Below are 57,671 nucleotides of genomic sequence, written 5' to 3'. Positions count from 1 at the left end.
GACCTGCACCAGGACGCCTACTCGAAGGAAATTGGCGAGGACGGCGCGCCACTCTGGGCCATCGACCCCGCCCCCGAAATGCTCCTTCAAGGCCCACTCGAAGACCTGGCGGATCGCCGCGTGAGCGGCCAAGTCGTCGCGGCGTTCGAGACCTTTTTCGGGGACTCGGCGAGTGGCGCGAACCTGCGTGAGCGCTTCAGCTTGATGGCGGCTCATGTCGCCAAGCGCTTCGCCGCGAGCCCGAACGTGATGGGGCTCGAAATCTTCAATGAGCCTCAGGCTTCAGACGAAGGCATCGCCAGGCTGAACCAGATCGCCCACCTGCGTATCCGCGAGGCAGCGCCCAACAAGCTCTATGTGTACGAGCCTCCAGTCTTCCGCAACTTGACTGATCAAGCGACCCTAGCCGAGGGGCCTTTGGGAGAAATGGTGGGCTACGCGCCCCACGTCTACACCTACTCCTTCACTGCAACCGACGAGCAGAAAGCCAGCCTGGACAAGGAGAAGCTGCGCCGTTCGAACGCGAACGCGCGCAAGGAAGCCGACGCACTCAAGGCGCCGCTGATCATCACCGAGTGGGGCATCGACCCCCTTGGGGTGAAAGGTGACGAGTACCTGACCTGGCAGAGCGAGCTGCAGGAAGAGTACATGGCGACGTCGTTCTTCTGGCTGTGGAAGGAACAGAGCCAAGGGCGTTGGGGATGCTTCGATCACGACGACGCAACTGGCACCTTTAGTCCTCGCGCCAACGTAAAGAAGTCCCTTGCTCGAGTCCGACCGAGCCGGGTCGCCGGTTGGCCAAAGCGCTTCGCCTTTGATCGCACGACGGGCACTTTCGAGCTGGATTTCCAGGGAGATCCAAGCATCAAGGGACCTCACTTAATCGCGATTGCGCCGCTCCTTGGCGCCCCGCTGAGCGTGACTTGCGATGCGAAATCGGTCACCGCGGAAGAAGTCGAAACCGGCGAGTTCTCCGTGGCGTGCGGTAACGACTCCGAGCAACATCAAATCCGCGTGGAAGTGACCCCTCTGCCCTGAGTTCTTTTTTTGGGGGAGAGGGTCAAGGCTCCCTAAGCGGCTCGATGGCGCGCCAAAAGCCGCCGATAGAAAGCAAGTACGACGGGGAGCCCAGCGTCACGTTGCTGTCGAGCAACGCGATTTCCCGGGCGCGCACCAGTCCGTCAAAGCCAATCCAGAGCGCGAGCTTGCCGACGTACAGCGAGCTTCTGAGTCCCAGCTCGAACGCGGCGGAGGACACCAGGTTCGATGAAGAGTAGAGCCACTCGTTGCCGCCAGCGATCTGAACGCCAAACAGGGAACCATCGAACGGCGCCCCGTAGGCCAGACCAAGCTTGACGTCGATCAGGTGAACAGCGTCCGCGTGGTCCCCGGCATCGAAGTTCGAGCGGATCCCCTCCATCACGCTCAGGGTGAAGTGCTTTGCGAGGCCGACCCCGATGTCCAAGCGCGGGCCAATCAGCTGCGAGATGCTACCCTCCGCCGGTTCCCGGAGGAGACGCAGGCCAGCTCCGCCGGGGCCGAATAGGCGCGCTGGCTTGGCTTTGCCGAGCCTTGGCGGACCGCCGGTGTCCGGAGGCAACTGCCGGCGCTTGTCGGCGCGAGTCTTCTCCGCGCGAACTTGTCGCTCGAGGGCGTCTAGGAAATCTTCGAGAAGTCCCCTCAGGTTGGTGTTCGTGGACACAGCAAGGGGCACCGCTGGGTCACCCCACTCGATCCACGCCTTGTCGTCATCACACAGGAAGCGCAGCCGACTTGGCGCGGCCTTGTACAGGCCAGCGACGGTCAGCCTCGCCCGCGCATCCAGTTCGACTTGGTCGTCCACCGAGATGCGCTCACACTTCACCTCCAGCTTGAGCGGAGGAGTGTCAGGGTCAGGTTCTTCGGCCAAGGCCTGAGGTGCCCACACCACGGCACTCAGGCTGCAGAGCCAGGTCACCGTGCAAAAGATGCGAGCCCGCATTCGAAGCGGAACCATGGCAAAATCCACACTCACTTCCGAAACAAATCGCTTTTCTCCCGTCCGGGGTGCATCGAAGCGCTCAGAACCTCAACCTACGGCGACATACTTCAGACGGAGCCTTGCTCCAGCACCGTCGGGCTAGCGCCCCTCCAAAACCGGTGCCTGGACAGGGCCCCGAGCGGATACGCGCAGCGACTCGGATTCTGCCTTGAACGTGAAAACAGCAGAGCTCAGCCTGGATGAAGCCTCGGCGCTCAACGTCGACGCGAGCATCCGCCCGGTAGCGGCGTCGGTAGGCGCCACGTGCCTGGATGAGCTATTGCCCCTGCTCTACAAGCAGGTGCGCTCGTTGGCAGGGCCGCGGAACAACCTGGACGACTTGGTCCAAGCTGCCGCGGAGCGAGCGCTCAAGGCGCTGCCCAACTTCGAGGGGCGCTCCGCCTTTTCGACGTGGACCTACTCCATCGCGTACCGCACGGTGCAGGACCACGATCGCTGGTACCGACGCTGGACGCGGCGCTTTGCCTATGAAGATCCAGAGTCCGGCGTCGAGCCAGAGTGCCCCAAAGAGGGCACTGAAACGCGAGTCCTCCAGGCGCGGCGTGCCAAGCGCCTCTACCACCACTTGGAAGCGTTGCCTGCACACAAGCGTGCGGTCATCGTGCTCCACGACTTAGAAGAGCTCAGCGTGCGCGAAATCGCAGAGATCACCGACTCGGGCGAGGCAACCGTGCGCTCCCGCCTGCGAGATGGGCGGAAGAAGCTCGGAGAGCTCCTGGCGGGCGATCCGCTCTTCAACCCGGACACGGAGGAGCAGCCATGAGCGACTATCAAGCGCGTATCGCTCTGGCGCGGGACGCCTACCAGGCCACCCAACCCACGGCTCAGCAACTCGCGGCTGGCACAGTTCGCGTCCAAGCACAGCTCGCGAACCCCGCAAACCACATGCGGCGCTTACTCCAGTTTCTGGGCGGCGGCGCGTTGCTCGGCGCGGGACTCTTTGCTGCCGTGAGCAGTACGCCGAACGAAGGCGTTCAGGCGGCAGCGCTAGGCTCCGTGGGGCAGACGGAAGCCGCTCCCTCGCAGCCTTCCGCTGGCTCGGCCAAGCTCGGGCTGCCTCAAGGTTGGCTGCAGCCGATGCAGGTCGACTCGGATGCGCCCAGCGCTGACGTTGGCACCGCTGGTCCTGCTGCTGCGGTTCCACCTGAAGTTCGTGGGGCGCGTCCCCTGCCCAAGGACCCGGCGCGCGAAGCGAAGGCAAAGACAGGCAGCGCGGCGTCCGACGTCAGCACGCCCCCAGACTGGAGTCAGGTCTCCGCTGCCCTGGCGGCAGGCGACTCGGACAAGGCCGACCGCGTGCTCCAAGGACTCGCGACGAACGGAGATGCTGACACCCGGGCCAAAGCGTTGCTCGGCCAGGCTCAGCTCGCGCTATCCCGAGGTGATCGCGCGGAGGCCAAGCGCCTGACCCGCGCCGCGGCCAGCGTCCCCGGCGCGAGCCAGGCCGTGAAGGACAAGGCCCTGCGCTGGGCCGCTCGGGCGTCGCTGTAGTTCGGCGCCGCGCCGGACTGGTCGTCACGGCCGTGCTTCCGGGTGTTCTCTCGCTAGCGCAGTGCCAGAGAGCGCGCTGCTGCGCCCGTCGCGTCGAAGCGCGAGCCCATGTTTTATTCCGTGTGGATTCAACAGACTGCCAACCTCGTTGCGCATGCTCCGAGCGCAAAAGCGAACACCCAGCAGTTGAGCGAGCGGCGACTCAGCTCTCATGGTCATATCCTCCAGGAAATTGGTCGGCGCCTCACTGTTGGTCACCGGTGGACTTCTCACGGCGGCGTGCCTCGACAGGCCGGTCAGCCCGTTGAAGCCCCAGACGACGAACTCCGTCGTCTTCTCGCTACGTCAGGAGACCATCGACAAGATCGATCTGCTGTTCATGATCGATAACTCGTCGTCGATGGGGGACAAGCAGGACATGCTGAAGCGCGCCATACCCAAGCTGGTAGGGCGCCTGGTGAACCCTGCCTGCGTGAGCGATAGCGGGGACCGTCAAACCATGGCCACTCCGGATGCCGCGTGCCCGGATGGCTACCGGCGCGAGTTCAAGCCGCTCGAAGACATCCACGTCGGCGTGATCACCTCGAGCGTCGAACTCGGGCTGGTGCAAGGCGTCTGCAAGGACGAGGGCTCCAACGACAACGCCAAGCTGATCGGGAAACTTCCCCGCGGTAGTCACATCGCGACCTACCAAAACAAGGGTTTTCTGGCTTGGGACCCCAAGGGCAAGCTCGATCCTCCGGGGGAAGCCGATGCAAGCCGACTGATCGAGAACGTTCAAGAAATGGTGACCGCAGTTGGCGAAAGCGGTTGCGGCTTCGAAGCATCCCTGGAGGCCTGGTACCGATTCCTTGTGGATCCAGAGCCGGCACATGCCTTCAGGGACGTGGGCGGGGAGCCGCGCCCAGACTTCGTGGATGAGGACCTGCTCCAACAACGCCGAGACTTTCTGCGGCCCGATTCATTACTGGCGTTGGTGATGCTCACCGACGAGAACGATTGCTCGGTGGTGCCGAAGTCAGGGGTCAAGGACCTCGCCTCCGACGACCGCATGCCGCGCGCCTCGAGTGCGTGCAGCACATCACCGGATGACCCCTGCTGCTACAGTTGCACCGACGCCGTCCCCGAAGGCTGCCCGGCAACAGACGTCGAGTGCAGCAAGGGAGAGCGCCTCAGCGAGAGCGACGATCGGCTCAACCTGCGCTGTTTCCAGCAGAAGAGCAGGTTTGGCGTCGACTACCTGCACCCCATCCAGCGCTACGTCGACGGCTTGACTCAAGAGCAAATCAAGGACTCTTCGGGACGCATGGTCAGAAATCCACTCTTCCCCGAAGCCGTTCAGGGCGGCTTCGTGCGCACTCCGAAGACGGTGTTGGTGGCAGGCATCCTGGGCGTCCCCTGGCAAGACGTCGTGACCACTGACGACACCTGTGCAGGCGAGGCCGGCTGTGAGTCCTCGTTGCCCTTGGGTGCACCGGTCAGCTACCTCACCGCCGCTGAGCTCGCCGCACAGAAGCGTTGGGGTATGATCCTCGGGGATCCGGAGACGGGCGCACCAGCGACCGACCCGCTGATGTGGGAGAGCGTCGAGGAACGCACGGGGTCCAATCCGGTGCTCGGCGCGCCGCTGGTCCCCGCCAACTCTGGCGGCACGCCAAGCTCGAACCCAATCAACGGACACGAGTGGAACATCGCCGAGAAGAACGACTTGCAGTTCTCCTGCATCTTCCCCCTCGCGCAGCCGCCAGCAAAGGCCTCCGAGTGCAAGACGGAGCAGTTCGATGGCCAGGACTTGGACAAGCCAATATGCGAGCAGCCCGATGGCTCCTACACCACCCAGCAGACCTATGGTCGGGCGTTTCCCACACGCCGAGAGCTAGAGGTGCTCGCACAAATCGAGGATGCCGCGGTGCTCGCTTCCATCTGCCCGAAGGAAGTAACTGACGAAGATAGCCCAAGCTTCGGCTACTCTCCGGCGGCGGAAGCCATTGGCGATCGAGTCAGCGGCTTGCTCAACGGCAAGTGCTTACGACGGGAGCTCGAGGTGACCCCAGACGGGGTGTCTTGCAAGGTCGTGGAAGCAACGCGTGAAGACTCGTGCAGCTGCGACGCGGGCCGAGGAAGGCGAGCGGTGGCGAGCGACCTGGATAAGGTCGTGCGCGGACAGCTGAAGGACAACCAGACCTGCGGCGCGGATACGGGCATCGAATGCGATAGCTATTGCCTGTGCGAGATCGAGCAAGCGCGTGATGAAACACTCTCCGCCTGCTTGAGCGAGGACAACGTGGAGGGCTTCGGTTGGTGCTACATCAACGAGGAGGCGACGCCCGAAGGCGAGCGCTTCGTGCGCGATTGCCCCGCTGATCGCAAGCAGCTCCTGCGCTTCGTTGGCGACGACACACCAAAGAACGGGGCAGACGTGTATGTCGCCTGTCGGGGTGTGCCAACCAACGAGTGACTTGCGCAGACCTCCGACCCGGTGGACGCTTCATTGAATGAAGTGGCTTGGCTTGGTCGGAGGCGTCCTCGCGGGGGCGCTAGTCGTTGGGTGCGGTGGTTCAGAGTTCAGCAGCGCAGGTGACAGCGGCGGCACGGCGGGTAAATCAGCCGGTGGCAGCTCGGCTGGTGGCAGCTCGGCTGGTGGCAGCTCGGCTGGTGGCAGCTCCGCAGGGGGCAGCTCAGCTGGCGGCAGCTCAGCCGGAGGTGTCGGTGGGAGCGCGGGGAGTGCTCCCGGCGGCGCTGGTGGGAGCGCCGGTTCGTTTCCTGGAGGCAACGGTGGCGGACCTGCCACCGGTGGCACCGCCGGGATGGCAGGCAGCGGAGGCACGATGGGCTGCGCCATGGAGTGCGGCGCCGGGCAGTACTGTGACGAAGACACCAGCATGTGCGTGAGCTGTTCGACGATTGGTGGGCGACTGCGTTTTGGCGCACCGACGCGCTTGCCGCTCAATAACTCCACGGGCGTTGACGAGCGCTTCCCCCGCATCGCGGACGACGGAACGCTGTGGTTCGCTCGGGGCAACGGTGACGGTGACTACTCGATCGTGAACATCTCGCCGCCATACAGCGGGGCGCCCAACGTGCAGTACACGAGTGGCAGCGGCTACATTCCGCGCGGCATCGATGGCGAGGGCTTGCAGTTCAGCGCGGCGTTCGATAAAAAGGTCATGAACGGCACCCGCAAGCTGGTTGGCGTGGATGACAACGGGCAGCTGAGCGATTTGGGAAGCCTCAATCAGGTCGCTGGCGGCGGCGTGTCGACGCTGGACCACAGCATCGCGGTTGGTGGGGGGCGCGTCTGGTGGATGAGCGATCGCCTGGTGACGGGACAAGCGGGTGGTCCGCACCTTCACACCGCGCAGCCTGGCATCGTGTTCAACATCGCGTTCGTGCCGCTCGTGCTCGAAGACGGCTGTCATGCACAAGGTCGCGACCTGACGCCATGGGCCGGTAAAGCGGGCAATATGCTGCTCTTCTCGGCGCAGCCGCTGTCGGAAGACGCGTCGTGTCCCTCCAGTACCGACGGCGTGCCGAAGGACCTCTATTGGACGCTGATGGGCAACGACGGAAAGCAGGTCGGACAGGCGAAGCCAATCGAAATCAGCGATGGGGTCTTGGACGACACAGAGCCAGCCCTCTCGCCGGACCTTTGCACGATCATCTACGCGCGCAGCGAAAATGGGGCGACGGAAGGGCACGACCTCTACACCGCCACCCGTCGCTAGCCTGAGCTGCACCCTCACCCCCAAAAACCCTTGAGTTGGCACCGTGGGCGCTTGAGCAGGGGGCCGCGTCGGGTCAATCTCCCGCGTCCAATGACCGACCCCCGCCTCGCGTCCGCATCGGAGCTTGCCGCACGTATCCGCTCTCGCACCCTGACTTCGAGGGAAGCTGTCGAGCTTCATATCGAGCAGATCGAACGCACCAACCCGCAGACCAACGCGGTCGTGAAGAAGCGCTACGAAGCCGCGCGCCAAGAAGCGGAGACGGCGGATCTCAAGGTGCAAAGCGGCGAGGAGTTGCCGCCGTTTCACGGCGTGCCGTGCACCATTAAAGAGTGCTTTGCTTTCACGGGCATGCCTCAGAGCTCCGGCCTGGTCGCGCGGCGCGACGTGATCGCGGAGGCTGACGCGACCGCTGTTTCACGTATCCGCGCGGCAGGGGCGATACCCCTCGGCGTGACCAACACCAGCGAGCTCTGCATGTGGATGGAGTCGGTGAACAACGTCTACGGTCGCACCAACAATCCCTACGACGTCGGCCGCATCGTCGGCGGGAGTTCAGGGGGTGAGGGAGCGGTGATCGCCTCCGGCGCTTCGCCGTTTGGTCTCGGCTCTGACGTGGGCGGCTCGATCCGCGGACCGGCATTCTTCAACGGTATCTTCGGTCACAAGCCGACCGGCGGGCTGGTGCCCAACACCGGACAGTACCCCAACGCCCACGGCGCCATGCGCCGCTACTTGTGCACGGGTCCCATGTGCCGACGAGCGGAGGATCTGATGCCGCTGTTGCGCTTGATGGCCGGCCCAGACGACGAGCACCCCGAGTGGGTATCTCGGGACAGCCTGGGAGATCCAGCGGCTGTGGAGTTCACCGGGCGCACGCTCTTCTCCATCGAAGATAGCGGGAATTTGCCTGTCTCTGACGAACTTCGCCGCGCACAGGCGCGTGCAGCGGATCACCTGAAGAGCCTCGGCATGCAGCTCCGGGAGATCAAGCTCCCTGCCCTACGGAAACAATTCGACATCTGGTCTGCGATGATGGGCGTCGCCACTGAGGTGCCGTTTGGTACCCTGCTCGGGGACGGCGAACCGATCAATCCACTCCTGGAGATGCTGAAGTGGACGCTGGGGCGCTCGAAGCACACCTGGATGGCCACAGCCTTGGCGCTAACGGACCCGCTGCCTCGCAAGCTGCCGGGGCTGGCAGAACGGATGATCGAGCTTGGGCTGCAACTCCGACAAGAGGTCGAGTCACTGCTCGGCGACGATGGACTCTTGCTGTATCCCTCGTATTCGGTGACGGCGCCGCCCCACAAGCTGCCAGCGCGATGGGCGACGCGGCTGCACATGCCGTGGTCGTACATGGCAATCATCAACGTCCTCGAACTCCCAGCGACCCAAGTCCCGCTCGGCTTGGACAGCCAAGGTCTACCGCTCGGCGTGCAGGTGATTGGCGCACCGCTGAAGGACCACCAAACCATCGCTGCAGCGTTGGAACTCGAGCAGCGCTTCGGCGGCTGGCATCCGCCGCACCTGGCACGGCTAGCGTCCTGAGTCCGCACCGCACATACTCGGCGCCGATGGCTCGCTATCAGCGCAAGGTGATCTTGAAGTGCACGCCGAGCTTCGCGTTCGCGTTCGTGAGCGACTTCCGCCACACCGCCGAATGGGATCCGCTGGTCCAACGCGCGGACCTGCTCACTCCGCCACCAATCGGACTCGGCAGTCGCTTCTTGCTGACGAATCGCTTTCCGGTTCCCGATCTGCCTTACGAAATCGTCGAGTTCCAAGCGCCGAACCGACTGACGTTACGTGGCGAGACTTCGTCCTTTCGCTACCAAGACTCGATCGGATTCGAGGAAGCGCGGGGTGGCACCCGCGTGAGCTACAGCGCTCAACTCGACTTCAAGGGCTTCTTCAGGCTGGGAAGCCCGATGTTGGCCCTGATGTTCCAGCGCATTGGAGACGACGCCCTGCGCGGTATCGAACAGGCGGTGAATCGCGCCGCCCCAGCCGAGAGCGCGACAGCGGCCTGAGGAGCAACCGTCGCGGAAAAGGCAGGTCTGCCGGGGAAGTGAGCAGTGCACCGAAATCCTCCTAGGGAAGAGCAAGTGCCACTAACATCCGCCGCAGTATGCCGCGCATCACTCCCGACGACGTCCGCGCCATCGCGGACATGGACGACCAGCCCGTCCTGCGGAACCTCCTGATCACCCAGACCTACGCAGACATCTCGAGCGAGCTCGGCAACCTCGTGGGGCGGAGGAACCTCAACTGGTGCACCTACGCCACCTGGGCCTCCAAGACGGCTGGCACGTTCATCCGTGAAGACGAGGTGCCCAAAGCACTACGCACGCTCATCGAGCGCGCCGAGCACAAGAGCGCCTATCAGCGGAACCCGCGCGAGCAGGTCATCCACGAGTGCCGCAACAACCTGATGGATCGCAAGGCGGAACTCCAGCGCGCGCTTCGCCAGGTGGACCCAGCAGCGAAGCTGGAAGAGGACCACGCCGGTTTCCTCGGGGCAGCGGACGATGTGATCCATGAGATCGCCGCGTACATCCGCACGGGCAACAAGATCGTGTTCGCGGAGCTGGGCGGTGCATTCGCCGGCTTCATCCAGACGTTTGGTGGAGACCGCACCCGAGACGACGCAAAGCTCCAGCGCTTCTTGGAGCGCTTCGACCCTGGGCCCACGCTACCAGACGACGTACGCCGCACACCCGGTGGCCTCGAGAGCGTGCAGCGTGGTGGTCAGAGCCTGCTGAGAGAGTCGATGAGTCACTACTACGAGGCGATGTTCGAATCGGACCCTAACCGTAAGGCTGAACAGTTGCTGCTCGCAAACGCTCAAGGCGGCCTTCACGAACAGACCAGACTCCAAACGTATATCCAAGGCTCCTTGGAGGTCCCGGTGAAGGAGTTCGTCTACGCCACGAACCATCGCTCGCTCGCGCAGCGCCTGGACGAACGCGTCCTCGGTCGCGCCCATGTCATCCTCGACCGCCTGCTGAGTCCGATCACCGACGACTTGCTCAATATCGCTCGCGAGCTGTCCACGGAGCTCTTGATGACCATGCCCCTGCCAAACGGCACGCTGCGTCTCGGCGAAGACATCCCCGCGGCGCCGGGTATGGGTCTATGGCCAATTGACTTGGAGCGGCTCGAGAATGACGAGCTGGTTGCTGTCATGCGCCAGTACGGCGCCTACGACGCGCGAGAGCTTGGGCTGGGGACACGAGATCGCTTCGAAGGTTGGCTGAACCGCACATTGGTCTGGTTGGCCAACGTGACGCCGGTGGCCCAAGGCACCGCGGCCAAAGACTGGGCCCAACTTTCCCAGCGCATGCGCTTCATCTTCGAGTATTTTCGCTCGAGGCAGCAGGACGCGGCGCTGTTCGCTGCGCCGTTTTCTGCTGTTCAGGAAGCTTCGATCCGTGACCGACGGTTGCCTGATTTGATGAGCGGCCTCTGAGGCGGCGCTGGAGGATTGCTCATGGAATGTGGCAAGTGCGGAACTGAGAACCCGGAAACAGCGAAGTTCTGCAACGAGTGCGGCGACGCGATGCCTCGCCCGTGTGCGAGCTGCGGCTTCGCCAACCCTCCCAAAGCGAAGTTCTGCAACGAGTGCGGGGAGAAGCTGGGAGCCAGTGCGCGCAGCGATCGAGTGAGCGAGATCGAACCTCACTCCTCCAGCGCTCCACCCAGCGTCAAAGGCAAGAGCGAAGGGTCGCCAACCTCACTTCGCGCACCCGAGGCCGAACGGCGTCAGCTCACGGTGATGTTCTGCGACTTGGTCGGCTCGACCCAGCTCTCCTCCCAGCTAGACCCTGAAGACTTGCGCGAAGTGATTCGCGGATATCAGGCGGTTTGCGAAGAGGTGATCCAGCACTACGAAGGTCACGTCGCTCAGTACTTGGGGGACGGCGTGTTGGCGTACTTTGGCTATCCGAGCGCCCACGAGGACGACCCGCAACGCGCCGTGCGCACGGCGCTCGAAATCCTACAAAAGCTGACACAGCTCAACCAAAGCAAGCTTCATCGGGACCACGGGATTTCAGTTTCAGCACGCATCGGAATTCACACCGGTCCCACGGTGGTGGGGACCGTGGGCGGTGTCCACGCCACAGAACAGCTCGCGGTCGGCGAGACACCCAACATTGCCGCGCGGATTCAGTCTCACGCCCCACCAGACAGCGTACTCGTGAGCGGCGACAGCGTACGTCTGATGCGCAACGTATTCGACCTGGAGAGCTGCGGGCGACGCAAGGTCGACGCGGGGTTGGAACTCGAGCTCCACCGCGTGATGGGCTTTACCCGCAGTCGTATCGACGAGTGGGAACCCGGCGCGGCGAACGGCGCCTTCCTGGGTCGTGATGCGGAGCTCTCGACCCTGAGCGTGCGCTTCGAGGAAGTGTCCAGAGGGGGTGGACGCACCGTCTGCGTCGTCGGCGACGCGGGGATCGGCAAGTCAGCATTGATCCGCGCCTTCCGGGCGCGCCTGGGAGACCGGCCCCATCGCTGGCTGCAGACTCGATCCTCCAGTTACCACGCGGATACTGCACTCCACCCGGTTGGAGAGCTGATACGACAGGCCGCTCCGCACATCGACTCCGAGGCACCGCAGGCCATCGTCGATGCACTGACGCAAGAGTTCCGGCTCAACACCGAACACGGTCAGGTGCTGCGGAGCCTCCTCGGCGACGAGACTGAGGGTCCGCTGAACGCTCTGCCTCCCCAAGTCCGTCGAGCGCGCATCCTCGAGGGTTTGTGCGCGTTCCTGTTTCGACTCGCCGAGGACAAGCCAACGCTCATCTGCGTCGAAGATCTGCACTGGACGGATCACTCGACCCTCGAGCTCTTGGCCCAAGTCGCAGAACGGATCCACACGCGCCCGCTCCTGCTGTTGATGACGACGCGTCCACAGTTCGCTGTGCCTTGGAACGTGGATACGTCGATCCAGCTGAACCGCCTCCCCAGCGACCAGGTGATGGAGCTCGTGAAGCGCATCGCAGATGCTCCGCTACCAGCTGAGCTCCTGGAGCAGATCGTGCGACGCGCGGACGGCAACCCGCTCTTCGTGGAAGAGCTGACGAAGATGGTGACCGAAGCCGGGAACAGCGATGCGCTGCGGGCCCAGGTCGCGATCCCGGCGACGCTGCAGGACTCCCTGATGGCTCGCCTGGATCGCTTGGCACCAGCGAAGACGATCGTTCAAGTCGGCGCGAGCGTCGGTAGAGAGTTTCCGTTTCAGCTGATGCAGGAGCTCTTGGAGCTCGACCCGCAAGAGCTCGAACACGAACTGGCTCGCCTCACCAGCGCCGAGCTGTTGTATCGGCGTGGGGAAGGCAATCAGGCGATTTACACCTTCAAACACGCGTTGATTCAGGACGCGGCGTACCAGTCGCTCACTCGCCGCACGCGGCGCGAGTATCACGGCCGCATCGCGCAGCTACTCTCGAATCGCTTCACCGAGACGCCCCCTCCCGTATTGGCGCATCACCACACGGAAGCAGGCAACACCAGTCAAGCCGCTCTGCTGTGGCACGACGCAGCTCAGCGCGCCCTGCGTGAATTCGCACTCGCCGAGTCGATCAACCACCTCGAGCGGGGGTTGGCACTGCTGGCGACCGATGTCAGCGCCGACAATGACCCGCTGCGGCTTTCTCTACGCGTGACTCTCGGCGCACCATTGATGCTCACCCGAGGGTTTGCGGCTCCGGAGGTCGAAGCCCACTACGCGGAACTGTACGAGCTCTGCCAGCGCAACGCGGGCACGGCAGCGGACCAGCTCTTCCCGGCGCTCTGGGGGCTGTGGACCTTTTACGAGGTCAGCGGCGTTTACCCGAAAGCGCAGCGCATGGGAGAGGAGCTGCTCGAGCTCGCAGAGCGCTCGGACAAGAGCGGGATCCGGCTCGCGGCGCACACCGCGCTGGGCGCTGCCCGCTTCATGCGCGGGGAGGTCGCGCCCGCGCGACGCGCCTTCGAAACGGGCCTGGAGCTATACGACCCACAACAACACGCCGAGCTGGCGCTGCTCTTCGGGCAGGACGCGGGTGCGATGTGCGCAAGCTTCCTCACCTGGGTGCACGCCCACGACGGACACACGGAAAAGGCCAAGCAGCGCGTGAACCAAGCACTCCAGCTTTCTGAGCAGCTCGGCCAACCGAGCACTCGAGGCTTCGTGGAATGCGTTTTGGCCACTCACTTCTGCTTGGTTGACGAATTCAGCAAGGCGAAGGAACACTCGGAGACAGTGATACGCCTCGGCAACGAACAAGGCATGCCGCATTGGGCGGCTCAAGGTCAGGTCAACCGAGGGTGGGCGGTGTCCGGGCTCGGGAACCCGGAGTCCGGCGTCGAAGATATCCGGATGGGAATTAGCGCGCTGATGGCCATCGGAACTCGCGCCGCAATGACCTACTTCAACGGCGGGCTGGCGGCTTCAGAGCTCGCACGCGGAGACGTGGATGCCGCGCAGAACACGCTGGGCTCGACCTTCGACTACGTGGAGGCCTCAGACGAGCGGCTCTTCGAGTCGGAGCTACATCGCCTGCACGGAGAGCTGATGAAGGCGCGGGGAGACATGAACAGCGCTCGAAGCGAGTTCGCTCGAGCCGAGCAGGTGGCGGCGGCCCAAGGCGCCGTCGCCCTGGCAAACAAAGCCAAGGCCAGCGCCGCGGCGCTCTAACCTCAGAAGCGCCCATGCTCCCGAATCGTTGGCAGATCGCCAAGCGCAAGCAAGAATTCCGCGGGGAATCTTTCGCAAATCTGGCGCGCGCGTCGGCGGTGCTGGCGTTCTACGTCATCGAGATCATCAATCACCACGGGTCGCGCGCCCTCGGCATGCCTTCTGTCGTCGGCCGGGACATGCATGCGATGGTAACCGCTCTGGTTGGCAGCTGGGTCGGCGCGGCACTGCTGACGGTCGTCGTGATGCGGTTGCGCTACTTCCCGATCTGGCTCAAGTACCTGACCACCAGCATCGATCTTGCGATGATGACCGCCGTGCTAGCGGTCCTCGACGGGCCAAAGAGCCCGATGTTGATCGGCTTCTTCTTAGTGCTCGCTCTGAGCGCGACGCGTTTCAGCCAGCGTCTGATCGCGTGTACCGGCGCGGGTACGCTGGTCTGCTACGGCGTCCTCTTGTGGCACACGGCGGTTTTGCGTCCGGCGCTTGCGGTCCCCCGCTACCACCAGCTGATCTTCGGACTCGCAGTGGTGATTCTCTCCGGTGTGTTGATCGTCCTGATCAACGCGGCAGAGCGACTGTTCGCCGCCGTAGACAGCGCGCCCAACTCGACCTTTCCGGCTGACCTCCCTATGGCTGATTCGGGGGAAGAGTCGTGAGCGCGACCTACCCGTGCCCGCACTGCCAAACCACGGTGGCCGTGGGCGCCACCCGCTGCTGGCTCTGCAAGGGTTCGCTGCCGAGGGTCGGCGTTGCGGCAACTCCGGCTGTCGCCAAGCGCGATCGCACCTGGCTCGTGATAGTGATCCTGGCGAGCCTAGTGTTGTTGCTCGTTGGCGCGCAGCTGTGGGCGATAGCACCCGGGCTTCTGGTTCCGTACGGTGTGCTGGTGCTCCCGGTCTCCGTCGTGCTGGCACGCATCGCCTGGGTAGGCAGGCTCGATTTTTGGCGCTCCGACGCGGCGTCGGCTGAAGCCGACGCAGCTGAGGCTGCTGCCCGCGCGTCCGCGCAAGCGTCAGCGTCTGCGCTGGGTGCAGCAGCCGCCCCGACATTGGCCTCCGCTCAAGCTGGAGCTGACGCCTACCCAAGGAACCTCGACGGTGCGGTTCAGGGCCGCGGTGACCGCCCAGGAGACAAGGTCATCAAGGGCCTGGCGATCGGCGTCACTGTGTTTCTGGTGGTGACTGCAGTCGTGTTGATGCTCCTGGTGGCCGCGGTGGTCATCTTCGCAATCATTTGCTTCGCGAGCCTGCCCTGATGAAACTCCGCGACTACAGCTTCTTGGGCCTCACTCAGAGCTTGTGCCCCGACTGCCATCGCGTCGTTTCCGCGAAGATCATCACGCGGGGCAAACGCGTCTACTTTCAAAAGCACTGCCCTGAGCACGGAGCGCGCGAGGACTTCATTTGCTCGGACGTCGACTACTACGACCGTCTCGAGTTTGCTGTCCCGGGGAAGATCCCCGCAGGCTTTGGCATCTCGCCGAAGCGTGGCTGCCCCTATGACTGCGGCCTCTGTACCGAGCATGAACAGCACACCTGCATCGGACTGGTGGAGCTAACGCAGGGTTGCAACCTGCGGTGCCCGATGTGTTACGCGAGTAGCGCGCCGGGCGGCGCCCATGAGTCCCTGGAAGACGTGAAGCGCGCCATCGATCGCCTCGTCGCCGCTGAAGGTCAGGCGGAAATCCTTCAGCTCTCTGGAGGCGAACCCACGCTGCATCCAGACTTCGAGCAGGTCCTGGCGTATGCGTACGAGCGCAACGTCCAGCACGTGATGGTCAACACCAACGGCCTCAGGTTCGCGCGCGACCCGAAGCTGGTGGAGCACGTGGCGCGCTACGAGCGTCGATTCGAGGTCTACTTTCAGCTCGACAGCCTGGAGGCCAAGGCTACCGAGAGCCTGCGTGGCGCCGACATCCTCGCGGAAAAACTCGAGGCGCTCGACCTCCTGGCGGCGCACGACGTGCGCGTGACGTTGGTCGCCACGCTGCAACCTGGAATCAATGACAACCAGCTCGGCGCGCTGATCGACTACGCGGTGAAGCGCCCGAATATCGGCGGCGTGAGCTTCCAGCCGGCGACCTACAGCGGACGCAGCGAACTCCCGGAGACGCTCGAGCGAAGAGTCACTTTCCCAGACGTCGTGAAAGGGATCGCCGAGCAAACCGCTGGGTTGTTCCGGGAAACCGATTTCATGCCGTTGCCGTGCGCGCATCCCAATTGCCACACGCTGAGCTACGCCTATCGGGATGGAGAACGCCTGTACCCCCTCCTGCGCTTCATCGACGCGCAGAAGCACAAGGACCTGCTCGCCAACGGCATCGCCTTCGATCGACCCCGCGCGAGGCAGCTCGTGGAAGAGTACCTGCGCGCAGAGGGCTGCAGTGCTGGGGACTGCGCCACGGTGGAGTCGTGGCTCGCCACAGCCCTCGGTCAACGACAGCTAAGTCAAGTCGGGGCGCAAGACGCGAAGGCGGTGGTCGACTTCTTCGGCGCCGCGCTGAACGAGACGCTGTCTCCCGAGCGCGTCTTCCGTATCGCCATCACGTCGTTCCTCGATGTGTACAACTTCGATTTGCGAAGAGTGATGAAGTGCTGCACGCATCACGTCTTGCCAAGCGGCCACGTGATCCCGTTCTGCGCTTACAACGTGCTGTATCGGCCGGGGCATGCAGCTCTGCCCGAGCTGGAGTCGCAACTCATCCAGCTCACTCAGCGCACCAGCTCGGACTGATGGACTGGATCTATCTCGGACTGATGGGGACGGCCCTCGTCGTGGGCGTGCTGGTCCGGCGAGCTCTTCCACGGGGGCCCCACGAGACGCGGCTACAACGCCTTGCGCTTTTCCTCGGGGCAATCATTGGGAGCACCTTCTTCGCCAAGCTGCCTTACGCGCTTTCGGACTGGCAGAGCTTGGTAGACGGCAGCGCCTGGCTGAAGGATGGGCGAACCATCACCTGGGGCCTGGCGGGGGGATACCTCGGAGTGGAGGTGGCCAAGCTGGTAGCAGGCGTGCGTCACAAGACAGGGGATGCCTTCGCCGCACCGGTGGCCGCAAGCATTGCCATCGGCCGACTTGGCTGCTTCCACGCTGGCTGCTGCTTCGGAGGCCCCACCGACCTGCCCTGGGCGGTGCGGTTTCAGGATGGGCTGCCTCGGCATCCGACGCAGCTGTATGAGTTCGCGTTTCACGCCACGGCCGCAGTGTTGCTTCTCCTCGCCGCCCGACGCGGCTTGTTCCGTATGCAGCTCATCAAGCTCTACCTGATGGCGTACATGCTGTGGCGTATCGCGACCGAGCTCTTGCGCCCAGAACCGCGCGTGCTCTGGGGGCTCACCTTCTATCAGCTGAGTTCCATGGCCTTTTTCCTGGTCTTCGCGCTGCTGTTTCTGATCGATGCCCGCAAACCGCGGGCCGTCGCGGCCGCTTGAGCTGACACTCCAGTCGCCCGATTGCACTGGGCTGGTTCCACGCGGTCGGGAACGTCGTTCTGTATGAGGGGTTCAACGCCTGCAAGGCGCAGGAAGGTCGGAAACGCCCAGCGGGTAAGACGCTAGGATCATGCTTGCACGCAGGTTGACTTGGTTGATGGTGGGCGCGCTACTCGGAACGGCTGGATGCGGCCGCACGCTACTTGGCTGTGAGGGCGACCCGGCGAGTTGCGCGAATACCGACGCGGGGGCTGACTCCGACGCCGCCCCCACGGCAGCGACACCGACCAAGGTCGACTTGCTCTTCGTCGTCGACAACTCCTATGGCATGGACCCGTTCCAGGCGACCTTCGCCGACGCCGCTCCGCTGCTGGTGCACCGGCTCGTCAACCCCGACTGCGTGAGCGCGGATCAGCGCATCACCTTGGCGGACCCGACCGCGGCCTGCCCAGATGGGCTCGAGCGGGAACTCCCGCCCGTTCGGGACTTGCACATTGGAGTGATCACCACCAGCCTGGGCGGCGCAGGTTCGGATAGCTGCTCTCCAAACTGGCCAACCTGGGAGCCAGCTCAGAACGATCACGCCCATCTCCTTGCGAGCCTCGAGCGTTATGACGGCACAGCTGGCTATCGGGGCCTTGGTCTAGTCTCCTGGGATCCCGAAGCACGACAGGCGCCGGCGGGCTCCGCGAACCTCGGCGCCGTCTTGGACGAAACCCGCAAGCAGGTGTTGGCGGTTGGCTCCCGCGGCTGCGGCTACGAGGCGAGCCTCGAAGCGCCGTATCGTTTCCTAGCGGATTCACACCCCAGCCGCAGCAGCGAGCGTGGGCCGTGCTTCGACGGTGACACCTCCAATGGCTGCGCGGTCGGAGTCGGCGTCGACGACGAGCTGCTGGAGCAGCGGCGGGTGTTTCTCAGAGAAGACTCGCTGCTGCTGGTAGTCATGCTCAGCAACGAGAACGACTGCTCTGTGCCAACGCTCAACCAGTACTGGCTCGGGCTGCAGTCGATCGATTCGCTAGGCGATCAAGTCACGCTCCCCCCGCCCTCCGCTGCGTGTGACAAGGATCCGAATGACCCATGCTGCCATTCGTGCGGGCAGTCTCCGCCTGCAGGCTGTCCTAGCCCTGCACCCGGATGCGACTCGCCCCGCCTCGACGATATCCAGGATCCACCGAACCTGCGTTGCTTCGACCAAAAACGGCGCTTTGGCGTCGACTTTCTCTACCCCATCGATCGTTACCGCGCGGCATTCCAAGAGGCCACGATCAAGGATGAATACGGGGAACGACTCCCCAATCCTATTTTCGAGTCAACCTCGGGGCCCACGCGCCGCCCAGAGGATGTCGTGTTCGCCGCCCTGGTGGGTGTGCCGTGGCAGGATCTCGCCCGGCCATCTAGCCTCACCACCAAAGGCTCCCTTGTGTTCGCCACTGCCGCCGAGATGCAGGAGCGCTGGAGCGAGCTCTTACCGACAGCAGGCGGGGCCGCTGGAGATCCATTGATGCGAGAGTCCATTACCCCGCGCACCGGTCAGGGGATCCGCAGTCAGGATGACGGATTCGCCTACCCAAACGGCTACGACTACGACACCGAAGGCCAAGCGCTGCAGTACGCTTGCCTTTCGCCGCTGCCCGAGCCTGACCCCTGCCTCACAACGAGCTGTGAGTGTTACGGCATCAGCAGCGATCCGATTTGCGTAGACCCTGATACTGGCAAGACGACCGGAGATCGTCACAGCGCGGGAGCCACGCCGGGAGTGCGCCAGCTCGAACTCTTGCGAGCTCTGGGTGACCAGGGCGTCACGACGAGCATCTGCGCCAAACAGAACGTGGATCCGTCGGTTCAAAGCTACGGTTACCGCGCCGCCGTGGAGTCCATCGTTGCTCGTGCTGCGCTTAGCCTGCGCTAGGCAGAACCAAGGCGATGCATTACTACGTCGGGCTGCTATAAGGCCGCCATGATTCGACGCTGGGCAGGTATCGGGGGAGGCGTGATCGCCGCTCTCCTGAGCGTGGGTTGTGACGCCGCGAGGGGCGATTACGAGCGCTGCCTCGAGCTCGAGAAACAGGGCAAGCTAGAAGAAGCGGCGAAATCCTGCGAAGCCGCGATGGACAAAGGCGGCGCGAGCGGCACCGCCGCAAAGGAAAAGCTCGCAGAAATCCGCGTGCGAATGGTCAGCGACTTGAGCGACCAGCTCAAGAAGAACAACCTGTGCACCGAAGCCCAGCTGAAGGTGATCGACGCCAAGCCAGAGGACAAAGCGCGCCTGACGGCAGACCGCGATCAGAAGTGCAAAGGCTTGGTGCCTGCCTCGAGCGCCAAGGCGAATCTCTAGATTATCCCTGCGGATATGCTCAGCGGCAGCTAGAAGCGCTGCGCCCAGCGATGCAAGAGACCGAGGAATGCGTAGGTGCCGTCCACGACTCCAAGCGCATCGGGCGAGTCCAGTACGAAGGAAAACGCAGCGAAGCCCTCGAGGTGCTTGCTGAAGTTCACGTGGAAAAGTGGACCGCCGCGAGTCACGCCACGGGGCCTTCCGGGCACGACCACATACTCCGCCAGCGCGCCGAGTTGCACGTCTTGGCTCTCGCCAAAACCGTAAACATAGCCCCCGCGAAGGCCCATCGCGAACGGAGGGCGCATCACCACGCGCAGCACCTCTTCGTAGACGTAGGTGTCTCGGGGTACGTCGATCAACACCGGGTGCACCCCAAGGAACGCACCGCCGTGGGCGACGGGTGCAGCCAAGTTGAGTTCGAAATCGACCGCAGTGTAGCTGCTACGCTCCCCGCCGTTCTCGAGCCCGAGGTCCGTGTCGGCGTACTTCTCCTGCTTGCGCAAGAAGCGGCGGTCGAAGGGGATCGTGCGACGCACCCCGAAGAACGTATCGAGAAACGGCAGGCTCGCTCGCCAGCCCACGTAGGGCGACGTGAAGCTGTTCGTCACCAGCCAGTACGCGTCGATGCCCACGAAGTTCCAAAACGGGGCACCGTAGCCAAGAGTCAAGCGCGGCCGCGCGTAGACCACGCCGACATCCGTCGCCAGAGAGGCAAACGGTGTCGCCTTCTTGGATTGCCACGGGGAATATTGCGGCTCGGAGCTCTCCGGCTTGGTCGGCGCTGCCGCCAAGGCGACGTGAGGTGACGTGACCCCTAACCCCCAAACCAAGCCGAACACGGCCCCAACACCGCGCATTCGGCGCACGCGCGGGCGCTGAACCCACGAGGGGCGCTGAACCCACCTGGGGCGCAGAGCTTCGACGCGGTTGGGCGTTCCTGCCTGGCTGTAAGAAAGGCTTGGCACTAGAAAGGTTGCCTCCCCTTGCACCAGGTTGCGAGGCCGCGCAAGTCTTCACCGTTAGAGGTCGAAGGCTGTGTCAGTATCCGCGCCATGTCGAAGCAGAGCGTGACGTTGTGGCACAATCCCCGCTGTTCCAAGAGCCGTGAGGCTTTGCAGCTCTTGTCTGACCGCCTAGGTGCCGATGCGATTCAAGTACGCGAGTACCTCAAGCAAGCGCCGAGCAAAGCCGTGGTCGAGGCGTTGCTGAAGGCGCTGAGCGCGGGAGACGCCGACTTCAAACCGCACGACGTGCTGCGCAGCAAAGAGCCTGGATACAAGAAGCTCGGGCTCTCCAAGACCGCCAGCAAGGCACAAATCGTAGCCGCGTTGGTCAAGGATCCCAGCATCCTCGAGCGTCCCGTGCTGGTGGTCGACGACAAGGCGCGCATCGGTCGCCCCCCGGAGCGCGTCTTGGAGCTGCTGGAGTCCTGAAGCTGCGGTCTCGCAGCGGCTGCCGTTTTTGAAGCGGCTGCAGTTCTTGGAGCGGCGCGGTCGATTCCCTGGGGAATTACCCGTCGACCTCTTGGCTACTTCTTCTTCGCGGCGGCTTCGAACTCGAGCAGTAGTGCTTCCACGGCGCCGCCGCCCCGTGCATACAAAAGGGGCCCCGAGAAGCCGGTGGTTGCCACGGAGTAGACCTCGGCGATGCGATAGGCCAGCTTCGCCACTTCCGGCAGGTTCGCCAGCGCCGCATCGACGGCGGCTTCATCGCCTTCTGCCACCGCTTTCTTCAGTGCACCCGCTGCCGTCCAGCGATCGCTGTCGCTCAGCGAACCACCGCGTTCTGACAGGCGCGCGACGGACTCAGGCACGCGGGTGCTTGCCGGCGGGGCGGACTCGAAGCCTTTGATTACCGGCGCCTGGGATGCTGGTTTCAGCTCCTCCGGCTCATGCAGGCTGCTTGGCCCGAGCTCGATCTGCGCGGTTGGGATGATGGAGTTGTGCTTCTTGGCTCTCAGCTGGGACTCATCGAGCGCGCGCTTACTCTTCACTGCGTCGTCGCCGACAGGCTCGAGGTCCTTGCCTTGCTTCGACTCCGCCGCGTCGTCTGATTTCGCCACGATCCGTTGAGGATAGCCGGCGGCCTCAACGCATCCAAGCCACTCGGTCGAGATCTGAGTGGGGCGTATCAGCCACACCGTCAAAGCAACCTGCAGCTTTCGCACTGCTGCTCAGGAGGCGCCGTAGCCCGACCCGCAGCGCGTTTCCCTTGCCTCCCCTGCGAGTTACCGAGAAGCTGGTCCGAGCCATGCCCGTCGGTGTGAAGACTGTTCGTCAGGTACGCCAACGCATCGTCCTCGCGTGCGGTATCGAGGGGCCGCGCCTGCGGATCTGTCGCGCGGCGGCCTTGCGCGCGCTGAACGGCCATATCGAAGAGTGCCTCGTCGAACAACTGACGACCGCGGCCGCTACGCTGCGGCCCTGGGCGATCGTGATGAACGAGACCACGTATGCCTTCGATCCCGAGGAATTCGACGCCCTAGCGCGGGATGTCGGCGGACGCATCGTGCGCCTTCCAGACTTCGAGGCGCCCCTCGATGAACTCGAAGCTTGGCTCAACGAACGCTTCCGCGGGCTGGTCGAAGACGGCGAACCCGAGTCAACCTGAAGCACCAGTCGCCGGGAGTCGGGTGACCAGGGTGCTCGCAGCGCCAAAGCAGTCACCGGGCTGGCGTCGCGCGGCGGCCGCTGCGATAGACTGACTCATGACCTCTCGCGTCCTGAAGTTCGCCCGCCTCTCGAAGAGCGCCGCGCTGGTTTCCGTTTGCTTGCTCGGCCTCAGCGGTGTGGCTTGCGGCTCCGACAGCGAAAGCAGCTCAGGCTCGGGCGGGAGCGCTGGCAGCGCTGCGAGTGGTGGAAGCGGCGGCACCGCGGGGACCACGACGGGCGGCAGTGGTGGCAGCTCTGGATCTGGGGTTGGGGGTGAGGGTGGAGTCGACACATCGCCCATGGGCGGTGACCGCCCGGTGACGCCGTTCGTCCCTGAGAGCTACAACCCTGCTGAGCCAACTCCGCTGATCGTGATGCTCCACGGCTATGGCGCAAACGGCGCCGCCGAAGAGGCCGTCGTGCTCAAGCTCAAGCCGCTCGCAGAGGAGAAGACCTTCATCTATCTGTATCCCGACGGAACCATTAGCGGCGATGGCAAGCGCTTCTGGAACGCAACGGACGCGTGTTGCGACTTCGGCAACTCCGGCGTGGACGACGTGGGGTACATCGCCGGACTGATCGATGAGGCCAAGCAGCGCTACAACGTCGACGACAAGCGCGTCTACGTGATCGGTCACTCCAACGGGGGCTTCATGTCACACCGCTTCGGTTGCGATCGAGCAGATCTGGTGGCCGGCATCGCGAGCCTTGCGGGCGAGATGTGGAGCGACGAGACCAAGTGTGCACCGAGCGCACCGGTGAGCGCGCTTCAGATGCACGGCACCGACGACCAAACGGTGTCCTACGTCACCGTTCCCGGCGTTCCCGGCGCTGAAGCCAGCGTCGCGACCTGGGCGGCAAAGAACGGATGTACCGGCGCGCTCACCCCATTTGGTGAACCCGTAGACTACGAAGCCAGCGTTGCAGGCATGGAGACTGACAAGCTCGAGTACACCGAGTGCCCCGCGGGCGGCGCCGTGGAGCTCTGGAAGATGAACGCCGTGGGCCACATCCCGAACTTCACCGACGACTACCGCCGCGCCCTAGTGGACTGGCTCCTGGCGCACCCAAAGCCCTGAAGGCCGCAGCTCCCCGGCGACGGCCGCGGCTCCGTGGCAAAACCAGCGGAGACCAAGCTGACGGCTACCAGGTGACTTCCGCCAGCCGCAAGAAGCCGCGTCCCTCGCGCTGATCCGCGAAGAACAAACCGTTGCCCTGCAGCGCAGGCGCGGCGGTTTGCTCGCTCGGCCCTTCGAGGCGCGCCAAGCGGCGCACCTTCACGACGGCGGTCGGCGGTCGCACGGTGAAGCCGTAGAGCTCCGAAGCGGCGCCACGCGCAGCGCTGACCACGCCATGACAGAGCTGCCCATCACATTCGATGCTGAGCGACGTGGGTCGTGCGGCATCAGGTAGCTCGATGACCAACGGATCGCGTTCCGACGCGCCTGAGTCGCTCAGCACCGCGACCCGTACACCGGCCTCGGCGCCTTCTTCCAGCCACGCCACGACTGGCTTTTCGCCAGCGAGCGCCACCGCTGGAGAGTGGGAGTGACCCTTCGTCTTCGCCAGCGCTCGCTGTCCCGGTAGCGGCTCAGCGGTGGCGCTCTTCAGCGTGGCGACGAAGATGTCCGCAACGCCAGCCGCGGCGCTATCTCGAGCCTCCGACCACACCAGCCACGCTTTATCTCCGCGCGGCAATACACGCACATCCGTAGCGGCGCCGGTGACCGACGTCACACGGCGATCAGGCCCGATGCGCTGCAGGCCCTTGCCAATGCGCGCCGCGTAGACTTCCGGATCCCCATGGCGCTCGTCTACCCAACCAACAATCCAGCCTCCGGCTCCCAGGGCCGAATCGGGAACGAACCCTGCGCCGACATCGCTGACTTCCCCGGGCGCCCTTGTCAGCATTTGTTGCTTCGTCTTCTTGCCGCCTGCGCCGAGCAGCGTGAGGAAGACTTGCGGCACCTTGTTGTCAAGCGCGCTCCAAACGAGCAGCGCGTCGTTGCCCTTTGGATCGCCTGCACTGAGCGCGACACCACCCATCGACCGCGCGCGGTAGGAAATCGTCTCCACAGCGCCCGGAGTGCCGTCGCTGGCCACGCTCCGCACCTTCAGCAGGGCGCGCACCGGATCGAAGCGGCCGTCGGGAGCCGGAGTGGTGCGCCGCGTGTAAGGCGTCGTCGGGTCGAAGAAGGTGAGCCAAGCCACCAGCGACCCTGAGCCTTGTTTCACCGCGGCAACGTCGCTGAGCGGGTCGCTGATGGCGAGCGCTTGGTTGGTCTCGAGGCGTGGGGGAGACTCAGGGGTCCACGCTTCCGCCGCGGCCCGGTAGGCAGTCCCAGTTGGAGCAAGCTCCACACTGAAGAGCTGCGCTGGGTTTTGGTTGTCGGCGGCCAGGGCGAAGCAGCTCTCTCGGGGACAAGACAAGCCCCACGCGATGTTGATGCCTTTCGGCAACTCGTTGGTCTTGAGCGGCTCGCTCGCCACTACCTCGAGCTTGCTATCGAGGCGCACGAACGTCGGCAGTAGGTCCGCATCGTCGCAGGACTCCACTTCCTCAGGGCAGTTTTCGGCGAGGGTCAACGCCGCGATGCCAGCATTCGTGGCCACGAGCTCCGGTGTGGTGTCAGCGCCCACCACCCGCAGCTTGGCGCGCTTGTCAGGTTTGAGGTCACTGGTGAGGCTCGCGACTTCCAGCCAGCGATCGCGCTCACTGCTGAGCCCTGGAGTCTCCCAAACGGCATACGCAGTGCCGAGACCTTGAGCGGGCGCGAGCAAGTCCACTAGCGCTTGTTCCCCGGCGCCCGGCAAGTTCGCCACGGGGCCAGCCAACAGCTTGCCCTGAGCGTCGACCAACGCCAGCTGCACTCGCGGCTCGAGGTTCTTGCTGTCGGACCAACCAATCACCAGACCATTGGCGCTGACGGTAAGGTCGAGATCGAGCTGCGCGCTCGCAGTTCCACTGACCTGCAGCGGCTTGCCTTTTACGGTCCCCTGCTCGTCGAGGAAGGCCAACATCACCGGACCGTTGCTACCAGCAGCGCTGCCAGCCTCGATCCACGCAACGGCTGCACCTCCTGAGAAGGGTACGGCCTGCCAGGCGCGCGCCGTCTTGCTGAAGACCGCGCCCTGTTTCCCCGAGGTATCAGACAAGTCAGCCGCCCACAGCTCCGCCTTGCCGGATCCACGCACCGCCCACAGGGCCAAGGCGCCCCGCTTGGTCGGCACGGAGCTGAGCCAAAGCACGCTGTCCGCTGCGCGTGTCAGCGCCATGGGGCCACTCGCGAGCTCACCACCCGGCCCGACCGCGAGCAGATTGATTGTCTCCTCCGCAGCGCTCTTCTCGCTATAGAGCATCACGAAGCCTTTGGCCTTCAGGTTGCCCCCGGCCTTTGCTTCGCCGACGGGCCTCACCGTCGCCAAACCGATTTCGCCGGCCGCAGCCCCAAGCTCGTGCACCTTGCCACGAGGTTGACCTCGGGGATCCAATGCCTGACTGAACCAGGCGGTGCCCGACTCCTTGTGGGCCGCCCAGATCGCCATGCTCCCTTCACTCCTGGAACCGACGTACGGCCCCATGGTGCCGCCCGGCACTTTCGCGAAGACGTGGGAACGCAGTCCTTGAACCTCGACGTTGGTCCCCGGCTTGTCCTTCGACAGCGCGCCCTTGGGTCTACGCGGAAGCTCGGTGTGCTCTTGGTTGGCGCCGCCGCAGCCAAGGGCGAAGAACAGGGCTAAGAGCGAAGCTCGATTATTGAAGCGCTGGCTCACGCCGGGCACCGTAGAAGCGCGTCGTGCGTCGCGCAACGAGAAGGCGGAATCCTGCGTCGACCAGGCGCGTTAGCGTAGGATGCCCCTGTGACTCTCGCGCAGCGCCTGATGCTCGCCATCGCCGTGCTCACGATTGCAGTGACCGCTGCAGTCGGCCTCGGCGTGCGCGAAGCCTGGCGCAGCACTGAAGAAGAGCGCTTCCGCGAGCAGTTCAAGGAAGCCGTCTCGCGGCTAAACGAGCAGCTCAGCACCGACATCACGAGCTTGCCGGAGATGGTCGAGCCAATCTGTCGCCACGACCCGACGCTGGATAGCACCCTGATCGACTTATCGACCGGGCGCCTCGACTCCGGAAGGCGACTCGCGGCGAGTCTGCGCGTGCCGGACATGCGCAAGGCCTTGCGTGTCGATGAGCTCGTGCTGATCACCAGCGAGGGCGAAATCCTCGGAGCGGTACATCCCAATCTGGTGGTGGGCGCGACGGACCCAAAGCTCGCCTCACGCATCGCCAAGCCAAGCCAGGCAGCGGGCGTTCGCGGTGGGAAGGGCGAACCGCTAGCCGTCGAGGCCCACTGCACTCGACGCTTGGGCAAGGTTTGGATTGGCATCTACGCAGCACGCCATCTGGACCGCCTGCTGGAAGACGTCGGTCGCTCCCATGGCGTCCAACTGCGCGTGGCTTCCAGCTCGAAGGTCCCAAGCGATCAAATGGTCGAGCGCCTACAAGTCGAGGAGCTTGGCGGGATCACGCTGATCGCCACCAAGTCGCGGGTGCCGCTGCTCGAAGCACTGAAGCATCTGGACGGCACCATCCTCGCAATCGGTGGTGTCACCCTGGGCATCGCGCTCCTGCTTTCGATGTTGATGGCACGCGGTCTGGCGCGCCCCATCGCGGATCTCTCGGAGCAAGCGCGAGTCGTGGTCGTCGGAAATCCCCAACCGGTTCGGGGTCGGGGGGGGAGGGAGCTCCGAGAGCTCGCCGATTCCTTCAACAAGGCCATCTTGGACCTCGCAGCGCTGCGAAAGCGTCTCGCGGCGACGGAGCGCATTGCCGCACGGAGAGAAATCGCGCGCCAGGTCGCTCACGAAATCAAGAATCCCCTCGCGCCCATTCGCGCAGCCGTAGAAACGCTGCGTCGGCTGCGCGCGCGCAACGACGAGGCGTTCGACGAGTACTTCGATGAAGCCACGCGAACCGTCCTCGACGAGGTCCGCCGGATCAACACCATCGTCTCCGAGTTCACGCGCTTCGCGCGTCTCCCCGCACCCAACCCGGCTCCGCTGAACTTGGTGGAGAGCATCCGCAAGGTGGTGATGCTGCACGAGAACACGGGAGCAAAGGTCAGCTTCGGGTTCGAGCCCTGTCCCGAAGTCCAAGCGGACGCCGACCAGATGGTGCAAGTCGTCACGAACCTGCTGCAGAACGCCATCGACGCGTGTCGCGAGGTCGCCAATCCGGAAGTCCGGGTTAGCCTCAAGCCGGTCGACAGCACGGAGATCGAGATTCGCGTCGAGGACAACGGGCCCGGCATCTCCACGGACGTTCAAGCCCGCTTGTTCGAGCCATACGTCACGACCAAGCCCCACGGCACCGGACTTGGTCTCGCCATCGTTCAGCGCATCGTGGTGGAACATGGAGGGGACATCGCCTACGAGGACCGTGTTGGGGGAGGAGCGTGCTTTCGCGTGACACTGCCCGTCGGCGGTCCGCCACTCTTGTCAGAAGCGCCGCCATCGACGCGCGACTTCAAGTAGCACCACTGTACATCTGCGCCCCCACCCGGAGTTCGCTACGGTTTCGCGAAGTCGCTGAAATTCTCCCTCGCTCCAAGATTCTTGTTTGCCAGCAGGGGGCCCAATACTCTGTCCGTCCCTTGAGCCTAGCCGCGATCGCGTGACTTAAGTGCGCTTCGCCTGGAACCGTCGACATTGCCAGTGCCCATAGGGCAGCCCATCGGAGCCATCGAGGGCGACACGGCCTCCCTCAATCGTCAGCAACTCGCCACATGACACTCTCTCAGCGCCAGCTTCTCGGACTTTTGTTGGTGGTAATCGCCGCCGTGATCGGCGTCCTCGTGGGCAAGGACAACGCCATGACCGCAGCGGTGATCGCTGGAGCAGGTGGTGTTGCGGCGTTGCTGTTCAGCGGAGCGGCGGGCGGACCGAAGCTCGATGGCATTCGCAACGCGATCCGGCGCGCTGGCATGGGCAAATCCGTGAGCGCGCCTGAGGGCGCACCGGATGCCGTGGCGGCGCTCTACGAGGAGCTTGGCACGCTGGTCGAGACGATCAGCGACGCGAAAGACCGAGTGAAGGAGCTGGAATCCGGCACGGATGAAAAGACCCGGGACCTGCAGAAGCAAATCGAGCGGCAGAACCGCGCGCTGACGGAGCGCGACGCGGAAATTGAATCCCTGCGGAAAGCTCCCGCCGCGAACCCCGAAGAGCTCGAGGAGCTCCAGGCAGAGCTCGCCGTGTTGCAGGACGAGCACGCCTCTTGGAGCCGCCGGGTGCAAGAGGCACAGACCGCCGCGCAAGCTCTCGCCGAAGCCGTGAACATGCTGTCAGAGGGTGTGGTTCACCAGCTCGACAGTTCCGAGCAAGCCGGAGCACACATCAAGGAAGTGACCTCGAACCTCCGCGAGATCGCCCAGCACGTGGAGGTGCTGGCGGGCAGCGCCGAAGAGAGCAGCTCGAGTATCCTCGAGATGACGGCGACCAACGACGAAGTCGCGGAGAACATCGGCGAGCTTGGCGCGAGCGTGCGTGAGACCGTCGCCTCGATCGAAGAGATGGCGTACTCCATCAAGGAGGTCGCCAAGAACGTCGACGCACTCTCGCTCACCGCTGAGGAAACCAGCTCGAGCATGAACGAGATGGACGTGTCCATCGATCAAGTGCAGTCGAACGCCAACGAGACGGCGCGCTTGTCCGAAGAAGTGGCTCAGGACGCCGAGCGCGGCGCCGAGTCGATCCTCAAGACGATCGGCGAAATCTACCGCATCAAAGAGAGCAGCCAGGAGGCTGTGGCGGTGATCTCGAACCTCGGTTCACGCATCGACGCGATCGGTCAGATCCTCAACGTGATCGACGAAGTCGCCGAACAGACCAACCTGCTGGCGCTCAACGCGGCCATCATTGCCGCGCAGGCCGGCGAGCACGGCAAGGGCTTTGCTGTCGTCGCGGATGAAATCAAGGACCTCGCTGAGCGCGCTGGTGCCAGCACCAAGGAGATCGCCGATCTCATCAAGACGATTCAGGCGGAGAGCAAGAACGCAATTCAAGCGGTGGAACGCGGCGCGCAGAACGTTGATCGAGGCGTCGAGGTCAGCAACGAGGCCGAGCGCGCACTGAAGAAGATCCTTGAGAGCTCCCAGAAGAGCACGAACATGGTGCGCGCCATCGCACGCGCCACTGTCGAGCAGGCCAAGGGCAGCAAGCAGGTCACTGACGCTATCGGCCGCATCGCAGAGACGGTGCAGCAGATCGCAGCAGCGACCGCCCAGCAGGCACGCGGCTCCGAACTGATCATGAAGAGCGGCGAGAAGATGCGCACGATCAGCCAGCAAGTGGAGCGTTCCAGCCAGGAGCAGACCCGCGGTGGGCGGCAGATCACTCAGGCGATCGAGAACATCAGCAACATGGTCAACCAGCTGAACGTCTCTCACCGCCAGCAGGCACGCGGTTCAGAAGCAGCGCTCGCCGCAGCCACCCAGATCGAAGAAGCCGCGCGTCGTCAGGACGTTGCGCTCAAGGAGCTGCTAGACAACACCAAGCATCTGCAGCAGCTGGTGAAGTGATTTGAGCGAAGCCAAGCAAGGCCCGACCCCGAACGACTCGAAAGTCCCCCTCCGACTGGCTCTGGCAGTCGTGGTGGGCGTTGCCGTGATCTTCCTGCTCATGAAGGTGAAGCCCGGCTCCGAGCAAGCGGCGCCGGCGCCAAGCGTCACGCAGATGACCAAGGACGAGTTCAATCTCCTCCTACTCGACCACTGGTTCCCCACGGAAAACCGTGGCGACCCTCCAGCGGATGCGGCCGCACTCCTTGGCCTCAAGCGCGGCGACGACCTCGGCGAAGGCTGGAAAGTGCGAGGCATTCGCGTCGCGGACAACGCCATCCGCGTCGAAGTCGTACGTCCAAACGCGCTCTTCGTTACCCAAGTCCAGCTAGGTGTGCAGGTTGGTACGATGGCTCAGTCAGAGCGTTACTCGCTCACCGCGACCAACGAACGCCCCGGCCCTTACTTCTTCCAGGACATCGACCTCAGCAAACCGGTAGAGGCGATCGCGAAGCACGTTCGCGAGCACGAGAAGCAAGTGCCGGTACCCCAGGGCCTGAGCCCGATCCCGCCGACACCCATCTTACCGGGCACCGTTATCCCAGCTGAGCCATCCGCGCCCGCCGCCAGCGATGCTGCCCCGCCTGCGCCATCCGCACCCTAATCAGCTTGCTGGATGCGCGCTCCGCGGCCTGGCTAGCTTAGCGGCCTACGGTGTGGTGATGGGACGCTACGACGGCACCCTTGGACAAGCGCGCCATGGCCTCCGTTAGCCCCTCTAGGGTGAGGTGGAACATGGGAAACACAGCGCCGATTGCCTTGCACGTACCGCCGCCCCAGTAGCGAGGTGGATCCGGATTCAGCCACACGGAGTGATCGAATTTGTCCGCGATGTGCGCGAACCAGTCGAGCCCCGTCGGGCCTTCACCAAACGTGTTCAGGCCGTAAGGCGACCCCCAGGGTCCCGAGCCAAGCAATTCCCCCGGAGCCATCGCCGCATCGCCAACCAGGATCACTTTCCACCGGGAATTTAGCGTATCTAGCAGATCCGGCAGCGCGATGGGGTCCATCAGGTTCTCCGTGCTGAAGACGCGCCCGTACACCGCGTTGTGGAAGTAATACGCCTTCACCTCGCGGAAGTTGGACGCGCGCTTCGCCGCGCTGAAGAGCTGACTCACCGTCTGAGCAAATGGGTCCATCGACCCGCCCACGTCCATCAGCAAGAGCACGCGCACGTTGCTCTTCTTGGGCCGCCTGAGCACGATCTCCAGCTCGCCAAAGTTCTTGGCGGTGGCGTCGATGGTAGCCTCCATGTCGAGCTCTTCCTCCAGCCCTTCACGGCTGTAGTTCTTGAGCTTGCGCAGAGCGACTTCGATTTGCCGCACGTCGAGCACTAGATCCGAGCGATACGGACGGTACTTACGTGCGTCCGCCATGCCCATCGCGCCCTTACCGCCGTGCCCCTTCTGGCCTTGAGCGCGCATGCTGATTCCGGACGGATGCTGACCGCCGGTTCCAAACGGGCTCGTGCCCCCAGTGCCGATCCACTTGCTCCCACCCTCGTGGCGCTTCTTCTGCTCTCGCAGGCGGTCCTCCAGCATGCGCTGAAGCTCTTCGCTGGACAGCTCCTGCAGTGCCTCGCGTTGCTCGTCGGTCAACGTCTCGAGGATCTTCGGATCCTTCAGCCACTCCTCGAGCTGATTGATCAGCTCTTGGGTCTCCACCACGATGCCCTTGAAGTGCGCGAGGAACGCCTCGTCGAAGCGATCCAGATCCGCCTCGTTGTGCACCATCAGCGAGCGCGCCAAGTAGTAGAACCCATCCAGAGTGTGGTTGTGCAACCCAAGGCGCATCGCTCGAGCGAGCTGCACGGCCTCCTGGGTGCCCACCTTCAAGCGCTTGTTCCGGAGTTCGTAGAGGAAGGGGACGATCAGATCACTCATGGGCTCCCCCGAATGTGCCACATCGGGCTTGGACATGCTGTACGGCATTCCAGCAGTCTCCGACGGCGATCTCGCAGCTCCCCTCACCCCCAAAAAAGCCGAATGGGAGCTGCATCAACGACCAGCAGCGAACTTCAGCGTCTCGCTGATGGCCAAACCAACGCCGGCCAGGCTCTCCCCAGCCACCAAACCTGAGGCGACCACGATCAGGAAACGCGCGGACCAATTGGGCACGCTGCGAGTCAGAAGCAGCGCCACAGCGGAGCCAAGGAACATGGAGACGGAGTAGTACGCCGGGATCACCATCGCGATACCGATGCTCGCCGGCGAGGGCACGAACTTGGCCCACTTGGCCTTCTGTTTCTCCAAGATCGCAAGCAGGATCCCGAGCGCACCGGCGATCAGCATGGCCCCGATCGCCCCCTTTGGCATGGTCTCGAGTCCTTTGGCGAAGATCTCCGCCACGGCTTTCCACGCGGCAACAGCTGGAGCAGGCCACTCCTCGGTCAGCAGCTGCGCCTGTGGGTTCGGCATGATGATCAAATACGCCCAGCTGCCCGCGAGCGAACCGGCTAGCACACCGAACACCTGCGCAACCGCCTGAAAGCGTGGGGAAGCACCGATGAGCAACCCGGTCTTCATGTCGTGGAGCAAGTCCGCACATTGACTCGCCGAGCCGCCCGTGACGTTGGCGGCCATCAGGTTCGCCGCGGCGTTCCCCGGCGTGATGATTCCGAAGAACAGCTGGGTCACCTTGCCCATTGGTCCCACGGGGGCAAGCCCCGTCTCCCCGGACACCCGCGCGGAAACGATCGCGAGCACGAACGTCAGGCCAACACCAAGCACCGCCGCCCAGAGCACGATCCCGAACAGGCTGACCTGGGTAAACGTCGCGAGCAGCAGTGCGGCCAGGATGGCGCCAATCAACGCTCGGGTCGGCACATCGTGACTCGAGTCCTCCGCGGGCGCGTCACCCGCGGCGCGACGCGCTCCAGTCAACGCCCGCAGGACGGCGCGCCAAGAGAAGGCGAAGGAGGTCAGTGAGCAGGTGACCATCAACGCGACGCCGGGCCAGAGCATCCACTTGTTTACTGTCGAGAACCAAGTCGCCCCAGCCTTGCCCGGCTCTGCCCAGCCCTGCTCGAGGGCGTACGGACCAAGCGCGCCCCAGGCGACCAGCGCACCAAGCAACACGGAAACACCAGCACGGAAACCCATGATGCCGCCCATCGCGAACAGCAACAGCGAAGGATCGAGAGCAAAACCTAGGTTGTAGAACGAGAGCTTGCTGGCGCCGCCCTTGGCGAGTGCCCCCTTGGCTGCAAAGGATCCCGGAATTGGCAGCTTCGGCACCTTCAGCAGATCGACCATCAACTTGAGCGCCGCTGCGACGACGCCTGCGCTGATCAGGGCAAGCACGCGCAGCACGGCTTCACGCCCCTTGGCGTACATTTCTTTCACGGTGCTTGCGGTAGCGATACCGAACGGAAACGGTAGTCGATCGACCAGCAAGAACTGACGTCGGAGCCCAATAGCCACCGTCACGCCGAGCACGCTCACGGCAAAGGTCCAGACCACGAGCACCCAATAGGTCCACTGGTAGCCATTGATCAGGGTGAGCGCCGGGATCGCGGCAACCAACCCCGCGGAAGCAATCGAAGCCGCCGCGGACGCAGCCGTTTGGTTGATGTTGTTCTCCAGCAACCCCCAGCGCCTGGTCTTGAACAGCGCATGCAGGCCCTGCCAGAAGCCAAACGACAACAGCGCGGCGGTGACCGACATGTTGAAGCTCCAGCCGATCTTGAGCCCGCTGTAGATGTTGCAGAAGGACAACAGCCCGCCGAGCACCATACCGGTCAAGACGGCGCGAATCGTCAGCTGAGGCGCGACCAGATCAAGGGGCGGAAACTCCCCAGCGTTTTCACTTTCGACCCGGTTCTCTGCCTGTTCTACCGCGGCGGACATACTCCGCCGTTACCCCGAACACGCCCCGAAGCCTAGCCATCAAAGGCCTTTGCAGATATCAACCGACCAGGTCGTACCGTCGCAGTACGCCGTAAATCCGCTCGAGCCACCCTCGGTGCACGTCCCATAGTTGCAATACTGCACCGTGTAGCCGCACACATCGGCGGGAGCGCACGAGCTTCCGTCCTCCGGCATTTCCTCCGGGCAAGCAGGTGGTGGCGGCGGGTTGCAACTCGAGACCGAAACATCCCAAGTGTAGTCCACACAACGCGCCTGCACGTCGGGGCAGCACTCGCTTGTGGGATAGCTGCAGTACTGGTCCGCCGGGACGTTGCAATAGCCGCCCGTGGTCGGCTCGGTCGCAGGGCACTCCTCAGGCGGCGGCGGAGGGTTGCAGGTGCCGCCCTCACGCACCTCCCACTTCCCCGCGCTGCAGCTCGCGACGAGATCGCTCAGCCCCTCAGCGCCGCAGCGGTCGTAGTAGCAATCCTTCGCGCCAACGGCACAGCTTGTGCCATCGTCGGGCAGCGAAGTCGGGCAACCTGACGATGCACCGCCGCTGCCTCCCGCACCACTGGTTCCTGCGGTGCCTCCAGCCCCGCCCTCACCACCGCTTGCCGTTCCGCCGCACGCAGGAGCCAAAAGTGCCAAGCTGGCAGTGATCACGAACGGCGCACGCACGCGCGACGCCTGGGAGCGAGGATGTCGAGCCATACGGCGCACTAAGCAACCTCTGTGCCGCCATCCCCTTCCAAAAGCCAAAGGCCCGGAAGCCGAAGGCAACGGGCCCAAGCCCCGAGCAACAAAAGCCAAAGGCAATGGGGCGAAGCCCCGAGCCGAAGTGACTCGTGCGCGAACCGAAAGCCTGAGGCAATGGGCGAAGCCCGAGCCGAAGTGACTCGTGCGCGAACCGAAAGCCTGAGGCAATGGGGCGAAGCCCCGAGCCGTGTCACGTTCACAAAGCCAAAGGCAATGGGGCGAAGCCCCGAGCCGAAGTGACTCGTGCGCGAACCGGAAGCCTGAGGCAATGGGGCGAAGCCCCGAGCCGTATCACTTCAACAAAAGCCAAAGGCAATGGGGCGAAGCCCCGAGCCGTGTCACGTTCACAAATGCCTGAGGCAATGGGGCGAAGCCCCGAGCCGAGACGCAAAGTGCACGAACCGGCAAGACCCAAAAGCCCGCCAGCCTCCAATCGCCATGAGTCACTACCGGAGGCAATGGGGCGAAGCCCCGAGCCGAGCCGTAAGGCGCACAAGGCAACGGACGGCTCAGTCTCCCCGAGGCAACGCCGAACCGTAAGGCAGACAAGGCAACGGACGGCTCAGTCTTAGGGAGACGCCAAGCGCCCTTACCCCAGGAAATACGAGGGAGTTGTGGAGGCGGCGGAACGGCCCGCAGGGGGCGGGCGCAGAGGCGGGTGAGCGTAGCCGAAATGAGGACGATCACGCAGCGGGCCCTCACGATGCTCTTCAGTAGAAGGCGCAGGCCGTTCCGTATCCAAAGCTCCAAGCGAAGGCCGAGACTAGCCAGTTACCGCACGGTAACTTAACTAGCGACCCCCATTCAAGCCCGCCCATCGCGGGTCGTGGGAGCCGCCGCGCTCTACGACTGAGGCATCCCGTCGCGGGTCGTGGGAGCCGCCGCGCTCTACGACTGAGGCATCCCGTCGCGGGTCGTGGGAGCCGCCGTTCTCAACGACTGAGGGCAGCTCCGCAACGCTCATTCCCCGGCGTGCTCGCGATGACTTCGTACTCACCCACGCTGAGGTGGAACGGAACCATCACCGAGTCATCGAAGCGGCCCTCGGCATCGGTGGAAATGGACTGAAGCAGGTAGACTTCACCGCTAGCGCTCTTCAGGCCCACGTCGACGCGCACACCGCCGCAGCTCTTGCTATCGGAGCTCACGCTGCCGGTCACTCGCAGGGCGTGTCCGCGCTGTACGTCCGGTTGGCCGAGCTTCAAGCTCATATCAGGCGTCGGGCGCTTGTCGTCTTCGTCTCGAGACAGCCCTCCGTCCTGGGTCAGCATGGACAGCGGCGACGCGGCGCCGGGGTTGGAGTCACTTCCGCCGGGATCTGACGACGACTGGGCTGCTCCTGCGTCCCCAGTTTGCCCACCGGGAGCACCGTTGCCGTTGCCCCCTGGCTGCTGTCCGGAGCTGCGAGCCTCATCCGCCATCTCGGTTCCCGACTCGCTGCCTTCGGGCCACTTGTAGGGGTCTTGAGGTGGCACGTGTGCCTGGCGCGACTCATCCTGCTCGAGCTCCATGCGCCCCGCGGCGCCGCCGAGGTCGATGCGATGCCAGATCTGGCCGTCCCACACCTCGACCCAAGCATGGGCCTCGTTGCGGATCATGCGCGCCGGGATCCCCACCGCTTGCGCCGTGATCACGAAGGCGTACGCGCGGTGACGACACACGCCCTTCTTTGATAGCGCAAGCTCCTTGTAGAGCGCGGCGCCGCCGCCTTGGGGCCGCTGACCGCTCGGAGCAAACCCGCGGAAGTAGCCCACCAGCGCCTGAACCACGCTACGCGGCGTTTGCCCCGCGGTAATGCCGACATGACGCGCCACCTCGAGCGCGTCGTCTCGCACGGCACGAGGCAGCGCCGGCAAGCGCGGCTTCAGCGACGCGAAGCTCACGTCCGCGTAGCGCCCACCAAACGCATCCCGGGGCACGGCGATCTGCATCACCAACCGCACCCGGGCCCGCTGTTCCGCACGGATAAACCAGTTGTCCGCACTGTCGCGCAGCATCTCGAACTTCACCTCGGGCTGAGAGCGCGCCTTGAGCAGCTTTGCCATGGGCCCGGGCGATGGCACGCGCACGGGGACGTCCGCCTCGAGATCGACGGTCATATCCGCAAAGAACTGGTCGTCGGTGACCTGGGTGACGCCGCCCATACTGAGCTTCGTCATCGACTTGTCCTCCACCACCAGCTCCAACGCGTCGCTCACCGCGTCGTAGGCGTAGAGGCGCTTGAAGGGCGTCACTGCGGGCGTGAAGGGGTCGTCATAGCTCACGACGTCCGGGCGCGTGGTGTCGGAGTCGATGCGGTAGCTGGCGTCCACGCTCTCTGGCGTGGAGCTCCCGCCGTAGGCCTTTTCCACTTGGGAAGGCATGCGGGAGATATCGGGCGCGCGCACCACGCCGCTCGGTGTATCGATGGCCGCCGGCAAGTCGCTGCCCATGGCAGTCGCTTGCAGCATCACGTCTTCCTTCGGATCCGGTTCGAAGTACTCGTGGAGCACCGGCCCGTCTGCTGCTGCCCTCCCCCCAACCAAGAGAGCCAGCAGGACGCTAAACAGCGCACCCCCGCGCGTCACGACGCGAGAAGGTCTACGCTTCATTCGACGGCCCACGGCTCAAGGCTAGTCGCGCCCAGACGGCCGCGCAAACGCCAGTGCGTCTGGGTTCTGCGACCCAAGGAACGCAGGCCTTGGTGAGTCCAACCGGGGCTCAAATATCCAGCGCGTACCCAAGGCTGAGCGTCGCACCGCCCCAGGCACCTCTGCCTTTTTGGTGGGAATCGCTGAGGCTCGTACCGCCGTTGAGCACCAAGCCCACGAGCAGGTGGTTCGTGCTGGTGGACGCAAACTCGTAGCTTATCGCGCCACGCAAGCCAACGATGCCGCGGCCGACGTTGATGCGCGCCTCCTCGACCTCGATATCGGAGAGCGCGTACCCGCCGAGCACGCCGCCCTCGAGGCGCAGGCCATAGGGGGACTGCCAGGCGAGACCAGCGTGAGCAGTGTACGCATTGGTGATGTCGCCTGAACCCGCAGCGTGATGGTAGTCGAGTCCGACTTGGAACAGGTCGTAGCGACCCGAGAGGCTCAGCCCGGTCATGGTGCCAAACACCAGGCGGTCGCCGCCGGTCCCCGCTTCGCCCGCCAGTCGCAGATCCCCATTGCAGGCGATCCCGTTCCTGCAACGCGGGTCAGTCAGCTCGAGTCGCGAGCGATCCGGCTCGGGGTGACTCGCGATCTCATTTAGCCGCGCGGAAAATGGCCGCTCGAGTTCTTCCCACGTAGGCACGGCGGCTTGAGCGGACCCGGTGAGCAACAACAATGAAGCGGCCCCCAGCAGTGCGCCAAGAACCGTGGAACGAAAAGCAAGCATACGCGTAGCAGGAGCAAGCTCCGTACCAAGCGCCTCCCCCCGCCACGTCCATGAATCCTCAGTCTTTTTTGGGGGTGAGGCGCAGCGCTCAGTGGCTGTTGCTAGCCACTCGTGCCGCAAAGGCACCACCCGCTGTGCCTGAAATTCACGCGCAGCCCAGAACCCGCCGAGAGTGGGGTCAACGCCATCGCGGCGACCGCGCGGGTACACCGGATTGAGTTTGCATTTCCCGTGTGTGTGGGCAAGGATTGGCCTCCAATGCCTCGGCTTTCCGCTTGCTTCGTTTCTTGTCTCTTGGTTTCGACGGCACTCGCCGCGGTCGGCTGCAGCGGCTTGATCGGCCTGGATGAATTCAAGCCTGCGGCTGACAACTCCGGCGGTGCTGGTGGGAGTGCTGGCACCGCAGCAAACGGTGGGGATGCTGGCACCTCGGCTGCTGGAGGGACATCTGGACAAGGCGGCAGCGGGGGCATGGGCGGCAGCAGTGGCATGGGCGGCAGCGGCGCCACGGGGGCGAACGGAGGAACGGGGGCGAGCGGCGCAACGGGTGGGACGGGCGGCACTGGCGGCACGACCCCCCAGTGCAAGCTCGGGCCTGTCGCCGACCTCGGACCGAAAACGGATGAGAGACCGGATCTCCTCATCGTGCGCTGCGACCCCGACCGAGCGTTCGTCGTCGCGGGTCCCCTGGGAACCGATGCCGCGATTTACGGGGTAAACTACAACGGCGACCCAGATCCAGTGGACGAGCAAGGAACTTGGACCGGCGCACCCACTCGCATCGTCGCGGGGTCGTGCGACGCGAACGAGCTACGCCTGTTTGGAGTGGACTCCGGCGGCCTGGCTGAGTTCGCGTTTCCCCGCACCGGGAACGACTTGGCGAGTCCGCTCAGTCCGACCCGTACGGATGTGTCGACGCCACCAACCTGTGACGTACACTCTCTCCTCGCTTCATACAACGGGGGCTTGCACTATGCCGTCCAGTGCGGGACTTCGGACCTCTTCTTCGGGCCTCCAGCAACCCAGTTCACCACCATCCCTAAGGACGCGGAGGAGCCGTACTTCTACGCCTACTCTGGAGGCATTCACCTAATCCTCACGGAAACGGGCGCTGGCTGGTACGGCGCAGACGCGGCGCAGCTTGCGACCAAGCGCCAGACAAACTTCGAGGATTCCGCGACGCGCCCAACCTTCGCCACTATCGCCGACGCGAGCAGCCACGGCTTCACGGTGGTAGGTCTCACCACCACGACAGACCCGAACCTTTTGCCCGCACGACTCTTCGCTGGCCCGGTTCAACCAAGTCAAATCGCCAATGTGTTCGTGGGCGGCACCCTCCCAAGCGCGGTCAAGCAACTGGGTGAGCTGACCACCCTCGACCAAATTGGGCCGCTCAGCCCCCTAGCCACGTCAGCGAAGGCAAGCGCGTTCACCATCGTGGGACAGGACGAACGCGTGTACCTCTGGTCACTTTTGAACTCCGGCACAGGCTTGCTTAGAGGCCTCCCCGTCCGCGAAATCATCGGGGGTCAGGGCCCACTCGAGGCCGCAGCGAGTGTCAACGACGGCGGCATCGGCTACGTCGTGGTGTGGCTCGATCAGGAACTCCAGGGCGCAAGGCAGTATAGCCTTCACAGCCGCTCGCTGCTCTGCCTGTGACAGATCAGAATGGCTGCCAGCTAGTGGCGCACCGCGATTACGCCTTCAGGAACGGTAGCACTTCGCCGCGCACGTTCTTCACGCTCGCCGGATACTTGTTGTAGCCGGCGTACCAGGTACGTGTTTCGTCCCAGTGGTAGCCGTAACCGCCGCCAGCTTCGACCTCGTAGTCCGCCGGGCTGAGTCCCATCGCCTGCATCGCAGTGCCGAGGAACTGGTTGTACAGCAACCCCACGTGGGTGACCTCACCGCTGTCGTTGTCGCCTTGGCCGTTGTGAGCCACCACGTTCATGTTGCGGTAGTCGAGATACTGGCCGGTACGCAGCCAGCCGGCGGCGCTACCAGCCATGACGATCGGGAAGTCGATCGGGTCGTGCGTGTGGATGCCCGACTCTTGCGTCCAGAACGCGAGACAGCTGTCGAGCAATGTGCTGCCGTCCGCCTCCTGCACGGCGTCCAGCTTGCTGACGAGGTCCAGGAACAGGTGCTCGAAGAAGCGCTGATTTGATTCCGCAAGGATTTGTTGCCGGTCGCCCTGGAACCACTTGTGTGCGACTTCTTGGTGCCACTCGAGTGGCGTTTCGTGGAACCAGCCCGTCGCTCCCCCGTTGCCCCACATATCCCCAGTACGCAGCGTGACGATGCGTGTCGTATCGCAGCTGAGCGCGGCAACGATGACATCGTTCATCAAGCTCCAAAACTGGATGTGTTTCGGCACGTTGTGCAGGAAGTTGTCGCGCTGGAGATCCGCAGAGTCCTCCGTCGGCCGGGTGACCCCATCGCAAGACAGCGTGACACCCAGTCGACGCTGGATCTCATCGAGCTTCGCGATGTGCGAGTCGAGTCGCTGACGGTCCATGCTCGAGAGACGACGGTTCCCATCTCGTAGGCGCTTGTAGTCCTCCAGCACCAGGTCCACGACGGGCGTGCGCTGCTCCATCTGGTTACCGGGATCGCGATACAGCTGGTCGAACAAGCTGAGCGAGCTGTTCTCGGCGTGGAGCGGTTCGATTGGCGAGTTCTTGTCGCTCGGAACCGTGTGGTTCCAGGACATGCTTCCGCTGCCGAGCACCGCGCTGCGCTGGAGGATCGTGCTGAGGTCGCCGTAGAACTTGTCAGACCAAGCGAGCACCTGGTCACACGTCGGGACGTACTCCCGTTGCTGATCGTCGCTGTCCCCGTAGTTCCCCAGGGTACCGCCACGATGATGCGCGATGTAGAAGGGCAGGTCGAGGCCACGCACCACGTTCATCTTGGCGGCCAGAGCTGCGGTCCACTTGCTACCCGGAGCGTTGAGGACGTTCGACAGACGTGCGGTTCCACTGACATCCCCCAACGCGAGATCGCCACGTCGGATCGTGTGCCCCGCGTAGTCCATTTGCTCGGTGAGAAGCGCGTCGTCCGGATAGACGTTGGCGCTCCCGAGTCCACCGTGGTCCATGCGCATGGCGATGAAGCGGCGGATTGGCCCCGTGGGCGCCGCTTTGGCTTCGCTGCTGGAAAGCAGTGAGGGCAGGAAAGGCAGCGCGAGGGTGAATCCACCGATGCCGCGCAGCACGTGTCGCCTTGTAACCTTCATCTCACTTGTCTCCGAAGTTGCGCTGCAGGAAGTCATCCGAAAGGGCGACGGATCGCAGCGTCTCTTTGATGGGCTGACCGGTCTTGAGAGGTTGGTGCATTACGTCGAGCACGCAGGCATCTTTGCTAACCTGCTCCGTGCGCCCAAACGTGAAGCGGAAGTAGGCACGGGCGAAGCACGCCTGCACCTTCCCGCTCTCGATCATCAGCTCTTGCAGCTCGATACCGTCCTTCGCGATACGCTCGTCTTCGGGTGTGATGCGCGCGACCACTTCCGTATCGACGGGCGCCTCGCCATGCACCGCGCCAGTGACGAGGTCGATCATCTTCTCGATGTCGCGGGGTCTCCCCAGTGCGTCGAAATTCTCTGTGGCAAAGCCGAGGGGGTTGATGGCCTTTGCATGGCAGTCCGGGCAGATGCCAGTCCCCGTGAGGTTCTCCACCACCTGCCTGGAGGTTGCATCGGTCGCCGGCTCCGGGGTCGTCGCCATCACGTCCGCGGGAGGCGGCGGCAGCTTGTCACAAAGCAGCGCCCTGCGGATGAACACACCCTTCATGATTGGGCGCGTGTTCGCGGCGCCTGTCGCGACCATCGCTGCACGAGTCAACAGTCCCTGGCGCTCTGGCTCGCTGAAGTCAGGGGGTTCACCGACGCCATCCCACACGGGGACGTTGTAGAAGTCCGCAAGCTCCTGGCTGCGCGGAAACGCCTTTCGGCTGCGGTAGAAGTCCTCGACATGGCCAGGCGTGTCGAGGGTGTAGTAGAGCGCCATGTCCGTCACCTCGTCGAACATCGCGTCGCGCAAGTTTGGTGAGGGTTCGAAGTCTCCCCGCAGCTCGTCATACGCTGCGGTGCCGACCAGGGTGTTCAGTTGGGCTACGTCCGCGCGCCTGAACCATTCCGCATAGAATTGCCGGATGGTCTGGCGGGTCCGCGGATCATCAAACAAGCGGTCGACTTCCGCGGAGTACACTTGGGGGTCGAGCAAGCTGCCGTCCCGCGCGTGCCCCAGCAAGGTGTCGTCAGGCATGCTCTGCCAGAAGTGATACGAGAGGCGCGACGCGAGCTCGTAGGCTGAGACGGCAAACAGATCGGGCTTGCCGGCGACCGCTTCGTCTCCACCGTGCTCCACCATGTAAAAGAAGTTAGGGGATGCGATCATCAACGCGATCACATCGGCCCAATCCGCGCGCTCGAAGGGCGCGGTGCCGGCGGGGCGCTTGTAGAAGTCGACGTCCTCCGTCGAGAGCTGCTTGCGGAGCACCCGCTCGCCGAAGCCCTTCACGAAGGCGTCAAGGCACGCATCGTCGTTGCTTGCGTCCCCGTCCGTTGCACAGGCTTGAGCGACAGCGGAGAGCCGGGAGTCATCCGCGGTGAGTGCTTTGCCGAGCGCGACGGCCAAGTCGTAGTCGCGATCGACGTGCTCTTGAGTCACCGACTGGTCCACGCGGGTAAAGCCGCCCCAGTGCTCTTCCGGCCCTTTCCGCGCGTCCTGAGGGAAACCGTTCAAGGTCGTCTCGACGCTCGCGTAGATCGTGTCCGCGTCACCGGGCAGCGTCCGCTCGAGCAGGTCGCGCACGGTGTTGCGTAGTTGCACATTCGAGAGACGACGCAGCGGAACCGCGTCAGGCGCTTTCGTCTCGTCGCAGGTGAATGACACCGGAGCGGAGCCAGGGCCTCCGGCCCCCTCACCGCCTCCTCCAAGCTCCCCGGATGCTCCCGGATTACCGATCTGTCCCTGACAACTCCACCCGGCGCAGGAGGCGCCCAACAGCAGGGGGATCGCTAGCCAGCGTAGTGGTCGCATGCTCTTCCCTTCGCAAGTGAAGAGCACAATACCACGTGCAAATCTGAGTCCGGCTCGCACCGGGGAAGCTATTCAAAACTGCTCGCTCCCCTGGAGCTTTTTCTATACGGAAGATCAGCGCGCGAATGTAGGCGATGTAGGCAGCAGTGCGACAGGCGACGCGATGGCGCTACTGGGAACACTGGCCGTTGACCACCGCGACCGCGTCCAAGTCGAACACGCTGCTCGCGAGGTCAGCCCGATCGGTGATCCTCACGTAGCGCGCCTCGGCCAGGCCGACGTCCGCTAGATCGTAGGCGTCACCACCCGCCACCACTGGATCAGTGGGGTCGATCTCGTTTTCGTCCGCGTTGGCGTAGACGGCGTGCGTGCCTGCGCATTGCCCCCAGGGCGCGTCGAGCGCAGTACAGGGGAACTCATACCAGGTCACTCCGTCAGCGCTGACCGCGACGCTTCCCGGCTCCGCAAAGACCTGTCCGGAGCCGTACTCGAACGCGTTTTCGAACACCAGCAGGTCCGCCCCGGGGCCGTCGACGGCTGTGTCCCCCAACTCGAGGACGACCCAACCACCAATCCCCAGGGAAACGACGTCCAGAGAACCTCCGCAACATCCTCCACCCCGCGGCGGGCCGAGCACGTTCTGGGGGAAGTCCTGCTGACCGAAGGTCTGCCCTGAGCCGAACTCGTGGTCGACGGCACGTATCGCGAACGGAGATGCGTTTGCACACTCCCCGCCGGCCCCGCCGACCCCAGCCGAGCCACCAGCACTAGCGACGCCACCAGCGCCAGCACCCGCGATGCCACCAGCGCCTGCGGTTCCCCCGGCCTCCACGCCGCCGGTTGAATTTCCTCCCGGATTTTCACCGGCGGCTCCCCCTGCTGCTAGACCAGCGTGGCCCGCGGTCCCACCCTCTGCAGCGCCCGCTTGATTGCTAGACTCTGAGCTGCACGCCATCGCACCCAACGCGAGGGGCATCACACACCAGATGAGGGCGAAGGGTGTATAACGGGCAGCTTGGCGCTGCCCGGCGTCGCCGCGCGAAATGCGCGGGCGCACGATGATTTTCTGCATGGCTTGGCTACTCCCGCGGGTGAGCTCGCACCCGACGCACTGCCTAGGGCAGCAGGATTGGCCTCAAGAGAGGCACCGAGAGCAGGTTTTCCGGCTTCCTCGCTCGCTCCGATCTCCTTCCCAGGTTGCCCCAGTGGCTATCGATCGAAGCTAGATGCGCCCCAAGGGCGCTAGCAAACACACACGTTCGCGAGGTTACGGCGGCGGCTCCGCGTTGGCTTTCCGCTCTCGGTTGAGGCGGTCACCAAGCTTCCCTGACGCGACCTCGACCATCGAAATCACGTCCCCACGCGGGGGCGTGGGACCATCGGCTCGCGGAGCGAAGCACAACGCGCGAAGGGGCGCAATGTCTCACCCTCACCCCCAAATTCCCGTCGGGCGCCGCTACTAAACGGCGTGGCAATTCGCGCCGAACTGCATGAGCCAACTGGCGCGGTTGCAGAGTGCACGCATCGGGCCAACGCGCTGTCCGCCAACGACGGTTTCGTGGACCCCGGTTCCACGGCTATGGTGGGCATGCCCACGTCGGGCGAGGAGGTTCAAACCGACGCATGCAACGAAGAATCGTGAGCGCGCTGGCTGCTCTGGCGGTGACCAGCACGGTAGGCCTGGCGAGTGCGGAAGAAGGCGGCTTTGGCGCCGAGGGGAACTTCGTGTTCAGCGCCGAGCGCCTGTTCGGCTTCAGCAACGACAAGTTCAGCTTCGATACCCCGAACGACGACGAACGGACGTTCAAGGGGTTCGGCTTCGGCTGGAGTGGAGGCAGATCGACTCCCTACAACACACCACGCCTTGGCCTCGACTACTTCATCAACGACAATCTGAGCATCGGCGGCGCCTTCGGTTACGCGAGCCTCGACATCTCAGACGACGCCAACGATCCCAGTGGTTTCATCCTGGCTCCGCGAGTCGGCTACATGATCGGCATCAGCGATGTGTTCGGCTTCTGGCCGCGCGGTGGCCTCACCTACTACACGTTCGACGACCCGGACTTCGATCAGGTCGGGCTGACGCTGGAGGGGCTGTTCAGCATCGCGCCGCGGCCAGGCTTTGGCTTCATCACCGGCGTCGTGCTCGACCTGGGCTTCTCCGGTAGCCAGGACTTCGGCCAGACGAGCGTGGACTACACCGATCGCAACATCGCGCTCGTGTTCGGTATCGCGGGCTCGCTCTAGGCTGCGGCTCACGGAAGCAACGAGGCGCGTCAGCTGACGCGCCTCGTGTGTTTTGTGTTGTTTCCCGGAGGATTAGTTACAGCCAACTTCTTCGTTGGGTCCGTCGCAGTTGCAGATCCCGTCGCAGGTGGCCCGAATGGTTCCCGTGCGGAAGAACTCGTCCTGCATCTGATAGGCAGGCTCCAAAACTCGCACGCGATCGTGGGGATCCTCACCGTCCGTCGCAGGCAAGTTGCGCAGTGGTTCTGGCGCCAGGTTGAACTCGAACTCCACCAGCGCGGAGCCTTCGGTTAGCGGTCCAGCCGCCGTCTCCACGCCCCACACCGGTCGCGGCACCTTGCCGTCGTTGCTCAGGAGCTCTTTCGCTCCAACCGTGCGCGCCAAGAGCTGCGCCGCATAGCTCGTGACCTGATGATCGCCGATCGCGGAGTGAATCAACACGCGGTGATCCGGAGTATTCGGCAGTGTGTCACCGGTCAGGTAGTGCGCGTAGCCTGAAGGCTCCGTGTGGTCCCACAGCATTTGAATCAGCCCGAGGGTGAGCTGCACGTCGAGCGCGGTCTCCGTCGCCGCGTTGAGCACGAAGCCATAACCGGGCCAGTCTTGGCTGCGATTGAGCAGCAAATTGTACGGGAACCCGGGCTCGCCGAGCAGACCGCGGGTGACGTCCGTGGAGATGGTCATGTACACCGTCCCCATGATGCCGCCCTGGCTATCCCCGCGGTAAGCGCGCACGCTGGGGTCAATCTGACTCGGCGCAATCAGCGTCTCGTTGTTGTACGTGATGCCTTCCTTCGCGATGCGCCCCATCATCATGCGCATCGTGAGCAGCTGATTGATATGCCCCTGGTGCTGGCGGGCGATGAACGACTCGAAGAGGTCTGGATCGCCGCCCAGCGCGTTGATCGCGAGGGGAACGTCATCACCGGAGAAGCCGTACAGGTCGACGCTGAATGCCAGCCACTTGTAGTCGTCTGCCATGGTGGCGAGGTAGCCGTTTTGGCCCTCGTGTTTGCTGCCAAACAGCCCGTGCCCGTTCTGCAGCAGTCCGAGTGGTTCTGTGCCGTCAACGGAGTTGGGAATGTGGACCACGACGTCGAAGTCCATGGTGCCGTTCTGAGCAAGCTTGCCGTCGCTGCCCACGTTGAGGACCGCTTGATCCGGATCGTCTTGGCTGTAGAGCCGTGAGTTGGTCAGATACAGCGGAAGCTGCATGGTCAGCGTCACGCGGTACTTGATGTGAGGGTTCGGATCGGGTTCGACGGACTTCACGCTGTACGTCGGGCCGTCATCACCGACCGCTGCCAGCGCGAGATCGCGCATCTCGATCAGCCTCGCCGTGGTGTTCTCTCGCGTGGCCGTGGTGTAGTCCCAAGCGATCTGCAGGTCGTCCTTCGCTACGCCAGCAGCATCCAGCTTCGAGAAGATGTCCGCGTACAGCTCGCGGCGCTGATTCACGGAGTATTCGTTCGAATCGCTGCCGTCGCGGAGCGACTTGAAGGCCTCACTCGGCTCGATCAGCGCGCCGTCGTAGTTCTTCAGACCGCGCATGGCCACGATGTAGCGCGTGCCGTGCTTGAGGTGCTCAGCGGGCCGGAGCATGAACGTCCGTTCGTCGTCGAGCCCGTCTTTGCCGTCCAGGTTGGTGGAGTAGTCGATATCCACCCAGTGAGGGATGTGACGACCGGTGTCCGCCTCGATCAGGATGGTGCGCGAGTCCGCCTTGAGCGAGTCATCGATGGACTCGGGCGTCGGGAAGCCGTCGTCTGCGACCTGCGGGAAGTACGTCATCGGGCCTTGCCCCGGGGAAAAGCCGTCCAGGTGGGCGAAGAGCGCGGGATGAATCGAAGGTCCAAACGCGAAGCGTGGCAGCGTCGTCTTGCCAAACGCGACGACTTTGCCCGACGGCGTCTTCCCGTCGGGATCGTCGACCAGGTACACATTGCTCGGGAACGGGAAGCCGCAGTGCGTGGACAGGGGATCGCAGTCCTGGCCCAGCAGCGGCGGTGCGTCGGGATCCACCGTCCCTCCAGTGCCGCCCACTCCGGCGGTGCCAGCCGTCCCCGCTGTTCCCCCCGTCCCGCCGCTCCCAGCGCCGGGGTCATCATCGCTCCCACAAGCGACGAACGCAGAAGAGACGAACAGTCCGAGAACAATTGGGGTAAGCAGACGGCGAATTCGAAGCATCATGACCAGGAAAGCCTAACGGATGTTTGGCTTCCGATGGAGAGCGTTTCGAACCTGCGACCGACGACTCCGTTGACAGCACGCGTCATTCGGACGCAGAGGCCCAGGCAGTTGAACCTGATTCTGATCTCACCAGCCGAGCTAGACCCTCGCAGCATGCGAGCGGTGCTGATAGGGCGCCGTGCTGTCCATGTGCGTCAGGTCCACCGCGCGCGCGTCGGAGACCACCTGCGCGTCGGCATGCTGGATGGCGCGGTGGGGCAAGGCACGGTGGTCGAACTGTCCGGAGACCGAGTGGTGCTCGAAATCGAGCTCCGCGCAACGCCCCCTCAAGACGCGGGCATGCACCTGGTGCTGGCGTTGCCCCGCCCCAAGGTCCTCGGCCGCCTGCTCCGCGACGCAACGACGCTCGGGATCAAGCGCCTGACTCTGGTCAACGCGGCGCGTGTGGAAAAGAGCTACTGGCAAAACCATCGCCTGGCACCGGAGTGGATGCGGGACCAGGCGGTGCTTGGCCTCGAGCAAGCACGCGACACCTTGATGCCCAGGATTGACGTGCGCCGTCGCTTTCGGCCGTTCGTGGAGGACGAGCTGAGCCAAGCGCAGGGATTCAAGCTCGTGCTCCACCCAACCGCTACGGAGGCGTGTCCCCGCGCGAGCAACCAGTACCTGACGCTGGCGGTTGGGCCGGAGGGCGGGTTCATCCCCTTCGAGCTGGAACTCCTGGCAAACGCGGGGTTTTCTCCGCTGACACTTGGACCGCGCGTGCTCCGCGTGGAAACAGTCATCGGCGTTCTGGTCGGTCGCCTCCGAGGATGAGCCGGTCAGCCTGCCAGGCAGATAGCCTGACTGAAGTGTGGCCTGGTTCGAAACAAGCCAACGCGCCTCTTGGTGGGAGACGCGAATGCGCGGATACTGACCGCTGAGGATGCCTACTCAAGCGCCTCAGCCGAACAGGGCGACCCCGTCTAGTTCCGCCCAGCTGCGGAGCAAGGCGAGTCAGGCCCAGCGCTCCGGCCGCGTGCGGTTGGTCGGCTTGCTATTCGCAGTCAGCGTGCTGTTCCACAGCGGCGTGGTGCTGCTGCGTGGGCGGAGCACTGCGGTGCACTGGTGGACGGATATCGGGTGGACGCTGATCAGCCTCATCGCCGCAGCCAAGTGCGTCGACACGGCACTGCGGCAACAGCGGAGGCATCAACGTCGCGCCTGGTGGTGCTTCGCAATCGGCTGCGCGTCGTGGTTCCTTGGCATGCTGATCTGGGACTACTTCGAGCTAGTAGCCACTCAGATCACGCCTTTCCCCGCGGTTTCCGACGTCTTCTTTTTCGCGCTCGTACCAGCGTTCATCGCGGGGTTCTGGTTCCAGAAGCAGAGCGCTCCGAGCGTGCCGCTCACGCTGAAGCACGTAGGCGACCTGGGAGTCACGCTGAGCGTGGCGGCGATGGTGGGCGCCATGATGCTCTACCGGCCGGCGACTCAGCTCACGGAATCACGAACCTACGTCGCGAGCGCTCTGGCGTACCCGGTGTTGCACCTGTCCATGCTGCTGTTCGGGTTGAGTACGTTGTGGCAATACAACTGGGGTCGGCGACGGCGCGTCCTCTCGGTGCAGGTGTTGGCCACAGCGCTACTCGCGGCGGTGACCACGCTCTATGGGCACTCGCTCCTGATTCGCTCGTACGAGGCGGGTCATGTCATCGACGTGTTCTGGGTGGGCGCTTTCTGCCTGATGATCTGGGCCGCCTACGAAGCGGACTGGCTGCACACCGAGCGCTCCCGCGTGAGCGATGTGTCACCCACCCTCGATGCATTGGTGCCTGCGCTGGGAGTCTTGGCGATCACCGTCGTGGCCTTCGCCTTTCACACTCAGTGGACCACGGAGCTCGTGCCCTTTTTGGTAGGGCTTGGAGTGATGCTGGCGCTCTTCATGGGCATGCGCGCTTGGGGTAGCTCGCAGCTCGTGAAGGGCCTGCTAGACGACGTGCGGCGCGAAGAACGCCGCTTCCGCGTCCTGCTCGACGACGCCCCCATCGGCATCGCCTACATTCGCGACGACGGCAAAGTAGCGATCTGCAACCGACGCCTGAAGCAAATGACCAAGAGCGGTTCCATTGATTTGCTGGAAGGCGAAGAGTGGGTGGAGTCAGGGGTGTCTGATCGTATCCGTACGGTACTACTACGAAAGGAGCGCATCCAGTCGGAGCACACCCTCGCAGCGCCTGAGAAGGGTCAGGAGGGGGAGAAGGAGCACTTGTCTTCGGAGCTCGAGCGGCACATCCAACTCAGCGTCGCCCCCCTTGGGGGAGGCGGCGCGCTAGCGTTGATCTCCGATGGCACCGAGCAGCACATGCTGCTCAAGCAGCTCGTCCAAGCCCAAAAGATGGAAGCCGTCGGTAGCCTGGCAGGTGGTCTCGCTCACGACTTCAACAACCTGCTCACTGCAATGCTCGCAGGCGTGTCCCTGGTGCGCCTGAAGCAGGACGACCCGGAACTCGACGAGCATCTGGAGCAGATGGAGCAGTCGATGTGGCAAGCCGCGGAGCTCACTCAGCGTCTGCTCACCCTGTCTCGCAAACGCGAAGCGACGATGGGGCCAATGCAGCCCGCAAAGATCGTGCGTCGCGTAGCCAAGCTCCTCGAACGCAGCATCGCGGAGACGATCACGCTCAAGCTAGACCTCGAGGAAGAAGACTTGTGCATCCTCGGCGACGGAGGACAGCTGGAACAAGCGCTGCTGAACCTTGCGCTCAACGCCCGGGACGCCATGCCAGAGGGCGGTAGGCTCGAGTTCAAGATGCGGGTGGCAGATCTCACAGCCGCCTCCGCCCGTAGTCTGCCCGGCTCTTACCTGGTGCTGACCGTGACCGACACGGGTCACGGTATCCCCGAGGAAGTGCAGTCTCGAGTATTCGAGCCTTTCTTCACGACCAAGGCGGCGGGGGAAGGCACCGGCCTCGGCCTCGCGATGGTCTACGCAAGCATGAAGGAACAGGGCGGTTGGGCCTCGGTCTCCAGCTTGATGGGTCGGGGTACGACGTTCTCCCTCTACTTGCCCGCCCGTGAAGCGGATGCGAGTGAGGTCGAGAGCGACCGCTTCACTTCAGCATTGCCGCAAGGAACTGAATCAATCCTGGTCGTCGACGATCGAGACGCGCCGCTCCTGGCCGCGAAGGGTGTCCTCGACGCTTGTGGCTATCGCGTGGTGCTTGCTTGGTCTGGGGCAGAGGCGCTCGAACGCATTTCCAAGGGCGATCAGGCGTTTGACCTGGTGATCACAGATGCGGTGATGCCGAATATGGGTGGGCGCCGATTGCTGGCCGAGCTCAAGGCGCGCGAGGTGAACATCCCGGTAATTCTCGCCACGGGCTACGAGGTGGATCCCCACACCTCGAGCGACAGCTTCTCCGCGGTGATCGCCAAGCCTTACCACTCGAAGGAGCTCGCACGCATCGTGCGGCGCGTGCTTGATGAGCGCGCGAATCAAGTAAGCAGTAGCTCCAGGGCGGGCTGACGCGCCGCAGAGGTTCCGCAACGCGCTTTTCGATGGCGCTCTCGTTCGACTTTGCAGCGCAAAAAGATCGGGGGGTGAGGTCAATCTCGGGACCACCACGCCAGATCGACTCGCGCTGTACGACTGTTCAGCGCCAATCCTCTGGCTTCGTGCTATCTCTCCCGAATGTTGCGTTTCGCTTCCCTCGCGATCCTGACCCTGACCGCTGGCCTCAGCTTCGGCTGCGAAGACAAGGCTGCAACACCCAGCCCAGAGAAGGCAGCGGCGACCACCGCCGACACCAAGCCTGCAGAACCCGAAGCCAAGCCCGCGGAAACGGAGAAGCCCGCGGAGGACAAGGCGACGGAAGACAAACCCGCAGACGACAAGACGGCTGAGGATCAAAAAGCGGCCGAGCCGGCAGACGACAAGGCTGCCAAGCCCGAAGCGAAGACAGCAGAGAAGGCAGGCGCTGCGAAGGCTGAGCCCGCAGCGGAGAAGCCCGCTGAGGAGAAGAAGGGCGCGGAGGCCACTGGCGATTCATTCGGGGCGTACCTCGCGGGCGGCAAGTACACCGCCGGAAAGCCAGGCACCTTGACCGCAGTGCTGACCGCCAAGGGCGAATATCACTGCAACGATAAGTACCCCTACAAGTTCACACTCGATCCAGCGCCTGCAGGCGTGACGTTCCCCGAGACGGTGGTCAAGGGCATGAACGTCAGCGAGAAACGCTCAACCATGGCGATCCCGTTCACCCCGAGCGAGAAGGGCGCGAAGACCATCAGTGGAACCTTGGCCTTCTCCGTCTGCAACGCAGATCGCTGTCTGATCGAGAAGCAGAAGCTGACGATCACAGTGAACGTCAACTAGCATACACCGGTTCCCTACGGATAAGAGCCGTGAGCACGTTCGCTCGCGGCTCTTGAGTTTTGTCACACCAGGGATACGCCGGGGTCCTTCACACGACCGATGAGCCTCGCTTGAGGCAGCCCGGCGCTGGACAGTTGCCTGAGTAGCTCTTCAGCTTGTTCCGGCGAGATCGCGATCAGGAGTCCCCCGCTGGTCTGCGGATCGAATAACAGCTCGGTGCGTGCTTCAACAGCGCCCTCGCGAGTCGAACGCTGGCACCACTCTCGTAGTGCGGAGTTCTGCGCGTGAAACGTCGATCGATAGCCTCTGGCAAGCAGCTCGAGCGCACCAGGCAACACGGGCAGAGCGGAGAGTTCGAGCTCTGCACCGAGCCCATCGGCGTGCAACATCTCGTGCAAGTGGCCGAGGAGCCCAAACCCAGTGATGTCCGTGGCCGCGCGAGCGCCTAGGCGCTGGGCGAGCAACCCAGCGTCCGCGTTGGTGGCGAACAGGGACGCGTACAGCTCCTTGCGCCAGTCGAAGCGGCAGTCACCCATCGCATCCGCATGGAGCAACACACCGCTGCCAAGGGCTTTGGTTAGCACTAGGCAGTCACCTGATTGCGCTCCACGCTTCGGCAGCAATGGACCGCGAGCGCGGCCCCAAATCGCAAAGCCGACCTGCAGCTGCTCTCCAGCTTGAGTGTGTCCGCCGAGCAGCTGCACACCATGGGCATCGAACACCTGACTCGCACCCTTGAGGATCTGCTGCACGGTAGCTGCCTGCTTCTGCCGGTCTGCCTTCGGGATCACCAGGCTCGACAGCGCAACCTCCGGCAGCGCGGCCTTCGCCCACAGATCGCTCAACGCGTTCGTGGCGGCAACCCGGCCCAGGGCAAAGTAGTCACGGGTGAACGCGCTAAAGGCGTCGACGTTGGCGACGACCACTTCATCCTTCATTTTCCACGCAGCAACATCTTCTGCCTCGCGGATCCCCCAGATCACTCGCTCGTCAGGCGCTTCCGTGTCCATCCCGGACAGCGCGTCCTGAAGTGTCTCCCGCCCCAGCTTCGCCGCGCAGCCGCCGCACTCCATTTCAGCCGTAGCGGTCGGCTCTTGGGTCGCGTCGGCGAACGTGAATCGCTCGACGAAGCGACGATCGATTCGATCCTTGAGCCGCCAGACCCAGCGGCCTTCGAGGGTGCGCCCCCATTTGCTGCCAAGCGCCACCCCTCCCCCCAAATTCAAGAGAGAGAGGTAGTCCCGTTGTGGCTCGTAGCTCTGGAGCGGGGCGCGAGCCAAGACGGCGCGAAGGTTGTGGTCCAGCACCGGCCCCTGACGTACGGCGTACACCCCAGCCCGAGGCACCCAGGGATGATTCGCCTGCACGGCGCAGTCCCCGACCGCGAACAGGTCAGTGTGGCCTTTGACGCGTAACTCGTCGTCGCAGAGCGTGAATCCGCGTGGATCTCTCGGAAGTGGGCTGTCTTCGATCAACGCGGGCGGCGCAGCGCCGGCGACCCACAACACCAGATCGGCTGCGACGACCTCGCTCGTCTCCAGGCGCACGCCATCCTCCCGCACCTCGACGACATTCCGTCCGAGCCTGAGCTCGATGTCGCGGGCCTGGGCAAGCTCCAGGGTGCGCTGCCTCAACGCATCCGGGTAGCCGTCGAGGATCTGCGAAGCAGCGTCCACGAGGGTGATCCCCACGTCTAACCCCAAGGCAGCCAGACGAGCCTGACAGCAGAAGGCCAGCTCCACTCCACCCGGTCCGCCGCCAACGACACACACTCGCCCCGGGCCGCGCAGCTTGGACAGGCGCCCCAGCAACTCTTGAGTGAGCTTGGCGATGGGCCGCGTCGCTAGCACGAATTGCTTAACACCCGCTAGTCGCCAGCCAAGCACTCGGGAGCCCACATCGAGACTCGCAACGTCATAGAAGATCGCTGGTCGGTCTGCGAACGAGATGCGGTGACGGCTTGGATCCACCTCGATGGCTGCAGACGGGATCAGCTGCGCGCCGGCCCGGCCTGCGAGACGTGCCAGGTCGATGCTTATTTCCTCGAGGGAATAATCGCCGGCAACGAAGCCTGGAACCATTCCGGAATAGACTGCGTCGCCTCGGTCGACGACCAGGGTGAGCTGAACCCCGGGCACGGGCTTCATGGCCCAGCGACGCAAGATCTGAATGTGAGCATGCCCGCCGCCAACCAGCACCAGTTCACGGCTCTCGATGCCTGGGCGCACATACTGCACGCCTCAGCAGACCTCAGTCCCGCTCGGGCTGGCAAGCTCCCAGGGTAGAATCACCCGCGCGCTGAGTAGAACAACCAGGCGTAGAACCGGTCGAGCGCAGAACGATCCGGCATAGAACAATCCGGCGAGTACCCTCGTCCAAGAGAGAGCTGCCGTGAGCGTGATGATGAAAGCCCAGTTATTCCAGAGCGTCGCGAAGCTGACCAAGGTCGCGCTGCTGTCCGCCGGCCTGGGCCTGTTCGCTGGTTGCTCGATCCATACCGGACCGAGGGCGGACGCTCCCCCGCCGCCCCCGCCGCCTCCTCCGCCGGCAGCGCGCCCGGCCCACCAAGCGCCACCCCGCGTCCCCGCAAGCCCGACGCGCGGCGCACCATCTCGCCCGCAACATCGGCCCGCGACGCCCACTCGCGGAGACGACACCAAGCTGAACGCGCGCCACGGTCGTGGATTTGGCCATCGCCAAGGCATCGATCGGGATCGCGCAAAGCGGTCCCCGGAACGTGAAGCCGACGCCCCCAAGCGTGGCCGGAAGCGTCAGAAAGCGCGGCTGAAGCGCAACGCGAAGATGGGGACCCAGCGCGGCGTGTTGTTCAGTTCGTCGTCGAGCAACTGAGGGTCGGTATCGCTACCTCGCAGGGGCGAGTCGTCGCGTACGTTGACGGTCAGGACACGCCGTACGCCGACACCAGCAGTGAGGTGGTAGGTGCGATGTAGCACCCAGCTGTAGCCAACCTCACCGAAGAGGTTGTGGCTATAGGTGCCGATGGCGAACACATCCTTGTACTGATATCCCAGGGAAACGTAGGGGCGAAACCCTTCGATATTGAACAGGTAGCGTACCGCCGCAGTGTACTGACGCGCTGGGTTCGACTCGACGCCAAAGCCTAGATAGTACTCGAGACCGCGCACCGGAAAGTTGATGTAGCCGAGGAGCATACCGACGTTGCCTTCGGGCCCCGAACCGATCGCAGCCTCTACGACAAAACGGCGTGAGCGCTGGTCGACGACATCACCGAAGGTCTCTCGCTCATCGTAGATTGAGCGGCCTCCAGGGGAGGACAGGCGGTAGTCCTTGGCGTGCGCCGTGGTTGCTAGGCCTATGAGCGCTGCACCGCCGAGGGCTCGGGAGCACCACTGACGCACTAGTCCACCCTCCGCCCGAACACGACCCGCGCAAACACCCTCCACGGCGTGCCGTGTAGCACATCATCGAGGTTGTCCGACGCGTCCCCGTTGTCGAACCCGTTGGGATCGATCAGGTAGTAGTTGATCAGGTTGCCGGCTACTGCGCGACGCAACCCGACGAATGTCTCGATGTTCCAAGATCCCTTGCGCCACACCACCGCGCCGAGCTCCAGCGGTGTCAGGTAGGCCAGCCAGAAGTGATCCGCGAGGCGCGCCTCTGCGTGCCCACCGACACCATAGGACAGCTCCGTGAGGCCAGGGATCTCGTAGAACCCACGCAAGCCGAGCCCTGCTAGCACCCGGGAGTCCTGAAAGCGGTCAACGCCGGGCTTGACCATCAACAGCGAGTGCGGCCCAAACGCGCCGAGGCGCCACATCGCCGTCAGCCCGACCAATTCCTCGCCCGTGCTCGCCACACTCTTGGCCGCAGACGCGAAGTACTCGGCCCCCACGCCAAGCACCCAGTAGTGATCGCGAAACCCCTCATGCACACGGCCCGCGAAATAGCCGTCCTCGCGCGGAGCGTCTTTCTGCTCCAGGCGAGGCAGTGGCTTGGCCTCGGGCTCCACGTTCGACTCGAACGTCGACCCAGGCTCAGCCGCCACACTGGCGCACCAAAGGAACGCACTGGCGGCGCCACAGATGACGGGCCAGAGCTTCATGGCTTTTGAGGTGCCTCGCCGGTGTTTCCCTGCGGAGGATCACAGATGGCTGTGATGCGACTGATCGGGAAAGCGATCAGGAGCCAGTGGTCGGTGAAGAAGTCGAGCTGAGCGTGATGGATGCGCCCGCACTTGTAGCGACGCCGCGCGCGCTCCAGCAGCACGGCGTAGTGGTCGGGTTCAGCGATTTCGACGAAACCAAGCAGGGAAACTCCGCTGTCTTCCTCTTGAATGAAGGTCGCGTTTGGCGCAGGCGGTGGTTCATCGCCGGCTGCGAGCGCCTGCTTGCTGTGATGCAGCGTGCAGCCGCCCATGAGCAGCGTGAGCCACATCACCAACGAAAGCAGCAGCAGTGTGCTCAGCGAAGGCGCGCTGCGCGAAGCCTGGCTCCGCGACGTACTCGAGCTTTGTGTATGCATGCTTCTGAATTCCCTGAGCCCAAGACGGCGACCGCCGGTCTGGCGCGGATGGATCAATTCGTGTTCTCCAGGTGAGGTTGAGGTCGCAGCTCTGGAGGCAACCAAGCCGACAAGCAGGTTGCGAGGGGAGCGCGACTACGCCGCGGAATGGCCTGGCTCAACCGCTGAATGACGTAAGCGCCTCTGGTCTCCCCCGGCTCGAGTGCTGCCAGCCCACGCAGGAGATCGGCAGCGAGCATCGGATTCGCGCCAAGGCGCTTCCAGAGCTGACTCGCAAGCGCCCAGCCGAAGCGATGGGGGTCGGCAGCGCCAAGGGCCAACGCAGACCATTCCGTCAACTGAGGCTCGACGCTCTGGCTTAGATCGCGCTGTGCACGCCCCTCAATCACCCCGAGGGTGCCGTTACCGGTGAGACTCGCGGCGTAGTAGTCAGCGGCGCCTTCCTCGATGGCTCGCAGTACGCGCTGCGCGATCGGCTCTGACGGTCGCTTCCCCGCGGACTGAAGGTGGGCGACCTCATGCAACCACACCGCAGGGTCACGGAGCGCAGCATCCCCAGGGGGAGCCAAAATGGAGCTGCTGTCGAGTTCGACCTGCGCGCTCTTGCCTACCAGCTGCGGCTCAACCCTGACCCGGAGCTTTGGTAGCGTCGGGTATTGCTCGAGGACCTCCAGCAAAACCAACGCTTGAGGGCGACTCTCGCCAGCGCAGATCCCAGCTCCACTTGGATTGCGCCACTCCGGAGCCCGGGCACCGAGCAACGCGACGCGTGCTTCGCACGCCTCACGCTGTTTCCTCTCGGATACATACAGCAAGCCTCCGACACCGACAGCTAGGCCCACGGCCAATGCCAAGCGACGCAACCCCGGAGGGAAGCCCACCCGAAACCGTTGGGTGCGGGCCACGCCTCGCGCGCGGCGCGCGGCCAGCGCGGAGCTCGGAGCCGACGTGCGGCTCGATCGGGGCATGGCACTCAGTCGGCGCACAGCGCTAGGTGCTCCGAAGTGTAGCCCGGCAGGTCTCGGGATACCGCCTCCTCGGGTGTCGCTTGCCCCGCAGTCACTCTGGCAGCCAGGGTCTGCACCAGCTCGAGGTAGTCCGCGGTCGCGAGGATCGCGCGCTTCGCAGGCACTGACAGGCAAGCCTCGACTTGCGTGGCGCCGCTAGGCTCGAGGCAATCGCGCCCCTCGCGGTAAATGGAATCCTGAGTCGTGGTGTGACCCACGGTGTCGCTGCTCGTTCCGCCGTGATACTCGATCTCAGGGGAGTCATGGCCGTCGGCGCGCTTGATGAACGCCTTGACGGTGAGGATGCACCACGGCTGATCCGGGTCGAATGAATCACGACTGGCGTGAGCCGGGGAGAAGGAGTCCTG

At 64.1% G+C, this 57,671-nt stretch carries 45 protein-coding genes and 1 riboswitch (2 of these 46 running past the window's edge); of the genes, 26 read left to right on the top strand and 19 right to left on the bottom strand.

What is annotated here, in order from left to right; genetic code table 11:
• Positions 1-1,038 carry the 3' portion of a cellulase family glycosylhydrolase gene (locus tag H6718_22525; protein MCB9588201.1) on the top strand. It extends 441 nt beyond the left edge of the window, so the window shows 1,038 of its 1,479 coding nt (coding positions 442-1,479); its start codon lies beyond the left edge, outside the window; its stop codon occupies positions 1,036-1,038.
• A gap of 22 nt (positions 1,039-1,060) precedes the next feature.
• Here H6718_22525 and H6718_22520 read toward each other — a convergent pair whose 3' ends face one another.
• Complete coding sequence (locus tag H6718_22520; GenBank protein ID MCB9588200.1) at positions 1,061-1,996, bottom strand: hypothetical protein; 936 nt, start codon at positions 1,994-1,996, stop codon at positions 1,061-1,063.
• Between the two features lie 199 nt (positions 1,997-2,195).
• Here H6718_22520 and H6718_22515 point away from each other — a divergent pair, with 199 nt between their 5' ends.
• The 14 genes from H6718_22515 (at position 2,196) to H6718_22450 (ending at position 19,717) form a co-directional block, all read left to right on the top strand.
• Positions 2,196-2,804 carry an RNA polymerase sigma factor gene (locus H6718_22515; GenBank protein MCB9588199.1) on the top strand — a complete coding sequence of 203 codons (609 nt, stop codon included), beginning with the start codon at positions 2,196-2,198 and terminating at the stop codon, positions 2,802-2,804.
• On the top strand, positions 2,801-3,532 hold the full coding sequence (locus tag H6718_22510) for a hypothetical protein (GenBank protein ID MCB9588198.1): 732 nt from the start codon (positions 2,801-2,803) through the stop codon (positions 3,530-3,532). Before H6718_22515 ends, H6718_22510 begins: the two co-directional genes overlap by 4 nt.
• A gap of 211 nt (positions 3,533-3,743) precedes the next feature.
• The gene (locus tag H6718_22505) at positions 3,744-5,990 is read left to right on the top strand and encodes a hypothetical protein (GenBank protein MCB9588197.1); all 2,247 of its coding nucleotides are present in this window, start codon (positions 3,744-3,746) and stop codon (positions 5,988-5,990) included.
• A 37-nt stretch (positions 5,991-6,027) separates the two neighbouring features.
• On the top strand, positions 6,028-7,257 hold the full coding sequence (locus H6718_22500) for a hypothetical protein (protein MCB9588196.1): 1,230 nt from the start codon (positions 6,028-6,030) through the stop codon (positions 7,255-7,257).
• 90 nt (positions 7,258-7,347) lie between these two features.
• Positions 7,348-8,808, top strand: coding sequence for an amidase (locus tag H6718_22495; protein MCB9588195.1), 1,461 nt, complete (start codon positions 7,348-7,350; stop codon positions 8,806-8,808).
• 26 nt (positions 8,809-8,834) lie between these two features.
• Complete coding sequence (locus H6718_22490) at positions 8,835-9,290, top strand: SRPBCC family protein (protein ID MCB9588194.1); 456 nt, start codon at positions 8,835-8,837, stop codon at positions 9,288-9,290.
• A gap of 98 nt (positions 9,291-9,388) precedes the next feature.
• Positions 9,389-10,729: a hypothetical protein gene (locus H6718_22485; GenBank protein MCB9588193.1), complete on the top strand. Its 1,341-nt coding sequence runs from the start codon at positions 9,389-9,391 to the stop codon at positions 10,727-10,729.
• 21 nt (positions 10,730-10,750) lie between these two features.
• Positions 10,751-13,945, top strand: a complete 3,195-nt coding sequence (locus H6718_22480) for an AAA family ATPase (protein ID MCB9588192.1) — start codon at positions 10,751-10,753, stop codon at positions 13,943-13,945.
• A gap of 14 nt (positions 13,946-13,959) precedes the next feature.
• The gene (locus tag H6718_22475; GenBank protein ID MCB9588191.1) at positions 13,960-14,604 is read left to right on the top strand and encodes a hypothetical protein; all 645 of its coding nucleotides are present in this window, start codon (positions 13,960-13,962) and stop codon (positions 14,602-14,604) included.
• Complete coding sequence (locus H6718_22470; protein MCB9588190.1) at positions 14,601-15,203, top strand: hypothetical protein; 603 nt, start codon at positions 14,601-14,603, stop codon at positions 15,201-15,203. Before H6718_22475 ends, H6718_22470 begins: the two co-directional genes overlap by 4 nt.
• Positions 15,203-16,681: a radical SAM protein gene (locus tag H6718_22465; GenBank protein ID MCB9588189.1), complete on the top strand. Its 1,479-nt coding sequence runs from the start codon at positions 15,203-15,205 to the stop codon at positions 16,679-16,681. The genes H6718_22470 and H6718_22465 overlap by 1 nt, the downstream gene beginning before the upstream one ends.
• Positions 16,681-17,379 carry a prolipoprotein diacylglyceryl transferase gene (locus H6718_22460; protein ID MCB9588188.1) on the top strand — a complete coding sequence of 233 codons (699 nt, stop codon included), beginning with the start codon at positions 16,681-16,683 and terminating at the stop codon, positions 17,377-17,379. Before H6718_22465 ends, H6718_22460 begins: the two co-directional genes overlap by 1 nt.
• Positions 17,380-17,509: 130 nt before the next feature.
• Positions 17,510-19,291: a hypothetical protein gene (locus H6718_22455; GenBank protein ID MCB9588187.1), complete on the top strand. Its 1,782-nt coding sequence runs from the start codon at positions 17,510-17,512 to the stop codon at positions 19,289-19,291.
• A 48-nt stretch (positions 19,292-19,339) separates the two neighbouring features.
• Positions 19,340-19,717, top strand: a complete 378-nt coding sequence (locus tag H6718_22450) for a hypothetical protein (protein MCB9588186.1) — start codon at positions 19,340-19,342, stop codon at positions 19,715-19,717.
• A gap of 29 nt (positions 19,718-19,746) precedes the next feature.
• On the opposite strand, the gene H6718_22445 is transcribed toward H6718_22450, so the two are convergent.
• On the bottom strand, positions 19,747-20,586 hold the full coding sequence (locus H6718_22445; GenBank protein MCB9588185.1) for a hypothetical protein: 840 nt from the start codon (positions 20,584-20,586) through the stop codon (positions 19,747-19,749).
• 186 nt (positions 20,587-20,772) lie between these two features.
• Between H6718_22445 and arsC the strand changes: the two genes are divergently transcribed.
• Positions 20,773-21,153, top strand: coding sequence for an arsenate reductase (glutaredoxin) (gene arsC, locus H6718_22440; protein MCB9588184.1), 381 nt, complete (start codon positions 20,773-20,775; stop codon positions 21,151-21,153).
• 95 nt (positions 21,154-21,248) lie between these two features.
• Here the strand turns inward: arsC and H6718_22435 are convergent, their stop codons facing one another.
• On the bottom strand, positions 21,249-21,782 hold the full coding sequence (locus tag H6718_22435; protein ID MCB9588183.1) for a hypothetical protein: 534 nt from the start codon (positions 21,780-21,782) through the stop codon (positions 21,249-21,251).
• 188 nt (positions 21,783-21,970) lie between these two features.
• On the opposite strand from H6718_22435, the gene H6718_22430 reads away from it, so the two are divergent.
• Positions 21,971-22,330, top strand: coding sequence for a hypothetical protein (locus H6718_22430; GenBank protein ID MCB9588182.1), 360 nt, complete (start codon positions 21,971-21,973; stop codon positions 22,328-22,330).
• A 97-nt stretch (positions 22,331-22,427) separates the two neighbouring features.
• Positions 22,428-23,450, top strand: coding sequence for a hypothetical protein (locus H6718_22425; GenBank protein MCB9588181.1), 1,023 nt, complete (start codon positions 22,428-22,430; stop codon positions 23,448-23,450).
• Between the two features lie 64 nt (positions 23,451-23,514).
• On the opposite strand, the gene H6718_22420 is transcribed toward H6718_22425, so the two are convergent.
• A complete protein-coding gene (locus H6718_22420; GenBank protein ID MCB9588180.1) occupies positions 23,515-26,145 on the bottom strand; it encodes a hypothetical protein in 2,631 nt (876 codons plus the stop codon).
• A gap of 87 nt (positions 26,146-26,232) precedes the next feature.
• Between H6718_22420 and H6718_22415 the strand changes: the two genes are divergently transcribed.
• From H6718_22415 to H6718_22405, 3 genes are all read left to right on the top strand, one after another.
• The gene (locus H6718_22415; GenBank protein MCB9588179.1) at positions 26,233-27,900 is read left to right on the top strand and encodes a GHKL domain-containing protein; all 1,668 of its coding nucleotides are present in this window, start codon (positions 26,233-26,235) and stop codon (positions 27,898-27,900) included.
• A 251-nt stretch (positions 27,901-28,151) separates the two neighbouring features.
• On the top strand, positions 28,152-29,945 hold the full coding sequence (locus H6718_22410; GenBank protein ID MCB9588178.1) for a chemotaxis protein: 1,794 nt from the start codon (positions 28,152-28,154) through the stop codon (positions 29,943-29,945).
• Position 29,946: 1 nt separating this feature from the next.
• The gene (locus tag H6718_22405) at positions 29,947-30,588 is read left to right on the top strand and encodes a hypothetical protein (protein MCB9588177.1); all 642 of its coding nucleotides are present in this window, start codon (positions 29,947-29,949) and stop codon (positions 30,586-30,588) included.
• A 37-nt stretch (positions 30,589-30,625) separates the two neighbouring features.
• On the opposite strand, the gene H6718_22400 is transcribed toward H6718_22405, so the two are convergent.
• From H6718_22400 to H6718_22380, 5 genes are all read right to left on the bottom strand, one after another.
• Complete coding sequence (locus H6718_22400) at positions 30,626-31,858, bottom strand: VWA domain-containing protein (protein MCB9588176.1); 1,233 nt, start codon at positions 31,856-31,858, stop codon at positions 30,626-30,628.
• Between the two features lie 123 nt (positions 31,859-31,981).
• A complete protein-coding gene (locus H6718_22395; GenBank protein ID MCB9588175.1) occupies positions 31,982-33,832 on the bottom strand; it encodes an OPT/YSL family transporter in 1,851 nt (616 codons plus the stop codon).
• Positions 33,833-33,871: 39 nt separating this feature from the next.
• On the bottom strand, positions 33,872-34,546 hold the full coding sequence (locus H6718_22390; protein MCB9588174.1) for a hypothetical protein: 675 nt from the start codon (positions 34,544-34,546) through the stop codon (positions 33,872-33,874).
• A 977-nt stretch (positions 34,547-35,523) separates the two neighbouring features.
• Positions 35,524-37,182, bottom strand: a complete 1,659-nt coding sequence (locus H6718_22385; GenBank protein ID MCB9588173.1) for a transglutaminase domain-containing protein — start codon at positions 37,180-37,182, stop codon at positions 35,524-35,526.
• A gap of 109 nt (positions 37,183-37,291) precedes the next feature.
• Complete coding sequence (locus tag H6718_22380; GenBank protein ID MCB9588172.1) at positions 37,292-37,954, bottom strand: hypothetical protein; 663 nt, start codon at positions 37,952-37,954, stop codon at positions 37,292-37,294.
• A gap of 258 nt (positions 37,955-38,212) precedes the next feature.
• Between H6718_22380 and H6718_22375 the strand changes: the two genes are divergently transcribed.
• The gene (locus H6718_22375; protein MCB9588171.1) at positions 38,213-39,613 is read left to right on the top strand and encodes a hypothetical protein; all 1,401 of its coding nucleotides are present in this window, start codon (positions 38,213-38,215) and stop codon (positions 39,611-39,613) included.
• Positions 39,614-39,650: 37 nt separating this feature from the next.
• On the opposite strand, the gene H6718_22370 is transcribed toward H6718_22375, so the two are convergent.
• The 3 genes from H6718_22370 to H6718_22360 all read right to left on the bottom strand — a co-directional run bounded on the left by H6718_22370 (position 39,651) and on the right by H6718_22360 (position 43,702).
• Entirely contained in the window at positions 39,651-41,192 is a 1,542-nt protein-coding gene (locus H6718_22370) for a DUF1552 domain-containing protein (protein ID MCB9588170.1), read from the bottom strand.
• Position 41,193: 1 nt separating this feature from the next.
• On the bottom strand, positions 41,194-42,999 hold the full coding sequence (locus tag H6718_22365) for a DUF1592 domain-containing protein (protein MCB9588169.1): 1,806 nt from the start codon (positions 42,997-42,999) through the stop codon (positions 41,194-41,196).
• A 169-nt stretch (positions 43,000-43,168) separates the two neighbouring features.
• Positions 43,169-43,702 carry a hypothetical protein gene (locus H6718_22360; GenBank protein ID MCB9588168.1) on the bottom strand — a complete coding sequence of 178 codons (534 nt, stop codon included), beginning with the start codon at positions 43,700-43,702 and terminating at the stop codon, positions 43,169-43,171.
• A gap of 431 nt (positions 43,703-44,133) precedes the next feature.
• Positions 44,134-44,360: riboswitch (cobalamin riboswitch) on the bottom strand.
• Positions 44,361-44,622: 262 nt separating this feature from the next.
• Here H6718_22360 and H6718_22355 point away from each other — a divergent pair.
• Entirely contained in the window at positions 44,623-45,246 is a 624-nt protein-coding gene (locus H6718_22355; GenBank protein MCB9588167.1) for a hypothetical protein, read from the top strand.
• Positions 45,247-45,318: 72 nt separating this feature from the next.
• Here H6718_22355 and H6718_22350 read toward each other — a convergent pair whose 3' ends face one another.
• Entirely contained in the window at positions 45,319-47,436 is a 2,118-nt protein-coding gene (locus tag H6718_22350; GenBank protein MCB9588166.1) for a hypothetical protein, read from the bottom strand.
• A gap of 108 nt (positions 47,437-47,544) precedes the next feature.
• Between H6718_22350 and H6718_22345 the strand changes: the two genes are divergently transcribed.
• From H6718_22345 to H6718_22335, 3 genes are all read left to right on the top strand, one after another.
• On the top strand, positions 47,545-48,252 hold the full coding sequence (locus tag H6718_22345; protein ID MCB9588165.1) for a 16S rRNA (uracil(1498)-N(3))-methyltransferase: 708 nt from the start codon (positions 47,545-47,547) through the stop codon (positions 48,250-48,252).
• A gap of 109 nt (positions 48,253-48,361) precedes the next feature.
• Complete coding sequence (locus H6718_22340) at positions 48,362-50,944, top strand: response regulator (protein ID MCB9588164.1); 2,583 nt, start codon at positions 48,362-48,364, stop codon at positions 50,942-50,944.
• Between the two features lie 165 nt (positions 50,945-51,109).
• A complete protein-coding gene (locus H6718_22335; protein ID MCB9588163.1) occupies positions 51,110-51,793 on the top strand; it encodes a hypothetical protein in 684 nt (227 codons plus the stop codon).
• Positions 51,794-51,855: 62 nt separating this feature from the next.
• On the opposite strand, the gene selD is transcribed toward H6718_22335, so the two are convergent.
• The 6 genes from selD to H6718_22305 form a co-directional block, all read right to left on the bottom strand.
• Positions 51,856-54,030 (bottom strand): selenide, water dikinase SelD, encoded by a 2,175-nt coding sequence (selD, locus tag H6718_22330; protein MCB9588162.1) that lies wholly within the window; start codon positions 54,028-54,030, stop codon positions 51,856-51,858.
• 534 nt (positions 54,031-54,564) lie between these two features.
• On the bottom strand, positions 54,565-55,173 hold the full coding sequence (locus H6718_22325) for a hypothetical protein (protein MCB9588161.1): 609 nt from the start codon (positions 55,171-55,173) through the stop codon (positions 54,565-54,567).
• Entirely contained in the window at positions 55,173-55,877 is a 705-nt protein-coding gene (locus H6718_22320; GenBank protein MCB9588160.1) for a hypothetical protein, read from the bottom strand. The genes H6718_22325 and H6718_22320 overlap by 1 nt, the downstream gene beginning before the upstream one ends.
• A complete protein-coding gene (locus tag H6718_22315; GenBank protein MCB9588159.1) occupies positions 55,874-56,296 on the bottom strand; it encodes a hypothetical protein in 423 nt (140 codons plus the stop codon). Before H6718_22315 ends, H6718_22320 begins: the two co-directional genes overlap by 4 nt.
• Before the next feature lie 53 nt (positions 56,297-56,349).
• Positions 56,350-57,138: a hypothetical protein gene (locus tag H6718_22310; GenBank protein MCB9588158.1), complete on the bottom strand. Its 789-nt coding sequence runs from the start codon at positions 57,136-57,138 to the stop codon at positions 56,350-56,352.
• A 131-nt stretch (positions 57,139-57,269) separates the two neighbouring features.
• Positions 57,270-57,671 carry the 3' portion of a hypothetical protein gene (locus H6718_22305; GenBank protein MCB9588157.1) on the bottom strand. Its footprint extends 534 nt past the window's final position, so only the last 402 of its 936 coding nucleotides appear in the window; the start codon falls outside the window, past its right edge; it ends in the stop codon at positions 57,270-57,272.

Source organism: Polyangiaceae bacterium, assembly GCA_020633205.1.
Lineage (GTDB): Bacteria > Myxococcota_A > Polyangia > Polyangiales > Polyangiaceae > JAHBVY01.
This window is presented reverse-complemented; position numbering and strand designations above follow the sequence as displayed.

Coding starts and splice junctions, on each gene's coding strand:
- H6718_22520 (MCB9588200.1), bottom strand. CDS start 1,996: ATGGTTCCGCTTCGAATGCGGGCTCGCATCTTTTGCACGGTGACCTGG.
- H6718_22510 (MCB9588198.1), top strand. CDS start 2,801: ATGAGCGACTATCAAGCGCGTATCGCTCTGGCGCGGGACGCCTACCAG.
- H6718_22505 (MCB9588197.1), top strand. CDS start 3,744: ATGGTCATATCCTCCAGGAAATTGGTCGGCGCCTCACTGTTGGTCACC.
- H6718_22500 (MCB9588196.1), top strand. CDS start 6,028: ATGAAGTGGCTTGGCTTGGTCGGAGGCGTCCTCGCGGGGGCGCTAGTC.
- H6718_22495 (MCB9588195.1), top strand. CDS start 7,348: ATGACCGACCCCCGCCTCGCGTCCGCATCGGAGCTTGCCGCACGTATC.
- H6718_22490 (MCB9588194.1), top strand. CDS start 8,835: ATGGCTCGCTATCAGCGCAAGGTGATCTTGAAGTGCACGCCGAGCTTC.
- H6718_22485 (MCB9588193.1), top strand. CDS start 9,389: ATGCCGCGCATCACTCCCGACGACGTCCGCGCCATCGCGGACATGGAC.
- H6718_22480 (MCB9588192.1), top strand. CDS start 10,751: ATGGAATGTGGCAAGTGCGGAACTGAGAACCCGGAAACAGCGAAGTTC.
- H6718_22475 (MCB9588191.1), top strand. CDS start 13,960: ATGCTCCCGAATCGTTGGCAGATCGCCAAGCGCAAGCAAGAATTCCGC.
- H6718_22465 (MCB9588189.1), top strand. CDS start 15,203: ATGAAACTCCGCGACTACAGCTTCTTGGGCCTCACTCAGAGCTTGTGC.
- H6718_22460 (MCB9588188.1), top strand. CDS start 16,681: ATGGACTGGATCTATCTCGGACTGATGGGGACGGCCCTCGTCGTGGGC.
- H6718_22455 (MCB9588187.1), top strand. CDS start 17,510: ATGCTTGCACGCAGGTTGACTTGGTTGATGGTGGGCGCGCTACTCGGA.
- H6718_22450 (MCB9588186.1), top strand. CDS start 19,340: ATGATTCGACGCTGGGCAGGTATCGGGGGAGGCGTGATCGCCGCTCTC.
- arsC (MCB9588184.1), top strand. CDS start 20,773: ATGTCGAAGCAGAGCGTGACGTTGTGGCACAATCCCCGCTGTTCCAAG.
- H6718_22430 (MCB9588182.1), top strand. CDS start 21,971: ATGCCCGTCGGTGTGAAGACTGTTCGTCAGGTACGCCAACGCATCGTC.
- H6718_22425 (MCB9588181.1), top strand. CDS start 22,428: ATGACCTCTCGCGTCCTGAAGTTCGCCCGCCTCTCGAAGAGCGCCGCG.
- H6718_22410 (MCB9588178.1), top strand. CDS start 28,152: ATGACACTCTCTCAGCGCCAGCTTCTCGGACTTTTGTTGGTGGTAATC.
- H6718_22395 (MCB9588175.1), bottom strand. CDS start 33,832: ATGTCCGCCGCGGTAGAACAGGCAGAGAACCGGGTCGAAAGTGAAAAC.
- H6718_22390 (MCB9588174.1), bottom strand. CDS start 34,546: ATGGCTCGACATCCTCGCTCCCAGGCGTCGCGCGTGCGTGCGCCGTTC.
- H6718_22385 (MCB9588173.1), bottom strand. CDS start 37,182: ATGAAGCGTAGACCTTCTCGCGTCGTGACGCGCGGGGGTGCGCTGTTT.
- H6718_22380 (MCB9588172.1), bottom strand. CDS start 37,954: ATGCTTGCTTTTCGTTCCACGGTTCTTGGCGCACTGCTGGGGGCCGCT.
- H6718_22375 (MCB9588171.1), top strand. CDS start 38,213: ATGCCTCGGCTTTCCGCTTGCTTCGTTTCTTGTCTCTTGGTTTCGACG.
- H6718_22370 (MCB9588170.1), bottom strand. CDS start 41,192: ATGAAGGTTACAAGGCGACACGTGCTGCGCGGCATCGGTGGATTCACC.
- H6718_22365 (MCB9588169.1), bottom strand. CDS start 42,999: ATGCGACCACTACGCTGGCTAGCGATCCCCCTGCTGTTGGGCGCCTCC.
- H6718_22355 (MCB9588167.1), top strand. CDS start 44,623: ATGCAACGAAGAATCGTGAGCGCGCTGGCTGCTCTGGCGGTGACCAGC.
- H6718_22350 (MCB9588166.1), bottom strand. CDS start 47,436: ATGATGCTTCGAATTCGCCGTCTGCTTACCCCAATTGTTCTCGGACTG.
- H6718_22340 (MCB9588164.1), top strand. CDS start 48,362: ATGCCTACTCAAGCGCCTCAGCCGAACAGGGCGACCCCGTCTAGTTCC.
- H6718_22335 (MCB9588163.1), top strand. CDS start 51,110: ATGTTGCGTTTCGCTTCCCTCGCGATCCTGACCCTGACCGCTGGCCTC.
- H6718_22320 (MCB9588160.1), bottom strand. CDS start 55,877: ATGAAGCTCTGGCCCGTCATCTGTGGCGCCGCCAGTGCGTTCCTTTGG.
- H6718_22315 (MCB9588159.1), bottom strand. CDS start 56,296: ATGCATACACAAAGCTCGAGTACGTCGCGGAGCCAGGCTTCGCGCAGC.